Raw genomic sequence first — 57671 nt, 5'->3', positions numbered from 1 at the left:
ATATACACTAACGTCTTAATGTTATTACTAACGTTTTAAAGGCAGTAGTTCATGGCCATTCCCTTTATAAAAAATCAATCCCATTAACCAGCGCCGGAAATCATAGAGCAAAAAAAAGAATGCGTATAGATAATAAATCAGATCAAACGAATTAAATGTAATTCATATGAACTATTAGGAGGTGTTAATAATAAGATCATTTTGATGAATATTATATATATAGTCATTGCCTGACTTTCAAATATAAATTTGAGTGATCATTCAGGGTTGGCCTTCACATGAGGGCAAGGTTTTTTTGTGCGGTATTATCAATGGGATAGAGGGTTTTTGATTCGTTTTCTCATTCCGTTTGAACCAGTGAGTCTATCGGGTAACGACTGCTGTCAGATGACTCATTTATTACGTATTTTCATCACTCTTTTTATGGAATAATGTTATTTGAGCATTTAAAAAACGCCGGACAGGTTGCCCTGCGCGGCGTTTTATTTTCTTCGTGTTCCTCAAAATTCATACCGGCATATCAATTAGCAGTGCGCGTAACGGTGTAATGGCGGAAACCGTCAGACTGTTTTCCTGATGGATAAACGCGCCATCACCACAGGCCAGTTTTTGTAGCTCGCGGCTGGCCGAACCCTGTGCATCTATCTGTCCGTGAATCGATTGCAAATAGGCGCGCGGTCCGCGCACCGGCAGCGTGATTTGTTCACCCGCTCCTAAATCCAGATGATGGATCCACACGTTTTGCCGCAGTTGCAGGCTGCCCTTTTCACCGTCCGGTGAGGCGAGCAGGAAATGCGTGGTTTCTGGCAGCGTCATTTTCTGGGTGAGTGCGTTTTCATGCTCAGGACAGGCATCCAGCCACAACTGCATTCGCGTTAGCGGCTGACTGGCGCTGGTGTTCAGTTCGCTGTAACTGACATTGGGCTGGGCCGATAATAATGCCGCTTCCCCGGCTTGCGCCCGGACACTGTTGCCTGCGCTGTCGCGATATTCCGCTGCGCCTTGCAGGATAATATTCAGCACATCAACTCGCGGATAGGTACGTGGCTGGAAACTGGCACCCGGCGCCAGCACTTCCTGGTTCAGGACGCGCAATGACGCATAGCCCATGAGCTTCGGATCAAAGTAATGGCCAAAGGAAAATGTATACCGTGCCTGGAGCCAGCCAAAGTCAGCGGTACCGCACTCTTTTGCCGTTCTGCTGGTGATCATGGCGGTCGCCTCTCTTAAAAATTTCGATGTATAAATGGTAAGCGTCTGGACGTGTGATTGTTAGCCAGTTAATCTGGTCGCTATATTCAAATTTCCTGAAAGAGAAGAGAATGGCTAAGGATCGCGCACTCACACTGGAAGCCTTACGGGTCATGGATGCCATTGACCGCCGGGGAAGTTTTGCTGCTGCCGCCGACGAGCTGGGCCGCGTCCCGTCTGCATTGAGCTATACCATGCAGAAGCTGGAAGAGGAGCTGGATGTGGTGCTGTTTGACCGTTCAGGTCATCGGACAAAATTCACCAACGTTGGCCGGATGCTGCTCGAACGCGGACGTGTGTTGCTGGAAGCGGCCGACAAGCTGACGGTCGATGCCGAAGCCTTAGCGCGCGGCTGGGAAACTCACATCACCATCGTGTGTGAGGCTTTATCGCCTGCTGCGCAATTGTTCCCGCTGATTGAAAAGCTGGCGCTGAAAGCCAATACACAGGTGTCATTGATAACGGAAGTGCTGGCCGGTGCATGGGAGCGTCTCGAGCAGGGGCGTGCGGATATCGTTATCGCGCCCGATATGCATTTCCGCTCTTCCACTGAAATTAACAGCCGCAAGCTCTACAAACTGGTCAGCGTGTATGTTGCTGCGCCGGACCATCCGATCCATCTCGAAGCCGAGCCATTATCTGACGTCAGCCGGGTGAAATACCGTGGCATTGCCGTGGCGGATACCGCCCGTGAGCGTCCGGTGTTAACCGTTCAGTTGCTGGATAAACAGCAGCGCCTGACCGTCAGTACCATCGAAGAGAAACGCAAAGCCTTGCTGGCAGGATTAGGCGTGGCGACGATGCCTTATCCGATGGTCGAGAAAGACATCGAGGAAGGGCGTCTGCGGGTGGTCAGCGCGGAATATAACCGTGAGACGGATATTATCATGGCGTGGCGCCGTGACAGCATGGGCGAGGCAAAAGCCTGGTTCCTGCGTGAAATTCCAAAGTTACTGGCGACGCGGGAAGTGAAGTAAATTTTCCTTCCCCTTTTGTGAAAGGGGAAGGCGCAGAACTCAATCAAAAACGCGTATTGCGGCCGTGTTCAGACTCTAAATCCTGTGCCGGTCCGGTCGAGATTATGCCGTAAGGATTGATGGTCGCGTGGCTGCGGTAATAGTGATTACGGATATGGGCAAAATCCACCGTGTCACGAATGCCCGGCATCTGGTAGATATCGCGCAGGAAACCGTACAGATTCGGGTAATCGCTGATCCGGTAGCGGTCACACTTGAAGTGCGTGACGTACACCGGATCAAACCGCACCAGCGTGGTCCACAAACGGAGATCGGCTTCAGTCAGCTGATTACCGGTCAGATAACGGTGTTTACTCAGCAGTTCCTCGGCCCGTTCCAGCGCCGCGAAAACACCGTCAACCGCTTCATCGTAAGCGTCCTGAGACGTCGCGAAACCCGCCTTATACACACCATTGTTGATCTGCGGATAGACCCACTCATTAATTTCATCAATCGCCGGACGTAACGCCTCGGGATAATAATCTCCGGCTTTTGCACCCACGGCATCAAACGCGCTGTTAAACATGCGGATGATATCGGCGGACTCATTGCTGACGATGGTTTGCTGTTTTTTATCCCACAGGATCGGCACGGTAACGCGACCCGTATAATCATTCTGCGCCCGCAGATAGATCTCATAGGCGTAGTTGAGATGATACAAATCATCGCCGGTTGCGGCCGGGAAATCAGTGCCGAAAGTCCAGCCATGTTCCAGCATCAGCGGATGAACGACAGAAACCGGAATAAACTCTTCCAGCCCTTTCAGCGTACGCATCAATAATGTGCGGTGCGCCCACGGACAGGCCAGTGAAACATACAAATGGTAGCGGTCGCGCTCTGCGGCAAAACCGCCCACGCCGTGCTCGCCAGGAGTGCCATCCGGCGTTATCCAGTTGCGAAACTGTGCTGCTGAACGTTTGAAATGACCGCCGGTCGACTTGGTGTCGTACCAGGTGTCCTGCCAAACGCCATTGACGAGTTGTCCCATATTTCCTCCTTCCCCGTCATCCTTCGAGCCGTAACCCGAATGATTCAGGCGAGATTTACAGATAACTAATAAAAAAGGGCGAGGTGATAAATCACATCGCCCTGCAGGTCACTCTTTTGTCTTATTTAATTATAGCGTGGATGTTGCTCCCTGGTGCCGGGGCAATTACCAGTTTTTCTTGATCAGACGGTCGATGCTGAATGCGCCCGGGCCGGAAGCGAACAGTACGAAGAAACCACCGGCGATGGACAGGTTTTTCATGAACATCATCTGGTTCACGCCCTGTGCGAAATCAGTGTGGAAAATCAGTGCAGTCAGAATGGTGAAGATTGCAGTGATCAGCGCCGTAGTACGGGTGAAGAAACCAAACAGAATCGCCAGACCGCCGCCGAATTCAAGCAGGATAGTCAGTGGCAGGAAGAAGCTTGGCACGCCCATAGACGTCATGTAACCCGCAGTCGCGGTGTAACCGTTGATTTTGCCCCAGCCTGCAACGATGAACAGGATTGGCATCAGAATACGGGCAACCAGCAAAGCAGTGTCTTGTAACTTGTTCATTTTCTACTCCAGATTAATATGCCCAAGGCGGGCTAAAATGTTACCGGTCCGGTCAGAAAATGTTTCATGCCGTTACCGCATCAGTTGATGACGAGATAATAAGTCGGATGGTTACGCTTTGTTAGCAAGTAAAACTGTTGGAATGCTTCAAATAAATTGAACAGCTGAGAGATTGTTATTCAAAAAGAAAAGGGCTGATTGTTTTCCAATCAGCCCTTTTAACAGGAGGAGGTTGAGGCTATTTGTTGCCGATGGTTTTACGGAACAACCTGACGGTGCCCCAGATGCCAAAAGCACGCCGTGACCAGCGGACGACCGCACTGGGATGGCGGATACCATAAACTGCCAGCAGGCTTGAGCCCACGACCAGATATTTACGCATATCTACCAGTTTTACCCAGTAATGGTCTACTTTCGCGGTGGCCTCCAGCCAGTCAGAACCGGCCTGAGAAAGCTCGCCACGCTGACGCTCGATTTTGCGCAGCAGTCTGACTTTTTCGATAGCGCGGTCCGGAATACTCATTGCTGGTCATCCTTTTCTAACAGGGCGCGATCAACGTCCAGTTGCTTGCGGGTGAGGCTGAGCAACGTGGAGCGTTTGGCTTTCGCCAGCGTCATTGCGCCAAGGATCACTGCCAGAAGCAGCAATACGCCCGTCGTCGTGGCTATCGCCGTAAGACGATAGGCCGGATCGATGGCCCAGAACAACACCACCAGCAAACTCATCAGACCAAAAGCGGTAAGTATCAGGGTAATCCCGACCATGAGCAGTAATTGGAAAATATTGGCCTTTTCCTCTTCCAGCTCGATAACGGCCAGCCTGACACGCGATTCAACAATGCTCACCATGACAGTAGCGATGCGTGAAACGATGTCAAACAACCCTTTTCCTGGTCCTTGTGGTGCAGGTTTAATTGGCTCAGCCATAATTAGCGGCGGGCTAACAGAACGCCGATGACAACGCCGACTGCGGCACCAATACCAACGCCAGTCCAGGGTTTTTCATGTACGTAATCGTCGGCTTTACCGGCAATTTCTTTAGTCTGATAGGCAATCTTATCGCCCGTATCGCTCAGACGTTCGCGGGTATCTTTAAGCAGGGATTCTGCTTTGCCACGCAGTTTATCGAGTTCAGCTTTCGGCTTATCGGTAGAGGTCTGAAGAACTTCTTCCAGCGTATCTGCCAATGACTTGAGTTCAGCGCGCAGTTGTTCTGATGTATTACTAGCCATGTGTAAGTCACTCCATACGTTAACTGATTCGAACTTTTAACATAGCGGATATTCAGGTTATCGCAAATACGAATTATCTGTTAACACCCACAGAAACCCTGAAAAATCCGCTATATCGCGGTAAATCTAACTACGGAAATCGACTCTGGCAGAAAGGATTACTTCGCTTCAGCTTCTTTCAGTTCAGACTTCGCTTCGTCCAGTTTATGCTGCTTTTTGATGACTTTGTCATGATCGCCTTTCGCCTGAGCTTCTTTCAGCTCCTGCTCACGTTCTGCGACTTTTTCACGTTTTTCTTCAATTTTTTTCTGCTTTTCAGCTTGCAGACCGGCTTCGGTGCAATGTTCTTTATTCTCGCGCAGCGCTTTCTCCAGTCCGTCGACACGGTTCTGATTGTTGTGCGCACGAGCTTCGTCGATTTGCTTCTGGATTTCATTTTGCTTAGTGGCGCAGGTTTCTGGCTGCGATGCCGCAAAGCTGGCCGTGGTGAACAACAGGGCAGGGGCGAAAACGAGGGCAGTTAATGTCAGTTTCATCTTGTAGCTTCCTTTTAATGATTAAGTGAGTGTGGCACTTAATTTCCTAAATGATTAGTTGAGTGAATAACTCGCTTTGAATGATATCACCGCTGAATGGGCGGTGATATCAGATGAATCCCCTTTTGTCGCTAAGGGAATTATCCAAATTTCAGACGGTCGCGATCCAGTTTATGGATCCACGCTTTTGCGGTCGGCTGTTCGAAGTACTGAATCATAAATCCCGGCGGCAGAATATCCTGCAAGGCTTCTTCTGCCAGTTTGCGCTCAGATGAAGAATCAAGCTGAACCACCAGCCCGTCATTGAGCGGCGTAATGCTTTTGATATGGATGCCCCGCTGACTGAGGCTCTGGTAAACATAAAAGCCGTCAGGCAGTGACGTCCCGGTTCTGGCAGGGCGAATTTGCAGTGCGCTGGCAGGCACCGGCAGGTGCCATAATGCCAGTCCGAACATGGCCACAATCGCGACCAGCATCAGCATCCCCGGCCAGATGAATGACCGGCTTTTCAGCCTCTGGCTCATGATGTGCTCTTACCTTTGTTCTGACGGTCTGCATGTTTTTTCCGCCACAACACGACGATTGATCCCACCAGTCCGCCGATTAACAACAGCACTGGTAACAGCATCAGGCAATTCATGACCTGATCTTCATACTTGAGGAACAGCGGCGTTTTACCGAGGAAATATCCCAGCGAGGTCAGGATCAGGATCCACAGCAAGCCGCTGACCCAGTTGAAAAACTGAAAACGACTGTTGCTCAGTCCTGACAGGCCGGCAATCGTTGGCAAGAGTGTGCGGACAAAGGCCAGAAAACGGCCCACTAACAGCGCCGAAAGGCCGTGCTTATGGAAAAGAGCATGCGCGCGTTCGTGATAATGCACGGGGAGATGTGCCAGCCAGCTTTGTACTATTCGCGTATTCCCCAGCCATTTTCCCTGCGCGTAACTGAGCCAGCAACCCAGGCTCGCCGCACTGGTGAGCAGGAACAGCGTTAACGGGAAATTCATCGCGTCTTTGGCTATCAGAACACCGACCAGGATCAGCAGGCTGTCACCGGGCAAAAATGCCGCAGGAAGCAGGCCGTTTTCCAAAAAAATAATCATGAATAAAATCAGGTACAGCGCCCAGACCAGTGAAGGGTCCGCGAGGGTTTTATAATCTTGTTGCCAGAGGGCATCGATGAGTGAGGTGATAATTTCCATCTGTCTTGTGAAACTCCATCATTTTCAGTGAGTCAGCAAAAGCATCAGCGGAGAAAATGTCTCGACGCTGCCTGCCTGGCTGATAGGGTAGCCAAGTCCCTGGCGGGTTATTTGTTCTGATGCCGTTGTTTCTGATCCCATTAGTTTTGATGGCATTGTATTTACGCGCCATTTTGCTTTCTGAAACGTGACCCAAACGGGTAAAAAAAGTGGTCTAACTGTAACAAAATACCAATAGCTCAGACAGGTAAATATAGCGCGTTGAGGCCGATCATTTAAGTCTGAAGCGCGTTTGGGAAAGGGTTTTACATTGGCTGACACTACTCGACAGTGTCTGACAGGTTCTGCGGGCGAGCGGGGAGAAAGTGTAAAACGGCAGGTTGGGGGAATTAACCTGCCTTAAAGGGAATTATTTGGTGTTGAGCAACGGCGGATCGAGATGCACGACCGGGTTTTCTGAGTACAGATAACGGTCTACGTTGAACTCGAAATCATCACTTGTGGCGCGGAAAAGCATTTGCTTGGTGTTTTCCAGATGCTGCCACATCGCCAGTTTCGCCGCGTGCGGATCACGGCGGATCAGCGCTTTCAGGATCAGGTCATGATCTTCGCACCAGCTTTCAATCGACTTCTCGTCGATGTGCTCATGCAGTTTGCGCCAGTAAGGATTGTGTAACCGCTGGCTCCACATCTTCTCAACAATGGTCGCCAGTGCGCTGTTTTGTGTCGCCTGTGCAACCTGCACATGGAATTTCAAGTCCCACTCAGAATCACGAAAACGGTCTTCCTGCCGCGCATGTTCCTGAATTTCCATCAGACGCATGATGTCTTGTTTCGTCACCTGAGTCGCGGCGAATTCAGCGATGTTACTTTCTATCAGCTGACGCGCCTGTAAAAGCTCAAACGGACCGGAGGTTCCAAACTCACTACCACAATCCGGCACCACCAGATGGCGCTGCTGGTTTGACATGACATGAATGCCCGACCCTTTACGCACTTCCACGTAACCTTCAACTTCGAGCATGATAATCGCTTCACGCACCACGGTGCGGCTGACATCCATTTCATCAGAAATCAGTCGTTCGGCCGGTAACTTCTCACCAACCGGGTACAAACCTGTTTCGATGCGTTCCTTGAGCGTAGCAGCCAGTTGTTGATAAAGGCGTCTGGTGTCTGTGGATTCCATATGAGTGCTCTTTAAAGTAGTGAAACCTGTAAGAAGTAAGTGTCGGACAGACCTGTGAACTTATTATACAAGTGCCAGTATACGATTTACGAAAGGCTGTTGCACCGTGCATTGGGCAGAAAGGCTTTGGAGAAATGTCAGAAAACAGCAAAGCCCGGTAAAAGCATTACCGGGCTTTAATTCGATGGATCAGGCTTTTGCGGTTTTGAGCGGAGCCGGAGCCACTTCTGCTGCTGAGCGGTTTTGCAGCACAGTCCAGATGATGATTGCACCGAGCAGGTCAAAGACCGCGAGCGCTGCAAACAGCGGGCTGAAACCAATGGTATCGGCCAGCGCACCCACCACCAGAGCAAACATGGTACTTGCCATCCAGGCCGCCATCCCGGTCAGGCCGTTGGCTGTCGCCACTTCGTTACGACCGAACACGTCAGAAGACAAGGTGATCAGCGCACCGGACAGTGACTGGTGAGCAAATCCACCGATACACAGTAAAGCGATGGCTGCGTAAGGGCTGGTGAACAGGCCGATCATGCCAGGGCCAATCATCAGAACCGCACCCATGGTGACCACCATTTTACGGGAAACGATCAGGTTAACTTTGAAGTATTTCTGGAATAACGGTGGCAGATAGCCGCCCAGGATACAGCCGAGGTCAGCAAACAGCATCGGCATCCAGGCAAACATCGCGATTTCTTTCAGGTTGAAGCCATACACTTTGAACATGAACAGCGGGATCCAGGCGTTGAATGTCCCCCAGGCGGGTTCAGCCAGGAAACGTGGCAGCGCGATGCCCCAGAACTGACGGTTACGCAGGATCTGCATGGCAGACATTTTCTTGCCGTTGTCAGTCTGATGCTGTGCTTCCTGACCTTCCAGAATGTAATCACGTTCTTCAGTGCTGAGTTTCTTCTGATCTTTAGGATGCTTATAAAACACCAGCCAGCCCAGTGCCCAGACCAGGCTTAACGCACCGGTAATGATGAAGGCCAGCTGCCAGCTGTGCATCACGATACACCAGACGACCAGTGGTGGCGCAATCATCCCGCCGATTGAGGAACCGACGTTGAAGTAACCGACGGCAATTGAACGCTCTTTGGCCGGGAACCATTCGCTGCTGGCTTTCAGACCGGCAGGGATCATGGCGGCTTCGGCCATACCGACCGCACCACGGGCGATAGCCAGGCCACCCCAGCTGCTTGCCAGCGCGGTTGCCATACAGAAAATGGCCCACATGATAGCGAACATCGCGTAACCGACTTTGGTGCCCATTACGTCGAGCACGTAACCCGCCACCGGCTGCATCAGGGTATAACAGGCAGAATAGGCGGCGATAATATAAGAATATTGCTGTGTGCTGATGTTCAACTGGCTCATCAGCGTAGGTGCTGCGGCGGCAATAGCGTTACGTGTCAGATAACCCAGTATCGTGCCGCAGGTAACCAGCGCGATCATGTACCAGCGTAACCCTTTAATCTTAGCCATTTAACTCTCTCCCAGTAAATAATCCGGCGATGACAGCGACAGGCTGTCAGGGCGTTTTTCGCACCACCTGAATAAGCGTGGGGTTCTGGCTTTCCTTAACGTTTTCCGGGTACCACGCCGCCAGAAGATTTCACTGGGAGCTGCCCGATGCTTAACGCACTGCTTTATTGTTATTTGTGCGTTTGGATCCGATGAACGTCCTGGACACCAGAAAGATTGCTTCGCCATGGTCTGATTGAGCCCGGGAAGTGATTTGCCCGGGCAACAGCGAAAGGACGTGGCAGGTAATCTCTGACGCTCTTGTCCGGGCGAAGCAAAGATAACTTGTCATACAGATTTAAAATTTGAATGACATCACAAAACCACATTTATATTGTGTGGTTACTTAACTTTTTTAACTACAGAGTTATTTACTTGATTTTACAATGAAAAGTGCATTTAACATGATGAGCTTCACATTTTTCAGAAAGTGATTAACAAAGATACCGAAATTATCGAAACGTAATTGGTGTAACAACTTTACCGAATGATCACATTTAATCTGAACAGTTAATGAACAGGATTATTTTTCCAAAATGACTGATAAGTTGTCGGTAAGAGTAAAAATGCATTAACAAAGCCCTGAGCAGCAGGCTTCTGGCGCGATATGAAACGCAGACGGGAAATGAGTAAGGGGCAAAACGCTGTTTTGTCATATCTGGTGCGAATTAACTTGTCATACAGATTTAAAGTTTGAGTGACATCACAAAATGACACTCTGATTGTGAGGATAATAGGTCACAGCGGTTTATAGCTTTAACGCTATTATTTTACAGAGAGTTAGTGGGTTTTTATGGTCTCGGATCGCCCGCTTCTGCAGGGTTAACCCCCTAAAAAGAGCTGGACGACAATCTAAATTGGTGTGATAACTTCGCACCATTGAGTGATAACTCTACAGAATTCATGATGAGGAACCTAAGATGGCGCAGTTTTTAACGGAAGACTTCCTTCTCGACACAGAATTCGCACGTCGCCTGTATCACGACTATGCGAAAGATGAGCCAATTTTCGACTACCACTGCCATTTGCCGCCTGAGCTGATTGCACAGGACTACAAATTTAAAAACCTGTATGACATTTGGCTGAAAGGCGATCACTACAAATGGCGCGCGATGCGTACCAACGGTGTGCCTGAGCGTATGTGTACAGGTGATGCCAGCGATCGCGAGAAATTTGACGCCTGGGCTGCAACGGTTCCTCACACTATCGGTAACCCGCTTTACCACTGGACGCACCTTGAATTGCGCCGTCCGTTTGGTATCACCGGCAAACTGCTTTCCCCGTCTACCGCGGGTGAAATCTGGGAACGCGGTAACGAACTGCTGGCGCAGGATGACTTCTCTGCCCGCGGCATCATGAAACAGATGAACGTGAAAATGGTCGGCACTACTGATGACCCGATCGATTCTCTGGAACATCATAAAGCGGTGGCACAAGATTCCAGCTTTGATGTCAAAGTGCTGCCAAGCTGGCGCCCGGACAAAGCCTTCAACATTGAAGCGGGCACGTTCGTCGATTACATGAAGAAACTGGAAGCGGCGGCAGATGTCTCCATTACCCGTTTCAGCGATCTGCGTGATGCCCTGAAAAAACGAATGGATCACTTTGCGGCGCACGGTTGCAAAGTCTCTGACCATGCGCTGGACGTAGTCGTTTACGGCGAAGCGGACGACGCGACGCTGGACGGTATTTTGTCCCGTCGTCTGAACGGTGAAACGCCGACAGCGCAAGAAATTGCTCAGTTCAAAACCGGTGTTTTGCTGTATCTGGCTTCTGAATATCAGCGTCGTGAATGGGTACAGCAGTATCACATTGGCGCGCTGCGCAATAACAACACCCGTATGTTCCAGTTGATTGGGGCAGATGTCGGTTTCGACTCCATTAACGACCAGCCGCTGGCAGAACCGCTGTCAAAACTGCTGGGCGCGCAGGGTCTGGCCGGTGGCCTGCCAAAAACCATTCTGTACTGTCTGAACCCGCGTGATAACGAAGTGATCGGCACCATGGTCGGTAACTTCCAGGGCGAAGGGATGCCGGGCAAAATGCAATTCGGTTCCGGCTGGTGGTTTAACGACCAGAAAGACGGCATGCAACGTCAGATGACACAGCTTGCCAACCTGGGCTTACTGAGCCGCTTTGTCGGCATGCTGACCGATAGCCGCAGCTTCCTGTCCTATACGCGTCATGAATATTTCCGTCGCATCCTGTGCCAGATGATCGGTCGCTGGGTGGAAGATGGCGAAGCACCGGCAGACATCGAACTGCTGGGCAATATGGTGAAAAACATCTGCTTCGACAACGCCAAACAGTATTTCCAGATCGAACTGAACTGATCTGCATGAACTAAGCAGTCATCACTAGACAGTAACGGAGCGCAGATCCCTGCGCTCCTGAAACAAAATCATAAATAACAAATAATTATCCCAACAGAGAACGACGGCCACGGGGCGATTTTTCCGCCCTCAAAGACCGGAGTCTGAGCAAATTAAGGTGAATGTGAGATGCAAAGGTTAAATCGCCGTGACTTCCCTGGCCGTCAGCACCCGGACAAAATTATTCAATTTGGTGAAGGTAACTTCTTACGTGCGTTTGTTGACTGGCAAATCGACCTGCTGAATGAACATACTGATCTCGATGCCGGTATCGTAGTGGTGCGCCCGATTGATACTGATTTTCCGCCTTCACTGAGCACTCAGGATGGTCTGTATACGACCATCATCAGCGGTCTGAACGAGCAGGGTGAAACAGTGCGTGATACCCGCATCATCCGTTCCGTTAATCGCGAAATTAATATCTACCATCAGTTTGATGAATATCTGGCGCTGGCCCGCGACCCGAATATCCGCTTCGTGTTCTCCAACACCACCGAAGCCGGTATCAGCTATGTCGAGAGCGATCGTCTGGAAGACGCGCCTCCGGCAAGTTTCCCGGCCAAGCTGACCCGTTTGCTGTTCGAGCGTTTCACGCATTTCTCCGGTGCGACTGATAAAGGCTGGGTTCTGCTGCCTTGCGAACTGATCGACTACAACGGCGAGGCATTGCAGGAACTGGTGCTGCGTTACGCGCAACAATGGTCGCTTCCGGCGGCATTCACCCAGTGGCTGGAAAACAGCAATACATTCTGCTCAACGCTGGTTGACCGCATCGTCACCGGTTATCCACGCAGTGAGGTCGACAGCCTGCAGGAAGAACTGGGCTATCAGGACAGCTTCTTTGACAGCGCGGAGCACTTCTACCTGTTCGTCATTCAGGGGCCAAAAAGTCTGGCGCAGGAACTGCGTCTGGACAAATTGCCGCTGAATATCCGTCTGGTTGATGACATCAAACCGTACAAAGAACGCAAAGTGGCGATCCTCAACGGCGCGCACACTGCGCTGGTGCCGGTGGCCTTCCTGGCAGGACTGAATACTGTGGGCGAGTCGATGAATGACGCGCAAATCAGCCGCTTCGTCGAACTGGCGATCGCCGAGGAAATCTCGCCGGTGCTGAACCTGCCGCAGGATGAACTGACGTCGTTTGCACAGGCGGTGCTCAGCCGTTTCCGTAATCCGTTCATTCAGCATCAGTTGCTGTCGATTGCCCTGAATGGCATGACCAAATACCGCACCCGTATTTTGCCGCAACTGCTGGCGAGTCAGGAAAAGAATCAGCTTCTGCCTCCGCGGCTGACCTTTGCGCTGGCGGCGTTACTGGCGTTTTACCGGGGTGAGCGTAACGGTGAAGTTTATCCGCTGCAGGACGATGCACACTGGCTGAGCCGTTTCTCCGGCCTGTGGAGTGATGTGCGTAACGGCAGCCTGCCGTTAATCGGGCTGGTCGAAACTGTGCTGGCGGATGAAGAACACTGGGGACGTGACCTGAATACCGTGCCGGGTCTGACGGCAAAAGTGACCGAGCAATTGCAGGCGATTGATGATCGCGGCATGCGTGATGCGTTGGCGGCTTACAGCTAAGAGAGCAACTATGCAAAGTATCATTCAAATTCATACCGCTGATAATGTCGCTGTGGCCTTACGCGATATCGACGCGGGCGAGCAGGTTGAAGCGGGCGGGTATTCCGTTGTTCTGGCTCAGCCTGTGGCGCGTGGTCACAAGTTTGCCCTGCGCCCGATTGCGGCCGGGGAAAACATTGTTAAATACGGTTTGCCGATCGGGCATGCGCTGGCGGACATTGAGGCGGGCGTGCATATTCACTCGCAAAATGGCAAAACCAATCTCAGCGATCTGGACGAATACCAGTATCAGCCTGATTTCGCCACTGTACCTGAACAGATGGCGGATCGTGATGTGCAGATCTACCGCCGTAAAAACGGTCAGGTCGGGATCCGTAATGAACTGTGGCTGATCCCGACCGTTGGTTGCGTCAACGGGATCGCCCGTCAGATCCAGACACGTTTCCTGAAAGAAACCAATGACGCGGAAGGCACCGACGGTGTTTACCTGTTTACGCATCCGTTTGGTTGCTCGCAACTGGGCGACGACCATGTGAACACCCGTACCATGCTGCAAAACATGGTGCGCCACCCGAATGCGGGCGCAGTGCTGGTGATCGGCCTCGGTTGTGAAAACAATCAGGTGGATGTGTTCCGTGAAACGCTGGGCGACGTTGACGAAGAGCGTGTGCGTTTCATGACGCTGCAAAAATTCGACGACGAAGTGGAAGCCGGACTGGAACGTCTGCGCGAGTTGTATGCCGTGATGCGTGACGATAAACGCGAGCCGGGCAAACTCAGCGAGCTGAAATTTGGCCTGGAATGCGGCGGTTCTGACGGCTTGTCAGGCATCACCGCTAACCCGCTGCTGGGACGTTTCTCTGATTACGTGATCGCCAACGGCGGGACTTCGGTGCTGACAGAAGTGCCTGAAATGTTTGGTGCGGAACGCATTCTGATGAGCCGTTGCCGCGATGAAGATACGTTTGAGAAAACCGTTCACATGGTGAATGATTTCAAACAGTACTTCATCGAACACAATCAGCCAATTTACGAGAATCCGTCTCCGGGTAACAAAGCGGGTGGTATCACCACGCTGGAAGAAAAATCGCTGGGCTGTACGCAGAAAGCCGGTCAAAGCCCGGTGATGGACGTGCTGAAATACGGCGAACGTCTCACCACGCCGGGGCTGAACCTGCTGAGTGCGCCGGGTAACGATGCCGTTGCCACCAGTGCGCTGGCGGGTGCCGGTTGCCATATGGTGCTGTTCAGTACCGGCCGCGGTACGCCATACGGTGGTTTTGTTCCGACGGTGAAACTGGCAACCAACAGCGAACTGGCGGCGAAAAAACCGCACTGGATCGATTTCGATGCCGGACAACTGATCCACGATGTGAGCATGGATCAGCTGCTGGGTGAATTTGTGAATCTGATCGTGGCGATCGCCGATGGCCGCAAGGCCAAAAATGAACTCAATGATTTCCGTGAATTAGCCATCTTTAAAAGCGGTGTCACATTGTAACCGCTCAGGTTTATCGTTAGGATGAAACGGCGTTTCAGTTATGAAGCGCCGTTTGCTTTTGCAGCGCAAGACCTCCACGTATGAGACTCCTGACAAATGACGTATTACTGGTTTGCCCAGTCAGTTGGTGTTGTGGCCTTCGTGGTCGGCATCACGATGTTTTTCAACCGCAGCGACCGACGCTTCAAACAACAGCTTTCTGCCTACAGCGCCATTATCGGCGTGCATTTCCTGATGATGGGCGCAGCCCCTGCAGGCATGAGCGCCTTACTAAATTCCCTGCGCACGCTGATTTCACTGCGCACCCGTAACCAGTGGATCATGGTAGTTTTCATTGTGCTGACGCTGGTGTTAGGGCTTAGCCGCGCACATCACTGGGTAGAATTATTGCCGGTCGGCGCGACAGTGGTCAGTACCTGGGCGCTGTTTCGCACCAGCGGGCTGACCACGCGCTGCATTATGTGGTGCTCAACCTGCTGCTGGGTAGTGCACAACATCTGGCTCGGTTCGATTGGCGGATCGCTTATCGAAGGCAGTTTTCTGGTCATGAACGGCTTTAATATCATCCGCTTCCGCCGCCTGCAACTGCGCGGTATCGACCCGTTCGAGGTCGAGAAGAAGATAGTTCAGAAGATGGATGAAAATAAAGCAGCGGAGTGAGATATCACTCCGCCAGAAGCGGATTTACTCGTCCAGTTTCAGCGGCGGTAACTGACCAAAAATGCTCAGCAGCCCTTCGCCCCAGCCTTTGCGGATCATGTCGAAATACGGGTGCGTTTCGGTGATGCGGTGCTGTTGCGCGGCGCTGAAACTGTCGGTCGGATAGGTCATCACATCCAGTGGCAGGCCGACGGAAAGATTACTGCGCAGCGTCGAATCCATCGAAATCAGCGCACATTGCATCGCCTGATCCAGCGCGGTGTCGTAGCTCAGCACGCGATCAATAATCGGCTTGCCGTACTTACTTTCACCGATCTGAAAATACGGCGTGTCGTGTGTGGCTTCGATGAAATTCCCCTGCGGATAAATGTGGAACAGCCGCAGGCCTTCGCCCTTAATCTGGCCGCCGAGCAGCAGGTTGCAGCTGAAATCCGTATTGCCGCCCTGATTCGCGCCGCTGTCCCGTGCAATCACTTCACGTACCGTTTCACCCAGCAGGCTGGCGGCATCGTACAGCGACGCCACGTTCAGCAGGTTCTCCCGCTCATCGTCTAAGCAGCGGCGATGCAGCAGGCTGATAATGCTTTGCGTGGTCGCCAGATTTCCGGCGCTCTGGATCACCAGCACGCGTTCATCACTTTGATGAAAAACATGCAGTTTACGGAAGGTGGAAATATGGTCCACTCCGGCATTGGTGCGTGAGTCTGACACAAACACCAGGCCTGAGGACAAGCGCATGGCCACACAGTAAGTCATAAAAATTTTCCTCAGGCGTCAGGTTTATTGTGGTACGTCGAGCATGGCAACGGCGGCGACAGTGCGCATGTCTTCGCTTCCTCCACCCAACCGGATACCACGGACCGGGCATGCATCAAGATAATCTATGCCGATAGCCAGTTTCAAATGCTGATTCGGTTTACAGGTGTTATTGGTGACATCAAAGCTCTGCCAGCGGTCATCCAGCCAGGCTTCTGCCCAGGCGTGCATGGCCACGTGTGTCGAATCTTCCGAGTAAAGATAGCCGCTGACGTAGCGCGCCGGAATGCCCAGACTGCGGCAACAGGCGAGGAACACGTGGGTGTGATCCTGACACACGCCGGTTTGTGCCGAAAACGCCTGAGAGGCGCTGTCTTTGACCGTGGTAGTGCCGGGGTTATAGGGCATTTTCAGCAGCAGTTCGCCCATCAGACTGCACAGACTTTCGTGCTGCGCCTGCGGACGGTAATAACGGCTGGCGAAATCGCGGATCGCGCCGTCAGCCAGCGTCAGCGGGCTGGTGCGTAAAAACACCAGCGGTGAAAGATGCCCGCAGTTGTCATCCTCCGTATTGTCTTCAATCTCGACCACGCCGTTGGCGACGATGGTGATCGCCTGATGCGGCTGATCCAGTGTCAGGACATGCAGCACATTGCCGTAGGCATCCAGCGTGCGGGTGGCGTATTCCGGTAACGTCAGATCCCATGACAAAATCTTCTGATGGCTGGAATCCTGCGGCGTAAGGCGCAGATATTGCGTGCTGTGTTTAACCTGCTGCGCATAGCTGTAATGCGTCTGATGCGTGACATTCAGTTTCATTATTGAGCCTCCAGATAGGTTTGATGAATGCTCTCAGCGATGGCATTGGTCTGGTCAAGGAATTGCATTAACCAGGGACTGAGGCCCATCTCAACAATTTCTTCCATTTCGGTGAAACGAAGTTGTGCATGAAGGGTATGAACACGGCGGCGGGGCAGATTACCCGCCGTGCCACCGATTTCCTCCAGCTGTTCGGCCATGATTTCGACACAGGAAAGCAGTGAGCGTGGTAGCTCGCGGCGCAGCACCAGCAGTTCGGCAATGTGCTTCTGGCTGAGTTGTTGCTTGTATAACGTGTGGAACGCTTCGCGGGCGCTGACGGCACGCAGCAACGTGTCCATCCGGTAGTATTCGCGCACCGGATCTTCATCGGCATTCAGCAACTGATTTTTGGCATCAAGCAGGCGCGCGGTGCTGTCTGCGCGTTCCAGCATGGTGCCGAGGCGGATAAAGTTCATCGCATCACTGCGCAGTAAGGTACCGAACATCGCGCCGCGAAACAGATGTGAGCGTTCCTTAACCCAGTCGAAGAAAGAGTCTGCACCGGCAGAACCGACGCCCTGACGGCGGATCAGTTTCATCTCAATCCAGGTGGCATTGATGCTTTCCCAGACTTCAGACGACAGGCTGCCGCGCACGGCATGCGCATTGTTCCAGGCCATTTGCAGGCAACTGAAAATGCTGCTGTGGTTGAAACTGTCCAGTGCGAAAAAGTTGAGCAGATTGCTCATCGTCTCCTGCGGATAATGTTCACTGAATAACGTGCGCGTGCCGGTCATGGTGAGCGGCACCAGCAGATCATTGTTTTCATCGCGGGCGTTGACGTCACGGATCGACATCATCGACAGCTTATTGGTCACGTCCAGCAGGCGTGCGATATTTTCGGCGCGTTCCAGATAACGCGCCATCCAGTACAGTTCGCTGGCTGTTCTGCTTAGCATGCGTCATCCTCCGTTGGATTTTCTTCCAGCACCCAGGTGTCTTTGGTGCCGCCGCCCTGAGACGAATTCACTACCAGCGAACCTTCTGCCAGCGCCACGCGGGTTAAGCCGCCCGGTACCAGACGGATTTCCGCGCCGGTCAGGGCAAAAGGCCGCAGGTCGATATGTCGCGGTGCCAGTCCATTGCCGACAAACGTCGGGCAGGTGGAAAGCGCCAGTGTTTCCTGGGCGATGTAGTTTTCCGGGCGGGTACGCAGTAAATCGCGGAAGCGTTCAATTTCCGCCTTGCTGGCGGTCGGGCCAATCAGCATGCCGTAACCGCCTGCGCCATGAACCTCCTTCACCACCATTTTTTCCAGATTCGCCAGCACGAAAGACAGATCGCTTTCCTTGCGGCATTGCCAGGTCGGCACGTTATTGAGGATCGGATCTTCCGCGAGATAGTAGCGGATCATCTCCGGCACATACGGGTAGATCGATTTGTCATCCGCTACGCCGGTGCCGATCGCATTCGCCAGCACCACGCCACCGGATCGATAAACTGAAAGCAGGCCGGGAACGCCGAGCATGGAATCGGCGCGGAAGGCCAGCGGATCGAGGAACGCATCGTCGATACGCCGGTAAATCACGTCAATTTTGCAGGGGCCGGCGGTGGTGCGCATAAACACCGCGCCGTCTTTGACGAACAAATCGACGCTTTCCACCAGTTCAACGCCCATTTGCTGGGCGAGGAAACTGTGCTCGAAATAGGCGCTGTTAAAGCGGCCCGGCGTCAGTACCACAACGGTCGGATCGTTGACAGGCGTGCTTTCGCGCAGGGTTTGCAGTAAGTGGGATGGGTAGCGGGACACCGGCGCGATACGCTGTTCGGCAAACAGTTCGGGGTATAACCGCATCATCATCTTGCGGTTTTCCATCATGTACGACACGCCGGACGGTGTACGCAGGTTGTCCTCCAGCACGTAATATTCGCCATCACCGCCGCGCACCATGTCGGTTCCGGCAATGTGGGCGTAGGTATCGCGATGAAGATCAATGCCCTGCATGCACGGCTGATACTGATCGTTGGCCAGCACCTGTTCCGCCGGGACGATCCCCGCTTTGAGGATCTTCTGGTCGTGGTAAATATCGTGCAGAAAAGCATTCAGCGCCTGAACCCGCTGGCAGATCCCGCGATCGAGCATTTGCCATTCGCTGGCCGGAATAATGCGCGGCACGCTGTCGAATGGGATCAGCCGTTCCGCACCATCATCTTCGCCGTAAACGTTAAAGGTAATTCCCACCCGATGGAATAACAGCGCAGCTTCCTCTTTTTTGCGCTGGACTGCCTGTTGATCAGCTTGCTGCAACCACTGCCAGTAGGCCTGATAATGGCTGCGATGTTTGCCATCCGCCATTAACATCTCATCAAAAAAGGGTGAATCGGAAAGGTCAATCTTGATCATCATCACCTCACAAACTGGACAGGCTGCAATTGAATCGTTCAATAACAATGAAGATCAGGCATAAAGTGTGCCAGCGTGCAAAACGGGCTGAAAATCGGGGAAAAACAGACGGGACTGCTTAATTATAGAGCGTGAAAGGGTTTCCTTGCCTGAAAATGGGGCAAAAAAAACCAGCCCGCAGGCTGGTCTGGTGCATGGCTGGCGCGAATTAACGGCGGACGGCGATGGCTTCGATTTCGATTTTTACGTCTTTTGGCAGACGGGCAACTTCAACGCAAGAACGCGCCGGGAACGGAGCGTTGTGTTCAGTGAAGAACGCTTCGTACGTGGCGTTAACGGTGGCGAAGTCATTCAGATCTTTCACGAAAACGGTGGTTTTCACGATGTCTGAAACTTTCAGGCCAGCGGCTTCAACGATCGCCTGCACGTTTTCCAGTGACTGACGTGCCTGCGCAGCGATGTCGTCGGCGACCGCGCCGGTTTTAGGATCCACAGGGATCTGGCCGGAAGTGATGATCATGCTGCCCAGATCCACGCCCTGAACGTAAGGACCGATAGCGGCAGGGGCGTTTTCAGTGCTGATTTCGCGGGACATAATGTCTCCTGATTTGAGTTAAAGTGAATAAAAAATTATCCCTCAGTATAAAGGGTTAATCATTGTTCAGCACCACCTGATGCTCAAACTCTTTCTCGCAGTATTTGCATTTCAGGTGCACGCCGTCCGCACGCTGCTTGACTGCAAAGCTGGAATCCACCGGTTCAAAACGGCTGATGCAATTGCCGTTCGGGCAGCGCAGCACGCCGACAATACGGTCCGGCAGCGTCGGCATCAGCTTCTTCACCACGTCGTAATTGTCGATGCGGTTCACCGTCGCACGCGGGGCATATACCGCCAGCTGATTGACCTGTTCGTCGGTCAGGAAGGTGTTTTCGATTTTGATAATGTCTTTGCGGCCAAGTTCGCCGGACGGCAGGTTCAGGCCGACGGTCACACGTTGTTCAGTCTGGGTGAACTTGAACAGAGACAGCAATTTAAACCCGACCTGTGCCGGAATATGGTCGATAACGGTACCGCATTTGATCGCTTCAACCTGAAGTTTATTGTCGTGCGTCATAAAGTTTTCTCCTCAAGTTTACTGTGCAGTGTCTGCGTTCAGAACCAGCGCCAGTAAAGCCTGACGCGCAAAAATCCCGTTTCCGGCCTGCTGGAAATACCAGGCGTATGGCGTCTTATCCACATCCGGCGTGATTTCATCGATACGCGGCAGCGGATGCAGCACTTTCAGGTGCGGTTGGGCATTCGTCAGGTCGGCGGCGCGCAGCACAAACTGGGCTTTCACGTTGGCATATTCCGACGGATCCAGACGCTCTTTCTGTACGCGGGTCATGTACAGGATGTCGATTTCAGAAACCACTTCATCAATGCTGCTGTGCAGGCTGTATTCGATGCCTTTCTCTTCCAGCAGGCTCAGGATATAGCCCGGCATTGCCAGCGCATCCGGGGCGATAAAGTAGAAGCGGTTACCGTTAAATTTCGCCAGCGCCTGCGCCAGGGAATGTACCGTGCGGCCATATTTCAGGTCACCGACCATGGCGATTTTGATGTTGTCGAGACGCCCCTGCGTTTCCTGAATGGTGAACAAATCCAGCAGGGTTTGGGTCGGATGCTGGTTCGCGCCGTCACCGGCGTTGAGCACCGGAATACCGCCGGAGAATTCGGTTGCCAGACGTGCCGCGCCTTCCTGCGGGTGACGCATCACAATCGCATCGACATACGTGCTGATGACCGAAATGGTGTCGGCCAGCGTCTCGCCTTTTTTACCCAGCGACGTGTTGCTGCTGTCGGAGAAACCGACCACCGAGGCACCCAGACGATGCATTGAGGTTTCAAACGACAAGCGGGTGCGGGTTGAGGCTTCGAAGAAACAACTGGCGATCACTTTGTGTTTCAGCAATTCAGGCTGCGGGTTGGCTTTCAGGCTGGCAGCGGTATCGAGAACCAGCTCCAGCTCTTCGCGACTGAGATCGTTGATCGAAATGATGTCTTTCTGATACAGCGGATTGGCCATAGTCATTCTCCTGTTCTTTACGCGTAAAAAGTGGGGCACTCAAATTCCGGACAAAAAAAAGCCCCTCAATGAGGGGCTTTCAATAAAACGGTAATACCACGGAAGAACAACGGCAGCGGGCTGCCTGATGGCACGGCGTTTGGTCGATCATCTGAGCACAAAACGTGGCGATTGTTCATGGGTTCTCCCGGCAAATTGTGGCGCATTATAGGCGGCTCACTGACGGCGTCAAGCGGAAAAATGGCCTAGGGCAATCGGTTGCTGCTGTGGTTTTCCTTTATCGCCAGTATCCGCCTGATTGTCCTGCAAACTCTGTCCAGCGCTGTCGTTTCCCGTGGTGCTACCAGCACGGAAGTGCTCGACGCGATCACCCCGAGCACCTCCGGCAAACGGTGCTGATCGATAATCCGTCCCACGGCGCGGCCATAACCCGACATGACATGGACCACCACAAACTGAGGGTTGTGATCCACATCGGTGACCATTTCACTTACTGACCTCAGGGCATCAGGAACAAGCTGAGACTGCTCATTCAGGGCATAAATCTTTTTGCCTTTGGCATTCTGCACCTTCATCACACCCAGCGTTTTCAGTAATTGTGAAATGGTGGACTGGCCGATATTCCGGTATCCCGCCCGCTGGAATTCCTGCCGCAATTCTTCCTGTGATGAAAAACTCCGGCTGGCAATCAGCTGATGGCAGAGGATCAGTTGCTGGTGTTCTTTTTCAAGTGCAGACAACGTTCTTTTCATGGTTATATTCCTGGTAAATAAAAGGACGTCAACATGGCAAAAAAATCATTTTCTACAAAGACTTAAATCAAAGAACCGAGACTTAACGCTAACATCAGTAATACCAGTAATATCCCCAGTAAAGGTGCGACCCATTTCAGCCAGCGGACATAAGGCACCCGCGCGATGGCCAGACCGCCCATCACCACGGCGGAAGTCGGTGTGACCAGATTGACCAGGCCGGAGGCGGACTGATACGCAGTGACCACCAGTTCACGGCCGATATGCGCGAAATCGGCCAGCGGCGCCATAATCGGCATGGTCATCACCGCCAGACCGGAAGAAGAGGGCACCAGAAAAGACAGCACCACTTCGAGCAGGAACATGACGTTGATGAAGATCACGTTGGATAATCCGGAAACGATGCCTTCGGCGCTGTGCAAAATAGTGTGGGTAATCATGCCGTTGTCCATGATCACCACAATGCCACGGGCAATACCGATGATCAGCGCCACGCCGAGCAGGTCGCGTGCGCCATCGATAAAGGTGGAAGTCAGCTCCTCTTCACTCATCCGCGCAACCAGCCCCACCAGGATCGCCGCAGCCAGGAAAACGCCGGAGATTTCCCCCATCCACCAGCCTTGTACCGATACGCCATAAATCATCACCACAAAAGCCAGTGCGAAGATCAGCAGGATGATTTTGCGCACGCCGGTAAAGGGCAGCAGTTCATCACTGCGGTTACCGAGAAAGTGGGCGCGGTTGCTTTCCTGCTGATCCGCCACGATGGAGAGTGAGGGATCGCGGCGCACTTTACGGGCATAGCGCATTACCCAGATCACGCAGATCAGCCAGCCGACGATCAGGATCGCCACGCGCAGGCCGATCCCGCTGGTGAATGGGATCCCGGCGGCGTTGGCGGCAATCACCGTCGCGAAAGGATTGATCGTCGAACCGAGCGTGCCGATGCCTGCACCGAGCAGCACGGTAGCCGCAGCCACCAGCGGATCGAAACGTGCCGCCATCATCACCGGCACCAGCAGGGTATAAAACGGCAATGACTCTTCGGCCATGCCGTAAATGGTGCCACCGGCGGCAAACAGCGCCATCAGAATGGGGATCATCCACTCTTCTTTGCCCTTCAGCCGGACGGTAACCCGCTCTATTCCGGCGTCGATGGCTCCGGTTTTGGTCACGATGCCCAGAAAACCGCCGATGATCAGAATAAATAAGGCGACATCAATCGCGCCGGCCTGACCGGTGGTGTGGTTGTACAGGCCATCAATGGGCGCGAGGAAAATATCCACCAGCCCCTGCGGATTGCCGGTCACGGCGTGATAGGTGCCTGAGACGGGGACTTCTTTACCCAGTCCGGCATTCATCGCCATGTCGTACTGACCGGCGGGGATAATCCAGCTCAGGCCTGCAACCAGCGCGATAAGCACAAATAAAATGGTGTAGGCAGAAGGGAATTTGAATGTACGCATAAACGTAATCCTTAAAAAAGGCGTGAAGGCAAAACGCCTTCACGCAAGGGGCTTAGTCGTCGCCAAGCGTGGCGACCATGACCGCTTTTATGGTGTGCATACGGTTTTCGGCTTCATCAAAAACGATGGAATGCGGGGACTCAAAAACGTCATCCGTCACTTCCAGCCCTTTCATGCCGTAAGCGATTTCCAGCTCCTTTCCGAGCGTGGTTTCTTCGTTATGGAAAGCGGGCAGGCAGTGCATAAATTTGACGTCAGGATTGCCGGTGGCGTTAAGCACCGCGGCGTTAACCTGATACGGGGTCATCAGGCTGATACGTTCTGCCCAGGCGGTTTTGGCTTCGCCCATCGACACCCAGACATCGGTGTAAAGAAAATCGACGCCCTGTACACCTTCATCAACGTGTTCAGTCAGCAGGATCCTTGCGCCGGTAGTGCGGGCAATATCGCGGCAGACAGCGACCAGCGTCTCTTCCGGCCAGAAGGATTTTGGCGCGACCAGACGGATGTCCATCCCCATTTTCGCCGCGCCGACCATCAGGGAATTGCCCATATTGTTTCGGGCATCGCCCAGATAAGCGAAGCTGATCTGACTGAGTTCTTTGCCCGGCGAGTGTTCAAGCATGGTCATCAGGTCGGCCAGGATTTGGGTCGGATGAAACTCGTCGGTCAGCCCGTTCCATACCGGTACGCCGGAGAATTCCGCCAGCTCTTCCACAATCTTCTGCGCAAAACCCCGGTATTCGATGCCGTCGTACATTCTGCCCAGCACACGGGCGGTATCTTTCATCGACTCCTTGTGTCCGATCTGGCTGCCGCCAGGGCCGAGATAGGTCACGTGTGCGCCCTGATCAAACGCGGCGACTTCAAACGCACAGCGGGTGCGGGTGGAGGTTTTCTCAAAAATCAGCGCAATATTTTTCCCGCGCAGGCAAGGGCGTTCATGACCCGATTTCTTATCGTCTTTCAGCGCCAGCGCCAGGGTGATCAGTTGCTGAATTTCTTCCGGCGTGAAATCAAGAAGCTTAAGGAAATGACGGTTTTTCAATGTAGTAGTCATAAAATTATCCTGAAATAATGAAGTGGGGACGGGTTATTCCGCGCGGATACAGGTGCCTTTGAGACCGGCCAGAATGGCTTCGCCATCTTCCAGTGCGCCGATCCCCGCCAGCCCGTGACAGGCATCGACAAACTGGCAGGCGGCATTGACTTTCGGCCCCATGGATCCGGCATCGAAGGTCATGGCGGCGAGATCCCGCGGCGTGATGTGATGCAGCGGACGCTGCTCCGGCGTGCCCCAGCCGAGGTACACCGCATCGGCATCGGTCAGGATCAACAGCGCGTCGGCCTGTAACTGACGCGCCAGCAGCGCCGCCGAGAGGTCTTTGTCGATGACGGCTTCCACGCCTTTCAGCCCGTCATTGGTCTGATGAACCGGCACGCCGCCGCCGCCATTGCAGATGACCAGATAGTGCTGATCCAGCAAGGCACGAATGGCATCAATCTCGAGGATGCGCTGTGGTTGGGGTGACGCGACCACGCGGCGAAAATGCTGTCCGTCGGCTTTCATCGCCCAGCCTTTTTCGGCAGCCAGATTTTCCGATTGCGCCTGCGTATAAACCGGGCCGATGTATTTCGTCGGGTTATCAAAGGCCGGATCGAGCAGGCTGACTTCCACCTGCGTCAGCAGGGTGCAGACGCGACTTTCCGGCAGACAATTTTTCAGCGCCTGTTGCAGCAGATAGCCGATCATCCCCTGAGTTTGTGCTACCAGAATATCGAGCGGGTAGGGCGCGACTGCCGGATAGGCGCTGTTTTGCAGCGCCAGCAATCCGACCTGCGGGCCGTTGCCGTGTACCAGCACCACCCGCCATTTCTGGCATAGCGCAGCCAGCGTTTTTGCCGCCACACAGATGTTTTTGCGTTGCAGTTCGGCCTCGAGCGGCTCGCCACGGCGCAGTAATGCGTTGCCGCCCAGAGCGACAACCAGAACAGGTTTGTTCATGAGATTTCCCCGGAGTCAGTGATCAGATGTCGTCGCGTTCAAGCGGGCAGCTCATGCAGCGCGCGCCGCCGCGGCCTCTTCCCAGTTCATCGCCCGGAATGGGGAGAACGGTGATCCCGGCTTTATCGTATTTTTCGTTAGTCCAGGTGTTGCGCTCGTAGCCGATCACCACGCCGGGGCGCACGGTCAGGACGTTATTGGCATCGTTCCATTGTTCGCGTTCGGCCTCGAAACTGTCGCCGCCGGTGGTGATGAGTTTGATGTCATCAATGCCCAGCGCTTTACCGATTGCCCGCACGAACTGCGGTTCTTCGGTGCGGCGCAGGCCGCCGTGGCCGTCGTCGGTCAGCGTCCAGCACTGGGTGGTGTCGCGCACGACTTCCGGGTAAACGGAGAAGGTGTCGAAGTCGATATGGGTCATGACGGTATCGAGGTGCATGCAGGAGCGATGTTTGGGTAATTCCAGTGCAATCACTTTGGTGGCTTGCTGATGTTTGAACAGCGAACGGGCGAGGAACTCCACACCCTGCGGCGTCGTACGTTCGGATAAGCCAATTAATACCGCGCCACGACCAATGACTAATACGTCACCGCCTTCCAGTGTCGCGTGGTCATAATTAAATTCATCATCGCCAAAGTAAGTAATAAATTCGTTATCGGCAAAGTGAGGATGCCAGCGATATATGGCTCGCAGATTATTGGTTTCCCGTTTACGCGCCTCTTTTGCCATCGGATTCACCGATACGCCGTTATATATCCAGCAGGAAGTGTCGCGGGTAAATAAATGATTGGGTAATGGCTTAATCACAAAGTCATTTAACTGATGTGTATCCGTGACCATATTATGAAAAGTATCGGGGATTTCGCTGTAAGTTAATCCGCCGCTCATAAACCGGGCCGTTTGCCGGTGGGGTAAATCTGCCAGCCAGCCGCGGATTTCTTCGGCAAATTGTGGCCCCAGCCGGTAATCCGAGATTTGCCGGCTGAGCAGCCAGTCTTTGGCCTCGCGGTTGTCGAGGGTTTCAGTCAGCAGGTCAGTCAGCAATAAAACTTCCACGCCTTGCTGGCGCAGGGTCTGGCTGAAAATGTCATGTTCTTTCCCGGCCCGCTCAACAGACAACACATCATCGAATAATAATTCCTGACAGTTGGAGGGGGTCAGTCGCTGCAAACTTAAATTTGGCCGGTGAAGCATCACGCTGCGAAGTTGGCCTATTTCGGATCCTACATAATGCCGTTTCATATTTATCCCTTTTAGAAGACGAAATAATGTTCCGGTCAATTTCAGCTAAATTTCAGCTGAATTTCAGATAAAGAAATCCCGTGGAGAATAAAACGCGTTATTCAGCCTGGAAGGAAGTGCGCCCGGAACGGAGTGAATAATATTCCGCGCAGACATTTAATATGTGACTTCGATCGCATCAGAATAAACCGATGGTGATGGTTACCTGTTGATTGATAAACATCATTGTTTTATTTATTAGCATATTCAGTAAAGTGAATAATCACCGGAATATGAGGGTAATTATTCCTTCTGACAGTGCGTGACCGTATGAGATAATATTTATTCAATCCTAATTCGCTAAAAAATAAGGGATTTATTCTGAATTTGCATAGAATAGCTTTTTTTGTGATTAAAGATTTATAACTTCTCAAAAATCCTAAATAACTATTATCTGTTTTTGCTGCTTTGGATTTAATTAAATATGTGACCGGCGGGTGAGTTTTTAGAAATAGTTCGTAAGACCAACAGGATGAAAGCGGCATACTGAATATGTTCTCAGGGTTTATGCAATCTGACTGCATAACCATTGTTTCCCGGCTGCGGGTGACGTTCAGCCGCAAAAATATTTCCCATGAAGTTAAAATCTTGATCCCGCTCTGGCAACCGGACAGCAAACAGGATTAGTATTTATGAAACGCTGTTTCACTCATGCATTACAAACCCGAGGTTATGATGATCACAGGAAACATCCACGCGCTGCATCTCGTTCCTTATCTGCCCGCTGAATTGCGCGAGGCCATTGAATACGTTAAGCAACACATCACGGCGGACACGCCGCTGGGCAAACACGATATCCGTGGCGACGATGTGTTTGTGCTGATTTCCAATGATTCAACCGCGCCACAGGCCGACCGCCGTGCCGAATTCCACGCCCGTAATCTGGATATCCAGATTGTGCTGAACGGCACCGAAGGCATGACATTCAGTAACTTACCGGCAGGTTATGTGGATACTGACTGGCTGGAAGATAAAGACATCGCGTTTCTGGCCGCCGGTGAGCAGGAAAAAACCATGATCATGCAGACCGGCGATTTTGTGGTGTTCTATCCGGGTGAAGTGCATAAACCGCTGTGCGCGGTGGGCGAACCGGCCCATGTGCGTAAAGCGGTGGTTAAGATGAACGTCAGCGCATTGTCCGCTTAATGCTTATCGTGTAGCGCTTCGTGCGTTTGATCAGCTTCATCCGCCAGCGGCGCAGTCTGCCGAGGCGTTCCGGGGCTTTAAGTTTGTGTTTGATCCACACTACCTGCCACGGCTGGAGTCGCATCTGGCCGTTAAACGCTTCCCCGCTAATCAGATCTTTCCCTTCCACTGCCAGTTTTAATACCTGCGAATGATCGCTGATATTGAATACGCAGCTGATCCGATCCTCAGTTTTGGGATCATAACGTTCCATCGCAAACAGCGATTTACCCAGATCAAACACCCGTTGCCCCGCCTGGGGCGAAAATGCCGGATGTTCGCGGCGGTGCTTAATCAGTGCCTGTAAACCGTAAAATACGCGGGCGCTCAGACTGTCCTTTTTCTCCAGTTCTGCCTCAACTTTTACCAGCTCCAGCTTTTTACGGTTGATACGGCGGTTGATCCCGGACTGATGCATACCGTCAAGATCGTTCTCGCTGCCCAGCAGGCTATGGATATAAATCGCCGGTACGCCGATAAACGACAGCAACAGCGCCTGTGCCGCGAGAAATTTGCGCGCTTTCAGTCCGGTATCGTCATCCGGTTCGGTCAGCGCGCTGAGGTAATTAATGTTCAGTTCATAAGGCGAATGCGTGCCATCGCCGTTGTCTTTATAAGAGACGCGGCCTTCTTTACGCAGGGTTTCCTGCGCCATGTATTTGCGTTCGTCATCGCTGAGGAAGGTTTCTGTCGGACGCAGACCGATGCCGTCGTGACTGGCTAAAAAGTTGAAATAGGTGGTGTCAGGGTAACGTGCTTCGGCATTCAGGCTTTGCGCCCACTGGGTGAGCGTGGTGGTGTCCTGTCGTAGAAAGGCGTGCAGCGTGAGCGGCGGCAGCGGGAACTGATACACCATGTGTGCCTCATCGCCTTCTCCGAAATAACTGATATTTTCGTGATGCGGCACGTTGGTTTCGGTGATGATCCGCGTGCCGGGGATCACTTCATCAAGGATGGTCCGCCAGACTTTGATGATGTTATGCGCCTGCGGCATGTGAATGCAGCGCGTCCCGGCCTCCTTCCAGATATACCCAATCGCATCGAGGCGGATCGACTGCCCGCCACTGGCGGCGTACTGCAACAGCACATCAATACTTTCCAGCAAAACCTGCGGGTTTTTGAAATTGATATCCACCTGATCTTCACTGAACGTGGTCCACAGGTATAACTCATTGCCGTCGGCTTTGATAAACGGCGTCAGCAGCGGCGAGGCGCGGGGGCGCACAACGCGGCTATAATCCAGCTCAGGATTCGAGGCAATAAAGTAATCTTTGTAATAAGGATCGTCATGCAGATAGCCTTTCATCCATTCGCTTGAGCGGGAGATATGGTTGATCACGCAGTCAAACATCAGGTTGAAATTAGCGGAAAGGTGATGAATATCCGACCATCCGCCGAGATGTTCGTCGATACGCCGGTAGTCGATGACGCTGAAGCCGTCGTCGGAGCTGTACGGATACATCGGCAGAATATGGATGTCGCTTATAATCTCGCGCAGATAGGTATTGGCGAAGTGATTCAGCGTCGCCAGCGGCGGTTGTTCGCCGTGACGAATATTGTCGCCATAAGTAATCAGATAAATGTTGGTGCCATCCACCCAATCGGTGGTGCGGTGCTTGCCGTAATTCCATTTGTCGGCGAGATGCAGGATTTTTTTCAGCAGGTCGGCGATGTGTTCCCTGGGGTAAATCCTGCTTAACAGGCTTTCCAGCCGCAGGACATACTCAAGATTAACTGAGCTCATATCGGTTCCTTCTTACTGCGTTTCTGTTTTTCTATTGAACAGGTTAAAACCAAAGCGCTTTAAAAAGGGTAGTTGAAATTGAGGTCTTCTGACGGGAACGGGCGGGATAAAGTGCAAAACGTTGTAAATATTGCGACGTGCAGAAAGTTCATCCTTACTGCACGTCGGGGATAAATCAGGCGTTGCTGAGCGTAGCGACCATCACCGCTTTGATGGTGTGCAGACGGTTTTCCGCCTGATCAAACACCACGCTGTGGCTGGACTCAAAGACGTCATCCGTGACTTCCATGCCGCCTTGCAGGCCGTATTCTTCCGCCATTTGCTTGCCGAGCGTGGTCTGGTCGTCATGGAATGCAGGCAGACAATGCAGGAATTTCACCTGCGGATTACCGGTCAGCGCCAGCATCGCGCTGTTGACCTGATAAGCGCGCAGCAAATTAATACGCTCTTTCCAGACTTCTTTCGGCTCGCCCATGGAAACCCACACGTCGGTATACAGGAAATCAGCGTCTTTCACGCCAGCCGCAATATCTTCGGTCAGGGTGATATTGCCGCCATTTTCTTGTGCCAGATGCGTGCAGGTGGCGACCAGTTCAGCTTCCGGCCAGCAGGCTGAAGGCGCGACCAGACGCAAATCCAGACCGCATAACGCGGCGGCTTCCAGCAGTGAATTGCCCATATTGTTACGGGTGTCGCCCAGATACGCCAGACGCATACCTTGCAGCGGCTGGCCCGGTAAATGCTCCTGCATGGTCAGCAGATCAGCCAGCAACTGGGTGGGATGGAATTCGTTGGTTAAGCCATTCCAGACCGGTACACCGGCGTATTGCGCCAGAATTTCGACTTTATCCTGACCGAAACCGCGATACTGAATACCGTCATACATGCGGCCGAGGACGCGGGCGGTATCTTTCATCGATTCTTTATGGCCGATCTGGCTGCCACTAGGGCCGAGATAGGTGACTTTCGCCCCCTGATCATAAGCGGCAACTTCGAAAGAGCATCGGGTGCGGGTTGAGTCTTTTTCGAAGATGAGCGCGATGTTTTTGCCTTGCAGACTGGCTTTTTCGGTGCCGTTCTTTTTAGCGGCTTTTAATTCTGCGGAGAGTTTCAGCAGTGACGAAATCTCTGACGGGGTAAAATCCAGTAACCTGAGAAAATGACGTTTACTCAACAAACTCATGATGTCGCTCCATAGCGCGTAAGCATTTCGGATTGAATTAAAATTCAATTTAACTGGATGAATATGCAATTACAACCCCGCCGAGAAAACTTTCTCTTTAATAGTGGAGACGCGCCCTGCGGTGTGTGAAAATAGCGTACAAACGTCACATTGATTGAGGACAGAGATATGGCAAACCGTGAATTGCTGGAAGAACAACGTGAAGAGACTCGCTTAATCATCGAAGAACTGCTGGATGATGGCAGTGATCCTGACGCGCTTTACACTATCGAACACCACTTATCTTCAGAAAAGTTTGAAGTTCTGGAGAAAGCAGCAGTCGAAGCTTTCAAGCTGGGTTACGAAGTGACTGACCCTGAAGAACTGGAAGTAGAAGACGGTTCTGTTGTGATGTGCTGTGACGTGATCAGCGAAATCGCGCTGAAAGCGGAACTGATCGACGCTCAGGTTGAACAGCTGATGAACCTGGCTGAAGCCAACGGCGTTAACTACGACGGCTGGGGCACTTACTTCGAAGGCGATGACGACGAAGAAGGTGAAGAAGGCGAAGACGAAGATTTCGTTGATGAAGATGATGACGGGAAACGTCATTAATCTGGCTCCCTCCCCTGCGAAGGGGAGGGCTGGGGTGGGGTATTGATGATAACTCTACATTTGATGTTGTCAGCTAAACCCCCTCCCGACCTCCCCCTTCGCAGGGGGAGGAGTTAATTAAAGCACTTCCCCGCTGCTCTCAATCACTTTCTGATACCAGCCGAAGCTCTCTTTTTTCGAGCGAGCCATGGTGCCGGTGCCATCGTCATTTTTATCCACGTGGATAAAGCCATAGCGTTTGCTGTACTGACCGGTGGTAAACGACACGCAGTCGATGCAGCCCCACGGCGTATAACCCATCAGATCCACACCATCTTCCAGCACGGCTTTTTTCATCTGCTCGATATGTGCTTTCAGATAAGCGATACGGTAATCGTCGTGAATGACGCCGTCATCACCCGCTTTGTCGATAGCACCAAAGCCATTCTCGACAATAAACAGCGGCTTCTGATAACGCTCGTACAAGATATTCAGGGTGTAACGCAGTCCGACCGGATCAATCTGCCAGCCCCAGTCAGACGCTTTCACATGCGGATTTGGCACGCTGCCCGCAAAGCCTGACAAGCCATTATCATCACTCGGATTGTGCGCTGAAATCGCGTTGCTCATGTAATAGCTCAGGCCGATGTAATCCGCGCAGCCGTCGCGCAGCGCCTGCAAATCGCCGTCTTCCATTTTGATGTTGAAGCCACGGCGTTCCCACTCTTTCAGGGCATACGCCGGGTAATAACCGCGCATATGGACATCGCTGAACAGGAAGCGTTCGTGCATCGCCTCAACGGAATACATCACGTCGTCCGGATGGCAGGAGAACGGATACAGCGGCACCATGGCGATCATGCAGCCAATCTGGAAATCAGGGTTGATTTCATGACCGAGCCTGACCACTTGGGCGCTGGCCACGAACTGATGATGCAGCACCTGATACATCGTTTCTTCCGGATTTTCCTCCCCGGTAAATACCACACCGGAGCAGCAATAACCGAACAACGGATATTTCCAGTTACGCTGGTTATTGATCTCGTTGAAGGTCATCCAGTATTTCACTTTGCCTTTGTAGCGTTCCATTACCACCTGGCTGAAACGCACAAAGAAATCCACTACCTGGCGGTTTTTCCAGCCACCGTATTCCTTCACCAGATGCCACGGCATTTCGAAGTGGGAAAGGGTGATCACCGGCTCGATATTGTGTTTGAGCAGTTCATCAAACATGTCGTCATAGAATTGCAGACCGGCTTCATTTGGCTGTAATTCGTCACCGTTCGGGAAGATGCGCGTCCAGGCAATCGAGGTACGGAAACATTTGAAGCCCATTTCTGCGAACAGAGCGATGTCTTCTTTGTAATGCGAGTAAAAATCGACAGCTTCATGATTCGGATAGCTGTAGCCGTCAAGCACGCCGTCGGTCATTACACGGTCAACACCGTGCGCGCCGCCGGAAAGGACGTCACAGATGCTGATGCCTTTGCCGCCTTTGTTCCAGCCGCCTTCCACCTGATGTGCTGCGACTGCGCCGCCCCATAAGAAATCTTTCGGTAACTGATGACTCATTTGATTCTCCCTGGATACTTATTGAGGGCAGATTGCTTCTGCCCTGTAGATCGTAATTTCAGATTTAATTCATTTCTGCCTGAGTGGCACGTCGGGTTTCTGCCTGTACTTTTTTGGTCGCGGCAACGTCGGGTTCATCTTTAAATCCGACCAGCCAGGTAAACAGCGCACCGAGCACAAAGGCGACGGTAATCGACAGCAGGAAACCGAGAAACTGCGGCATGTGGCCTTCTTTGAAGAACACCGGCAGTACGGCGATACCCGGCAGACAGTAGCTCCATGACACGGCGTTAAAGGAACCGGCGATCGCGCCGCCGATACCGCCCGCGACACAGCTGCACAGAAATGGTTTTTTCAGGCGCAGTGCCACACCGTAAATTGCAGGTTCAGTGATACCAAACAGGCCGGTGACGCCAGCGGACAGCGAGATACCTTTCATTTCGCGGCTGCGGGTTTTCAGGTACACGCCAAACATACTGCCGGTCATCGCGAAGACCGCGGAAGCCTGCAGACCGGTAAAGGTGTCATAACCCAGCGTAGCGTAGTTGCCGACGGTGACCGGCGTAATACCCCAGTGAACGCCCAGCGTTACCAGCGGCTGCCAGAATGCACCTACCACGAAACCGGCAATGGTCGGGCTGAGGTGATAAAGGGTGTTATAAACGCCGCCAATCGCGCCACCAATCAGGTTTCCGACCGGGCCAAACACCAGCAGCGTCATCGGTACCATAATCGCGATACAGAACATCGGTGTGAACAGATTGCGGATCACCACTGGCAGCACTTTATTAAAGAAGTGCTCGATATACGACATTGCCCAGACCATCAGAATGATCGGGATAACAGACGCGGTATAGCTCAGGTATTTCACCGGAATGCCGAGGAAATCGAGCGTCGGTGCGGAAACCGGAATACCGACTACATTCTGCAGGATATTCGCCATATCAGGATTGCTGACTGCTTCACGCATCAGCTGTTGCATGGCCGGATCGGCGGAGTTGATCGACGTAATTTTAAATGCCGTCACCATATTCATGTAATCAGGGCTGATCAGCGCGCAGGCCGTAATCACTGCGGTAAACGGATTGACGTTGAATTTTTTGGCTGCGGTAAACGCAATCATCACCGGCAGGAAGGTAAACGCTGTCCAGGACACAAAGTTGAGAATACGGTAGGTGCCGCTGTTCGCGTCCATAATGCCGACGGCAGCGAAGAAGGAGATAATTCCCTGCAAAATACCGCACGCCGCAAGCTGATAAAGAAACGGTGTAAAGATGCTGGAGATAACATCCATTACGCGGCTGACGATGCCCACATTGGGCGCGGAAACCGGTGCGTTTTCGTCAATCTCAATCAGTTTCAGAACCTGTTTATACGCGTCGCTCACGTGGTTGCCGATCACTACCTGCATCTGGCCGCCGGCCTCGATAACTGTAATCACGCCTTTCACGCGTTTTAATTCTTCTTTATCGACGGCGTTATTATCTTTCAGAACAAAGCGTAAGCGGGTGGCGCAATGTGTGATGCTAATCACATTATTATCGCCGCCAATATATTTAACAATATCCTGAGCTGTCTGAGCGTAATCAATAGCCATTATTTATTATTCTCCTGCGGGTATACAGAGGTGAGCTTTTTTGTTTTTTTACTCGTTGGCAGGAGTGTAGCAAAAGAAAGGGTATTGTCACGATATAACAAAAAACAATTCGGGTGATTTGTTACATCTTAAAAACACCCTGTTTTTTCATTGCGCTGAGTCACGTTTTATTAAAGGTAATTTCTTTCCGATGGTTTCAATAATATAAAGTACGGGGATCTGAGTAGTAATATTATATTGCCCTTCGAGCACGATTTGCGGCATGTGGTAGGAAATGTTGAGGTCTGCCATCCGCGCCAGCGTTGAGGTTTCGCTGTTAGTCAGGCTGATGATCTTGCAGTTATGCTGGCTGAACTGCGTGGCAAAACGCAGGACTTCTTCCGTTTCACCGGAGACAGAGAGAATAATGGCGATAGCATCTTTATACATATCGCTGTTGATCGGAAAATAAGGGTCGTCAATAAAAGTGCTGAATTTCCCGACATTCGAGAAAAAGCGTGCGCTGTATTTTCCCAGTGAACCGGATGTTCCCACGCCAACAAATATAATACGCTGGGCATTCGCTATTTGTTTTGCCGCCTCATCTAATAACTCATCGAACTCGCTGTTATTAATACTTTTGAAATAGCTGATGATCTCGCTAATTCCAAATGAAACAGGCGGCTTTTCTTCATGTTCTAAAAACAGTTTAAAACGGATACGAAACTCAGAGTAACCGTCGCAATCCATTTTCTTGCAAAAGCGCAGAACGGTTGTCGTTGAGACGCCCGCCGCATCAGCCAGTTCACGTATGGTCATGTACATGACCTTATCGCCATTTTTGACGATGTAGTTATAGACCGTCAGTTCCAGTTCGTTTAACGCTGAAATGGCTTTGTGTGTGAACATGTGATGCCTGTTTGCAAAGAGCTGATAAAGAAAGAAACGGTGTCAGAGATGTTTTAACATCGTCACTTCACAGTCGACATGGCCGGTATTGCCCATTGCGCCGTCAATGTGTTGAAAACCCAGACGCTCATACAGCGCGATAGCCTGTGTAAGACTGGCGGTGGTTTCCAGATAGCAGCGGGCAAAACCCTGTGAGCGCGCATGTTCAATGGCCTGAAGCGCCAGACGTTTCGCCAGCCCCTGACCGCGCAGGGAAGGCATGAAATACATCTTCTGTAATTCACACAAATCGTGTTCTGCGCCTGAGAGCGGAGCAACACCGCCGCCACCGGCGACCACACCATCCAGTTCCACCACCCAGTAAGCACAACGCGGCTGGCTGTAGCTTTCATACAGATGATCTAAATTCGGATCAGCGACGGTATAGCCTTTATCGGCAGTCAGGCCAAATTCGGCTGATACGTGGCGGATTACGTTAGCGATGGCGGCATTATCTTCGGGACGGATCGGGCGCACCAGCACGCTGACAGGAAAGGTGGTCGTCATGTTGCTCACTTAGTTCCCACAATGAATAATCAAACAGACCGTTTTAATACCATCTTAGGGCGTGCCGATGCAACGCCGCAGGCGTGTCCCGCTGATTTTACTTATCTCAAATGAGAATTTTTTTCATTGGCAGAGGCAATAATTCGTTGCCTGCAAGGTCAGGGGCGTGATTAAATCTTCGGCGTTATATATCGTGCTACGCAACCTTCTTTTTTTAAGGAGGGTGTTTCTCATTCCTTTCAGGACGAAAGATATAAATGTCAGATAATAATCACTACAACGATAACCTGCATCAGGTGCGTTTTCATGGCAAGGGCGGGGAATATTTCGCAATATGGCTGGTTAATGCATTATTAACCATCATTACTCTGGGGATTTATTCTGCCTGGGCGACCGTTCGTCGTCGCCGTTATTTTTTAGGTAATACCGAAATTAACGGAGATCGTTTTGACTATCACGCAAAGCCCATTCAAATATTGAAAGGGCGTCTGCTGGTGATCGGCGGCATTATTGTTTTCTATATTCTGGCGGCGATACTCCCTCAGTTAGCATTGTTGATTGCGCTGGCTTTTCTGGCGTTACTGCCGTGGGTGGTTATCCGCAGCTGGCGCTATAACGCGATCATGACCAGCTTCCGCGGTGTGCGTTTCAACTATCACTGCAAAGTGGGGCGTGCTTACTGGACAATGTATCTGTGCCCGATTTTATTAATGCTGGCGTTGTATATTCCGATTACTGCCGTGGTGTTGATTGCAGTTCAGATGGCCAGTATTAGCGCCATATTAATAAGCGTCGTAATAGTTGTCGTGGCATTGGTTCCGGGCGTTGCGGCGGTTCAGGGTATTATCAGCGCGATGACGCATGACTTGTACATCAATAATCACTTTTTCGGAAATACTGCTTTCCGCGCAGAGCTGAAAAAGTCGACCTTTATTAAGTACAGCTTATTAGCCATCGTATTATTCCTGCCTTTCCTGATTGTGGCGTTCTGGCTGATGGGCTCGTTCTTCACCACGATGTACCAGATGGTTGCGATGGGGGCGATGTCTGATGATATGGCCGGTGCAATGCTGTTAAGTAACTTGTTCAGCTTCCTCATGGCTTTCGTCGTGCTTATCGTCGGTGCATTGGTCGTGGCCAGCTATCAGGTGGTCGCTGTGCGCAATTATGTCTTAAATCAGACGCAAATCGGTGAGCGCGTAAAACTGCGTTCATCCATGAAAACGGCCTCTTATCTGGGACTGCTTTTCACCAATGCGCTGATTGTGGTCTTCTCGCTGGGTCTGGCAACGCCGGTGGCGCATGTTCGTGCGGCGCGATATATGGCGGAGCGCACTGCGGTGGTAGGTGATCTGTCCTTACCTGACATCAACGCTCATCATGACGCGGCCAATACAGCGCTAGCAGAAGAAGTCGCGCAGGCGTTTGACCTCGGCATCGGTATGTAAAACATGATCATCGAAGGCTTTTATCAGCCTGCGGGACGGGCAGCACGTGAGGCTGCCCGCCTTTTTTTGGACGACGATCAGCGTCTGACTCTTGATGCGCCACCTGCAATTCAGGTTTTTTCTCTGCGCGATATCGAGGTTTCTGACGCGCTGGGTTCCATTCCCCTGTTTCTGACTTTTCCCGACGGAAGCCGTTTTGTGCCTGCCGATGACAGTGCGTTCCGGCGCTGGCTGCGGCAGCATCGCAGGCCGGGCTGGATATACCGCATGGAAAGCCATAAACGCGGTGTGCTTCTCACACTGGCAGCGACCTGCGTGCTGGTGGCCTTTTATATCTGGGGCGTGCTGCCGTGGGTAAGCAATGTCATTGCGCAGCGAATACCGACGACGATTGAACAAAATCTCGGGCATCACACGCTGACACTTTTGAGAGCCAGTGATTTCCAGGATTCGACGTTGCCTGAAGAAAAGCAGAAAGCCCTTCAGCAGCTCTTTCAACAGGTGACGCCACCTTCATTACGCCATGACCGTACCCCGGTCAGACTGAAACTGATGAATATTCCGGACGTCGCCAACGCGTTTATGCTGGCGGACGGCACGCTGATCCTCAGCGACAAACTGGTGACATTGAGCCCCGGAGATGATGCCCTGGCGGGTGTTATGCTGCACGAAATGGGTCATCACGCTTACCGGCATCCGATGCGCATTCTGGTGCGTTCTTCGCTGGTATCACTGACGTTGTTGTGGATGACCGGTGATGTCAGCGGTATCGGGGATACGTTATTGCAGACTGCATCACTGGCGAATGAATTGCAGTTTTCGCGCGGGATGGAGCGTGAGGCGGATGACTGGGCGATTGTGGAAATGAAGCGGGAAGGGCGCTCGCTGGAAAAAATGGCTGAGATTTACCGTCGTTTGTCCGCAGAGGCGCAGAATGAAAAAGCGAATGAATATCTCCCTGACTGGCTGAGTACGCACCCTGCTATGACGTCGCGAATAGAACATATCAGGAAGGCTGAGAGAGAATAGGATTTATCAGTAAAAGTGTCTGACGGACTCTGGCAATAGAACCCGTCAGACGTTAACGCTTACTCGTAGGTGACGGTAAAGTTCGCTACGGCGTTAGCAATACCCGTTTTGATGGTATCGGCGGTTTGTATATAGGCGGCGGTCAGTGGAATATTGAATGCCCCCTCTTGCGTGGTCTTGGTGACAAAGGTTTTCTGATCGAAAACGACTACTTTATCATTCATCTTAAGCTGGATGCCTACGCCTTCAGCCCCGCCTTTAGTCAGATCAATAATGCCATTGCCCAGTGTCGAGGCCGCATCGAAACTGATATTCACCGTGGTGTCAGCGTAACATTGCAAAGGGATCTGTACATTCACCGGCTTGAGCGTGGAATTTTTGCCCGTAAAATCTTCTTTCTTCGCAATCCCCATCGGTACAGGGATCGCACTGTTGCCCGTGATTTCGCAGGATGCCTGCTTAACCACGACGGTGCCAATGTTCACGTCAAAGACATTTCTTTCGCCTGTACTGTCCTTCATGCGAACATAAACCAGGTTACCCGATATCGCGTTGCCGGGAACGATATTGCCCGTTTTAACGAAATCAACTTTTACGTTAGTAAGATAAATTGGCGAGGTACCATCCCCTTCAACGGTATTGTAAATAAATCCTCGGAAAACGGACAAACCATCTATTGCGACTCGTATTCCGACCCCCTCGATCCCGCTTTCATACGTCATGCTATCTGATAAGGGTAAATAAGCAGAGGTATTTGCAATATTGGCTTTATTGTATTCACCGGCACAGTTGTTGGCCAGTACAACCTGCTGGTTATAGGTGTAACTTCCGAGTATGGTGCCTACTGGCTGGCTTTGTATGGCCGTAATCTGGCGATCCACGGTCACTTTCCCAAATGTGGAAGGATAGTCGCAACGGCCCAGTGCCATGGCATTATGCACGCCGCAGGTCAATAGCAGCACGGCCAGCAACGATCGCAGACTGTTTTTTGCAGAGACACTTTTCTTCAAAATAGCGATAAAATTCTTCATGTTACTTCCTCATGCCTTAGTGGCATTGCGCCGTAATTTGTTTAATCAGCGCAGACGGGTCACTGGCATTGCTGCCGGCCAGCGTGTAAGCACCTTTACACTGCTCGTTGCTGCCGTTGCCCCATTTCGCCATGATGTTGCCGGTTTCCGGCAGGCCGGTCAGGTACACTTCGCCGTTGTCACTGACAATGCCGGTGACGGTGCTGTCGTTGTCCAGCAGGCTGACGGTGGCACCAAATGGCACCGGTTTACCCATGAACAACATCTGCACCAAAGCACGCTGACCGACGCGGGTTTTGAAGTCTGCACGCACTACCGCGCCGCGGGTTGGGATCACCGTCTGGGTGTTCATGTCCATATCCACGTCGTCAGCAAAGCTTTCGGTTTCCAGCGTCACGCTGTTTTTACGGTATGGCTGGGCATAAGGCACGACCGCATAGCCACGCCAGTCGGTGTGCACGCCGCTGTTGTTTTCGACATCAACATCATCGGCTCCCGGCGCTTTCACCAGCGCAATGGTGTCACCCAGCGGCTGTGACAGCGTGATGCCGTTTTCGTGGATCAGTACGCCGCCCTGAAGGCCGTAGCTCCACTGGCGGGTATCCTGGTCATAGCTGTAACCGAGGCTGCCTTCGCCGGAGCCGCCTTTGTAATCCATGCTGGCATTACCGGACGCGCCGCTGCCCTGATTTTCATATCCCTGCTGTGCGGAATAACTCAGGTTTTTATCATCCAGCAAGGTGCCGCTGATACCGGCCTGCTGAACGGTGGAACCATGACGTTTGGTGCTCATGTTGTAGGTTGCCCAGGTGCCGGATGGCCCCATGAACTTATCGAGCGGCACCGACATGTTGAAGGCAAACACCTGATCCGCCTCGGTCATGCCCGGGTTTTTCGAGTAGTTGTAGTTAAAGCCGTAGGAGATGCCGTAAATGCTGGTGTTGTAACCGAGCTGTAACAGCTTCTCTTTACCGTCGCCGCCCCAGTAATCCTGCTGGCTGCCGCTGACATAAATCGACCCGTAGTCGCCGATTGACTGGTTGACGGATAACTGCATTTTGCTGCGCTGGTTGTGCGAGCGGTTGTAGTTGTCGAAATCGTTATCGGTGTCTTTCTGGTAATCCTGCACGTCACTGAAGGCGTAGTAGCCTTCGGTGGAGTAACGGTAACCGGCGATTTGCAGGTTAGTGTCCGTTGCCTCGAAGTTCTTGGCATACATCGCCCGGTAGGACTGACCTTTTTTGGTGCCCAGCGCATCATCAAACTCGCTGGTGGCCTGGGTGGCATCAAATGACACGGCACCCACGGAACCTAAGTCAAAACCAACGCCGACGTTCGCCGCACGATAGTTTTCGGCATACTGCACGCCACCGTAAACAGTGGTGCGCGCCGTCAGACCGTAAATATTAGAAACCTGAATAAAGTTCGGCGTCTCGGTATCGTCATTACCTGAGCGGTATTTACCCAGCGCCAGGTTGTATTTGAAGCGGCCTTCACGTTGTAAAATCGGCACGGAACTGGTGGCAATGTTGAATTTGGTGGTAGAGCCGTCAGATTCCGTCACCGTCACTTCCATATCGCCGCCGTTACCGGACGGATAGAGATCCGTGATGGCGAAAGGCCCCGGCGAAACGTTGGACTGGTAGATCACATAGCCATTCTGTTTGATAGTGACCTGCGCATTAGACTTGGCAATGCCGCGCACCGTCGGTGCAAACTGACTCATGGAGTCCGGCAGCATCTGGTCGTCGGAGGCCAGTTGCGCACCGGTAAACTGGACGCTGTCAAACACGTCGGCTGGCGTGGAATATTCACCCAGCGTCAGTTGCCCGCCCTGCAGGAAACGCACGTCACGCTGCACGTAGGTATTAATCGACTCAAACTTACTGGTGTTAGTGTCGTCTCCCCCGTGCGAACCTTCGCTTTGCTGATTGCTGTAGGTCGAGTAGTTACGCAGACGCCACGCGCCGAGGTTGGCGCCGCTGCGCAGGTTAACGAAGTTACTCTTTGACTGACCGCTGTCGTCGCGCTGCGTGGTAGAGCCGGAATAGCTGTAATTGAGCATAAAGGCGGCGATACCGTTATCCCAGCGCTTCGGGTCAACCGAGTTGCGCGGGCGCATATTTACACCGATTTGCGGTACGGTAATGTCATAGCGCTTACGGTTTAAATCCAGATTTTCAGTGGCCTGCGGCACATAGGCACTCAGTGGTTTGGTCAGCTGTGCATCAGGTGCAACGGCTTTCAAATCAGGGAATACGTCCAGCTTGACGCCGTACTCTGCCATCTCGGCCGGCGTAATCGCGCCATAGAGTTTACCCGGCGCATCCGGCAGGCTGACGAACTCGACGTTGCGTGAGTCAACCTGCTGGTTATTCAGGTAGATATCCACCTGATAAGTGCCGGGCATCTGCCCGCCCTTTTCAGCGAAATAATCCAGATTGACGTTTTCCATATCGCCGCCATCACCGACAGCCTTAAGCATTTCCGCGTTAAACGTTTCTGCAGAAAAAGCCAACCCGGGAAGAGATAACAATATGAAAAAGGATAAGGGTTTTAATAAAAAAGAGCGGGCAGCAGCGTTACCGTTAAATGCGCTGCTCTTTCTTTTATCACCTTTTATTCTGGTGTTGTCTTTGTCCTGACGATTTTTAATATTGTTATTTTCCATAATAAACAGACATTCCCGATTTTAATTTTTCAACTTAATTAAATTGATGCTTTGGCTTTTTCTGTTAATCCGCCGAAGTCATTAATAGCCTGCCAGACGATGCTGTTTCCCATCGGAGTATTGTCAATTTTTAGCGAGGATTTTGGTGGCACCATATAACCTTCTTTTAACTCTTTGCCATTGATGCTGATTTTAGTCATGTTGACGTAATAAGGCGTCGGGTTACTGGCAGTGATTGCGCTGCCTGAGCGTGTGAAGGTCAGTTGCTGATACGCTTTGGCAATCGCGTCTTTATTGTTCAATGCCGTCGGGCGATAGATCAGTTTGATGCGGGTATTGATAGAGAACTGAAGGGAATTCTTTTCTTTAGATGCAGGAGGAATAGCCAGCGTGTTGATCCAGTAAACAGACTCTTTGTCCTGCGCTAATGACGACGAAGTTTGGGTAATACGCACGGCATTATCCTGACCTGGTTCGATGCGGAACAGAGGCGGAGTGATAATAAAAGGTACCTTCTCACCTGCTTTGTCAGAACTTACCCAGGAGCGAATAAGATAAACATTCGAGTCTTCGGTATTTTTAACAGAGAGTGAAGCCTCTTTCATATTGCCGTTATAAATAACGCGGGTAGCACCGACAGAAAAACCAGCAAATGAAGGTGCAGATAATGCGATCAGCAATAAAGATAAAATTGACTTTTTATAAAATGACATAATTAACCTTAATAGTTGAAGGTAATGATCTCACTGTAATTTTGAGGGAGTTAGATGAAATGGCTGAGGGGTACCTCAGCCATTTTATTAAAAAACACACGTATTACAGAGGGTATTACTCGTAAGACATAGTGAAAGTTACTGGCACATCAATAGTACCTGCAACAGCAGCACTTTCAGTGGTGGTTTTAGTTAAACCAACCAGGTAGTTCAGGGTATTTGTTGCACCAGGAACGATAGCTTGATCACCACCGAATTCTTTTGGTGTAATCACAGTGTTGGTTGCAGCATCGGAAATCACAATACCCACGTAACGTGCAGTTGAGTTACCAACAAATACACTTGGGGTAATGCCAGAAGTTTTGCCATCAAGCTTAATTTTAGCAACAGACAAACCTTCCGGGCAGCCAGCCAGCGTGATGCTGAATGGTTGCTGCAAGCCTGCTGAAGTACTACCAGCAGCCAAAGTATTTAATGATGATGCAGCGTAGCTATCAAAATTCACTGGCACGACAGTGCTGGTTGCAGCAACTGAACAAGAGCTTGCGCTCACTTCACCGGTGAAGTTCAGGGAACCATCATCTGCCTGAGCAGCTGAAACACCCAGACCCAACATAACAACTACAGCAGCACTTAATTTTTTCATATTCATGATCGGTTTAATCCTTTTAACCAAATTCTATTAACTTGGTGTTTAATTTTCAGCAAGCTAATAAATCGGGAAATATTAGTTGTAAGACAGAACAAAAGTAGTTGTTGCGTTGAATGCACCACCGGTAACGTCTGTAGAGGTAGACATTGCTGCTGCTTCCAGATTAATGGTTGCAACGCCGGTTTCAGCATTGATCGGTGCAGCTGCAGAAGCAGAATGCATTGGGATCAGTTCGCCGCCTTTGTTGTAAATCGCAATACCCAGGCCGCTTGCCGTTGAATCGGAAGCCAGTGCCAGCAACTGGTTGTTAGTTGCATCAGATGCACCGTTCGCAGTAAACATTACGCCAGTCTGAGAAATAGGGCATTCAGTCAGGTTCAGGACGATGTCTTTTTTCTCTGAAATTGCGCCAACGTCTGCAAAGCTTTCAGCGGACAGGGTATCAAATGGCACGTCAGTGGTGCTGCTTGCATCAACTGTGCATGAAGTTGCAATAAGAGTACCAGTAACATTCAAAGTACCAGTATCACCAGCGTTTGCGCCCATTGCTGCAACCATACCGGCAGCCAGTACACTCATTTTAAAAAACGAAGTCATTTTCATTACTATTCCTTTATTTTAACAAACACGCCCTTCATAAGAGCGGGTGGTGGATGATAAAGAGATTTTATAAGCCGGTACCCCTTATCGTTGGAGCGCATTATTCCTAGTTGTCGTATGAATCACCATGGCATTCGCTGAATGTACTATTCAGTAAACTTAAAAATGGATATATCTGTATGAATCATGGTGGATTTATATGATATTTTTATTTTTTAAAAAATACGGCGGATTTAAATTTAAGTTAGTTAAAGGTATAGTTCAGTAAAGTGTATTTAATACCGGATATATCCATTTGTTTGTTGTTATTAGTTTTATTCTTAAGAGACTATTAATAATGAATCCCCATCTTTTACTCATCAAATTATAAGAAATTTAAGTACAGGTAAGGAGACCAAAATTGAGTATCTTGACTATGATAGATGGTGAGGATGCGAACTCACGCATTTCACCAGAGATCAGAGGACTGGACAGCATGAAAGAAAACACGCTCACCGATCGTTTTAAGATGGTGAAGAATTTTGATCTCAATCTATTAACCACCTTCGAGGCGGTTTTTATTCATCGCAGCGGGACTAAAGCTGCAGATGCACTGGGCATCACCCCTTCAGCTGTCAGCCAGGCACTGGGGCGTTTACGTATTCATTATAATGATGCGTTGTTTATCAGGGACGGAAAGGCACTGGCACCGACCACCGTCGCGATTGGTATACATGAAGGGCTGGCTGAAGCTTATGACAACATGATCGCCAAGCTGCAGAATATCTCATTTGATTCTCTGCCGACCCGGCTTGTGGTTCACTGCTCGCCGTATATCTCTATGTTTACGATTAACGTAATGCGCAAGGTGCTGGATGAAATTGCACCCGACTGTGAGATAGTGCACAGCACCAGCGGTAATTCTATTGCTGAAACGGAAGATGCGCTTATTTTCCGTAAGGCTGACATCATTTTCGATGCACATCCTCATATCAGCCACTCGCGTGTAAGCCAGCATATTGCCAGTGAAGTACCGGTGATGATTTGCCGGAAATTTCATCCGCGGCTGACCGGTAGTCTGACACGGGAGCAGGCCGCAGAAGAGAGCCATATTTTCGTGGATTCCGAGAGCGCCAGTCTTTTGTCTAACCGGTTGGATGTGAATGCTCTTCTGCAACTTGACAGAAAGTGCCGATTTATCAGCCCTTCACTGCTCTCTATTATTTCGATGGTTGAATCATCCGACATGGTGGGTTTTATCACGGAGCGTTTCTATCAGAAAATGAAAGACTCTTTTGATATTCAGAAGTTGTCGATTGATGTCACATTGCCCTCTCAACCTGTCTACATGATTTATAATAAAGCCGCACTGAATAACCAGTTTTTCTCGACACTGGTGAGAAAGATGTCCGATATATTTTTGCAAGAATTTCAGAATAACGCTCTGCGTTAATCAGTTTGTGTCAGGAATAAAAAATGCCAGTCAGGTTTCCCTGACTGGCATTTGTGTATATAAGGTTTAACGCTTATATCAGACTGAGATTACAGCGCCGCGATCGTGGCTTTCTGTTCTGCCAGTTTCACTTTTGCATCACCGCAGGCAGCAAGACGTTCGCGCTCTTTGGCGACTACGGCTTCAGGCGCACGTGCCACAAAACCTTCGTTAGACAGCTTGCCTTCGATGGACGCAATCTCACCATCCAGTTTCGCCATCTCTTTGTCCAGACGCGCCAGCTCGGCATCTTTATCAATCAGACCGGCCATTGGGATCAGCAGCTCTGCGCCTTCCACCAGCTTGGTGACAGACACCGGGCCTTTGTCGCCAGCAGGCAGAATGGTGATGGATTCCAGACGCGCCAGAGACTTAATGAAGCTCAGGTTCTGTTCCACACGACGCTGTGCATCGGCACTTGCGCCACGTAACAGCAGTTCCAGCGGCTTGGCCGGAGACAGGTTCATCTCGGCACGCACGTTACGGATAGCGATGATCGCCTGCTTGATCCACTCGAGATCGGCCAGCGCCAGTTCGTCCGCTTTCGCTGCATCAAACTCAGGGAAAGGTTGCAGCATAATCGTTTCTGCCGTGATGCCTTTCAGTGATTTGACACGCTGCCAGATGGTTTCGGTGATGAACGGGATGATCGGATGCGCAAGACGCAGCAGACCTTCCAGCACTTCTACCAGCGTATGGCGGGTGCCGCGCAGTTGCGCTTCGTTGCCACCGTTCATGACCGGCTTGGTCAGCTCCAGATACCAGTCGCAGAACTGGTTCCAGGTGAATTCATACAGAATGCTGGCAGCCAGATCGAAGCGGTAGTTATCCATCGCTTCACGGTACGATTTCACCGTGCGGTTATATTCCGCGAGGATCCAGCGGTCAGCCAGTGACAGCTCAAGTTCGCCGCCGTTCAGGCCACAATCCTGATCTTCCGTGTTCATCAGCACGAAGCGGCTGGCGTTCCACAGCTTGTTACAGAAGTTGCGGTAGCCTTCAAGGCGCTTCATGTCCCAGTTGATGTCACGACCGGTAGACGCCAGCGCGGCCAGCGTGAAGCGCAGGGCATCGGTGCCGTGTGGTTCGATGCCGTTCGGGAATTGCTTCTCGGTGCGCTTGCGGATTTTCTCTGCCAGCTGCGGCTGCATCATGTTGCCGGTACGTTTTTCCAGCAGGTCTTCCAGCGAGATACCGTCGATCATATCCAGTGGATCGATAACGTTGCCTTTGGACTTGGACATTTTCTGCCCTTCGTCGTCGCGGATAAGACCGGTCATGTAGACGGTGTTAAACGGAACCTGTGGCTTGCCGTTTTCGTCTTTCACAAAGTGCATGGTCATCATGATCATGCGCGCGATCCAGAAGAAGATGATATCGAAGCCGCTGACGACCACGCTTGAAGGGTGGAATGCTTTCAGGTCAGGCGTTTGTTCCGGCCAGCCCAGCGTGGAGAATGTCCACAGACCGGAAGAGAACCAGGTGTCGAGCACGTCTTCATCCTGAGTCAGCACAACGTCTGCGCCCAGATTGTTTTCGCTGCGCACTTCCGCTTCGTCACGGCCAACAAACACGTTGCCTTCGGCGTCATACCACGCAGGAATGCGGTGTCCCCACCACAGCTGACGGGAAATACACCAGTCCTGAATGTCGCGCATCCAGCTGAAATACATGTTTTCGTACTGTTTAGGCACGAACTGGATTTCACCTTGCTCAACGGCTTCTACCGCCACTTTTGCCAGCGGCGCAGTACGCACGTACCACTGGTCAGTCAGCATTGGCTCAATCACCACGCCGCCACGGTCGCCGTAAGGTACGGTCAGATCGTGAGGTTTGATTTCTTCCAGCAGGCCGGCTTCGTCAAACGCAGCGACCACGGCTTTACGCGCAGCAAAGCGCTCCAGGCCACGGAACTGCTCAGGAATATCGTTGGCACATGCATCGCTTTCTTCGCCATTAGTATCAAATACTTCAGCGGTCTGGCGGATATCGCCATCGAAAGTCAGGATGTTGATCATCGGCAGGCCGTGACGTTTACCGACTTCATAGTCGTTAAAGTCATGCGCAGGGGTGATCTTCACGCAGCCGGTGCCTTTTTCCATGTCGGCGTGTTCATCGCCAACAATCGGAATACGACGTCCCACCAGCGGCAGAATGATTTCTTTGCCGATCAGATCTTTATAACGCGGGTCTTCCGGGTTAACCGCCACGCCGGTATCACCGAGCACGGTTTCCGGACGGGTAGTGGCGACTACCAGATAATCTTTGCCTTCAGCGGTTTTCGCGCCGTCAGCCAGCGGATAACGCAGGTGCCACATGGAACCTTTGGATTCGCGGTTTTCGACTTCCAGATCAGAGATAGCGGTACGCAGTTTCGGATCCCAGTTCACCAGGCGTTTGCCGCGGTAAATCAGATCTTCTTTGTACAGACGTACAAACACTTCGCGCACGGCGTTGGACAAGCCTTCATCCATGGTGAAGCGCTCGCGCTCCCAGTCCACGGAATCGCCCAGACGGCGCATCTGACGGGTGATCGTGCCGCCGGATTCTGCTTTCCAGTCCCAGATTTTGTCGATGAACGCTTCACGGCCATAGTCGTGACGGGTTTTGCCTTCTTCAGCCGCGATTTTACGCTCAACCACCATCTGCGTTGCGATACCCGCATGGTCGGTACCCGCCTGCCACAGCGTATTTTTACCCTGCATGCGCTGATAGCGGATCATGGCGTCCATGATGGTTTGCTGGAAAGCATGACCCATGTGCAAGCTGCCGGTAACGTTCGGCGGCGGGATCATGATGGCAAAGCTTTCTTTACTGGTATCACCATGCGGCTTGAAATAGCCCTGTTGTTCCCAGTGCTCGTAAAGCGGCTGCTCGATGTCTTGCGGGTTATATGTCTTATCCATTTCGCTTCGTATTTTCGTCGGTCGATGTGGTGACTGAGGGCGGCGTGGCCGTCGTCAAAGAGAAACCCACGCTGCGATAGGCTTTGTAGCGTTCGCGCGCAAGCTGTTTAAGGGAATCTTCGTAAGGAACGAAGTCTACCACTTCATGGAAAGCAGTAGCAAAATCTGCAAATTCGGGCATCAGGCTGATCAGCAGGTCGCGCGGCGCATTGCCGCGTTTGCCCGGCCAGCATAACTCGACCGGCGCACCAAAGCGCGGGCCTTCTCCGGCCAGATTGTGCGGGACAAAGTGGCTGGGATCGCGCTGCCAGAGCGCTTCATCCAGACGCTCGGCCTGTTTCTGATCTTCACAGGCCAGCAGAACACGTTTGCCCATCCGGTAACGTTCAGCGGCGACCAGACAGGCCAGCGCTTCGTGTGAGCTAAGCTCGCCACTGGCGTCGGGCGCATCGAGAAGAAAGAAGGTTGCCTGTTTCATGATGAGTTCACTGTGCTGCTGAGAAAAAAACAGGGGCGCAACTGGTGCGCCCGCCTGTAAGAGGCCTGGCGAACCAGACCCTGATACCGAAGATTATAACTTATTTAGCCGGGGAATCACTCATCGCCATCAAGCCCTGCGCGGTTCAGCAGGAACTGTGACAGCAGCGCAACCGGACGACCGGTCGCCCCTTTATTTTTACCTGAACGCCATGCGGTACCGGCGATATCCAGATGTGCCCAGCTGTATTTACGGGTAAAGCGCGACAGGAAGCAACCGGCGGTGATAGCACCACCCGGACGGCCACCGATGTTCGCCATATCCGCAAAATTCGAATCCAGCTGGTCCTGATATTCATCAGCCAGCGGCAGACGCCATGCGCGGTCGCCCGCCTGTTCGGACGCGCCGATCAGTTCGTGCGCCAGCGGATTGTGATTCGACAGCAAACCGGTGATGTGATGGCCAAGGGCAATCACGCAGGCGCCGGTCAGCGTGGCAACGTCAATCACCAGCTCAGGATCGAAACGTTCAACGTAGGTCAGCGCATCGCACAGTACCAGACGGCCTTCGGCGTCGGTATTGAGCACTTCCACCGTCTGGCCTGACATGGTAGTCAGGATATCGCCCGGACGGAACGCCTGACCGCCAGGCATGTTTTCACAGCCTGCCAGCACGCCAATCACGTTCAGCGGCAGATTCAGTTCAGCCACCACACGCATCGCACCGTAAACGGCCGCAGCACCACACATGTCGTACTTCATTTCATCCATATCAGCCGCTGGCTTAATGGAAATACCGCCGGAATCGAAGGTCAGACCTTTACCGACGAGCACGATAGGCTTAGCGTCCGGATTAGGATTTCCTTTATATTCCATCACCGACATCAGTGATTCGTTCTTAGAACCCTGACCTACCGCCAGATACGCATTCATCCCCAGCTCTTTCATCTGCTGCTCGCCGATTACGCGGGTAGTGATGTTGGTGCTGAACGCATCTGCCAGCTGACGGGCCTGTGACGCCAGATAAGCGGCGTTACAGATGTTCGGTGGCATATTGCCGAGATCTTTCGCCGCTTTGATACCGGCTGAAACCGCCAGACCGTGCTGAATGGCGCGCTCACCGCTGGTCAGTTCACGGCGGGTTGGCACGTTGAAGACCATTTTACGCAGCGGACGGCGCGGTTCGGTTTTATTGCTTTTCAGCTGATCGAAGGTATAAAGCGATTCTTTCGAGGTTTCGACGGCCTGACGTACTTTCCAGTAAGTATTACGTCCTTTCACGTGCAGCTCGGTGAGGAAGCAAACGGCTTCCATCGAACCGGTGTCGTTGAGGGTGTTGATAGTTTTCTGGATCACCTGTTTGTACTGGCGCTCATCCAGCTCGCGCTCTTTGCCGCAACCAATCAGCAAAATGCGTTCTGAAAGAATATTCGGTACATGATGCAGCAAGAGGGTCTGGCCCACTTTGCCTTCAAGTTCGCCACGGCGGAGCAGGGCGCTGATGTAGCCATCACTGATTTTATCGAGTTGTTCGGCAATCGGTGACAGGCGGCGCGGTTCGAAAACGCCGACTACAATACAGGCACTGCGTTGTTTTTCCGGGCTACCGCTTTTTACGCTGAACTCCATGCACTCTCCTGAATCTTAAAGACAAGGGCGGGAGGTACGGCTAGAATGAGTCGCCGGAGACACTCTCCCGTCATTGTGTTAACGACCTGTGTTAACCTAAACGGCGTTAGTTTTTATTTTGGCGGCTATAAGCAAGTTCCTATAGGACACCCCAATTCTCGGTGTTGTAATACTATTTTAGCTGCGAAGGTTGCCATATGATGAGAATAAATGACGGATTAGCGATGAAACTAGCGATTTTCCTTCAAAAAGACAAGTTTTCACAGGCGTATTAAGCGTGATCATCATTAGATATCTGGTTAGGGAAACCTTCAAGAGCCAATTTGCCATTCTGTTCATTTTGCTTCTTATCTTCTTCTGTCAGAAGCTGGTAAGAGTGCTCGGAGCAGCGGTTGATGGCGATATCCCAACAAATTTAGTCCTCTCTCTTCTGGGCCTTGGCGTTCCGGAAATGGCGCAGCTTATTCTGCCGCTCAGCCTGTTCCTTGGCCTGCTGATGACGCTCGGTAAACTTTATACCGACAGTGAAATCACGGTCATGCATGCCTGTGGTCTCGGAAAACGCTCACTGGTCATCGCTGCAATGGTTCTGGCGCTATTTACGTCAATCTTTGCTGGCGCGAACGCTATCTGGTTGAGTCCGTGGTCGTCCAAACATCAGGACGAAGTGCTGGCGGAGGCGAAAGCCAACCCAAGCATGGCCGCGATGGTCGAAGGCCAGTTCCAGCAGGCACAAAACGGCAATGCGGTTCTGTTCGTCGGCAGCGTGAAAGGCAAAGAATTCCATAACGTGTTCCTGGCTCAGCTACGTCCGAACGGCAATCAGCGTCCTTCTGTCGTTGTGGCAGATAAAGGGCACATGCTGCAGCGTGCTGACGGCTCACAACAAGTGATGCTGGACAAAGGCACGCGTTATGAAGGCACCGCATTGTTGCGTGATTTCCGTGTCACGGACTTCACCGATTATCTGGCGGTTATCGGCCATCAGACCGTGCAGCTTGACCCGAATCAGTCTGATCAGATGTCCATGACGCAACTCTGGAACTCTAACGAACCGGAAGCCAGCGCAGAGCTGAACTGGCGTTTAACGCTGATCGTATCCGTGTTTATTATGGCGTTGCTGGTGGTTCCGCTCAGCGTGGTTAACCCGCGTCAGGGCCGCGTTCTCAGCATGCTGCCGGCTATCCTGCTGTATCTGATTTTCTTCCTGCTGCAAACCTCGCTGCGCTCTAACGGCGCGAAAGGCAAGCTGGATCCGTTCCTCTGGATGTGGGGAACGAACCTGCTCTACTTTGCACTGGCATTGGTGCTTAATGCGTGGGATACCTTGCCGGTTCGCAAGATCCGGGCGCGTCTGAGAGGAGTTGCCTGATGTTTGGCGTATTAGACCGTTACATTGGTCGCACTATTTTCAACACCATCATGATGACGTTGTTCATGCTGGTGTCACTCTCCGGCATCATCAAATTTGTCGATCAGCTGCGTAAAGTCGGGCAGGGCGGATATTCTGCCGCCGGTGCCGGGTTATACACCTTGCTTAGCGTGCCAAAAGATATCGAGATTTTCTTCCCGATGGCGGCGCTGCTGGGCGCATTGCTTGGCCTCGGTACACTGGCAACACGCAGTGAACTGGTGGTTATGCAAGCCTCCGGTTTCACCCGTATGCAGATTGCTGCTTCCGTAATGAAAACGGCGATCCCGCTGGTGCTACTGACCATGGCGATTGGTGAATGGGTTGCGCCGCAGGGCGAACAAATGGCCCGTAACTACCGTGCGCAGCAGATGTACGGCGGTTCATTACTTTCCACGCAAAACGGTTTGTGGGCGAAAGACGGGCACGACTTTATCTATATTGAACGTGTGGCAGGTGAGAAAGAGCTGACAGGCGTCAACATCTATCATTTCAATGATCAGAACAAATTGCAGTCAGTCCGTTATGCCTCTTCGGCAACGTTTGACGGCGGTGAGTGGAAACTCTCTCAGGTAGATGAATCTGACCTGACGGACAACCTGCAGATCACCGGTTCTCAGACCCTGACCGGTGTCTGGAAAACTAACCTGACGCCGGACAAGCTGGGCGTGGTGGCGCTCGACCCTGATGCATTGTCGATCAGCGGCCTGCACAACTATGTGAAATATCTCAAGCAGAGCGGGCAGGAAGCAAAACGTTATCAGCTGAATATGTGGAGCAAAATCTTCTCACCACTGTCTGTTGCGGTGATGATGCTGATGGCGCTGTCGTTCATCTTCGGACCTCTGCGCAGCGTGCCGATGGGCGTGCGTGTGGTGACCGGGATTTGCTTCGGTTTCCTGTTCTACGTACTTGACCAGATCTTCGGCCCGTTAAGCCTGGTTTACAACATTCCGCCGATACTGGGCGCACTGTTACCAAGCGGACTGTTCTTCGTCATCAGCATGTTCTTACTGCTGAAAAAACGATAACTCCGCAGTGCAGATAAACAAAAAGCAGGCTTCATAAGCCTGCTTTTTTTACGTCTGAAGATTGTCTGCCGGAGCGTCAGATCTCGTTATTACGCACCAGATCGGCGACCAGATCGTTCACGCCATCACTCATGTTCTTAAACTTGGTCAGTTCGCTGCGGGTAACCACCACGAACACGCCAACACCGCGCTGCGGCACCATCGCGACATACGTGATAAAGCCGCCGCCACCGCCGGTTTTCTGAATGATGCGCGGCAGCAACGGCGTTGGCGCCATGGTTACCCAGCCCATTCCCAGCGAGTCCGCCATGCCCGGCACATCCATCCCTTTGAGCGACACCAGATCTGATCGTTTGTAATACATCTTCTGCGCCATATCGGCGGTTGTGGTGCGTTGTCCGAGGAACTGACGCATCCAGCGGCCCATATCGGCAGGCGTTGAATAAAGACCGCCACTGCCCGCTGCTGCAATCGTATTGATGCAGGGACTCGGACGCAGGCCTTCCATCAGGCGCGAACACTGGCTGGCGTTTGGCGTCAGCGTGGTATCGATCATGCCCAGCGGCTTAGTGATTTGATCGCGCAGCAGTTGTGTATAAGGCTGATTAGCGGCTTTTGACAGCGCATCGGAAAGCAGGTCAAACGCCAGATTGGAGTAAGACGCGCGGGCGCCCGGTGGCACAGTGAGTTTTGCGACGCTCAGCCAGGTCCAGCGATCGCTTTTCGTCGGCCAGGTAAAGACGGCACGATGCGCCGCACCGCCCGGCTGCTCACGCGGCAGGCCACTGGTGTGCGTAGCCAGATTCAGCAGCGTAATCGGATTTGTGCCGCTGTAAGCCGGCACGCGCGCACCGGCCGGAGCATATTTACGCAGCGGGTCATTAATGCTGACTTTTCCCTGCTGCGCCATTTTCACCAGCACTTCGCTGGTAATGAGCTTAGTCAGCGAGGCGATACGCACCACGGAGTCTTCACGCGGACGTAAATCGGAGCCCGGTTTTGTTTCCCCGAAGCTGCGGAAAACCTGCTGATTATTATCAACGACCACCAGCGCCATTCCCATTGCGCCACTGCCGTAAAAGATGTGTTCTGCATGGTCATCCACGACCTGCGACGCCAGACGCGCAGTAGTCTGCGCGTGGCTCCATAAAGGCGTACTGGCGAAGGCCAGCGCGAGGAGCGAAAGTGAGAGTTTTTTCAACAAGCTGGTATCCATCAACAGGGCAAGATCTATTCGTGATTTGTATACTAATGCGAAGTTTGAAAAACGGCACCGGAAAAACGCGGGCAAAACGAAGATTTTTGTCAGTAAATCCTCACTGCGTTGCGGTGTATGACTGTTTTTTCAACACTTAAACCGAACAACACGGGATAACTATTGCGTGACCCGCTGGGCTGGGTATAATGCCCACGTTTTCCGCATACTACTTTCAGTGCCGAAGTGGCGAAATCGGTAGACGCAGTTGATTCAAAATCAACCGCCGCAAGGTGTGCCGGTTCGAGTCCGGCCTTCGGCACCATTAGTATGTAAATAGACCTCAACTGAGGTCTTTTTTTATGCCTAAAATCCATCATTTACCTGCCTTTCTCGCTATATTAACTCTCTCAAGGTCAACCGACTTCAACGTACATCTACCCACACATGTTGGTACAGATGATGGTATTTCCGGTTCGATAATGCTTGTACCAACAGGGAGGGGATAAGCATGGCTCTAACAGATATCAAAGTCAGAACAGCCAAACCAACGGATAAGCAATATAAGCTGACGGAAGGCAACGACTTTTATCGAGGTCATGATGCAGTACCTCTAATAAAGAACACTCAGCATAAGCGTGTCAGGACTTACGCTGAGGGAAGCACGTCCATTACATTACATCACTTCACCAACAACATCACTATCACTCAAGAAATCATCCGTTTGTGCAAAAATAAACTGCTTTAAAAATTGATCAATGCGTATATTCAACTTAAATGGAGGTATGGTTACGCCGTCTTGTTTTTCAAAATAGATCTTAGCTTTTGCCTTATCTACCGAATCTTTTAATGCGTCGAAGCGACCAAACTCGTTGAGATTCTTATCATTAACACTATCAGCCATTAATGCGATGAGTAGTCCTTTATCTAAACCAAGAGCATTAACAACTGTGTTTAATTGGGCATTTTCAGCGTTATCTTTGTAGGTGTTGATGTAGTCTCTAAAAGTATAGCCTTCAAGTAGTTGCGCATCGCCGCGCTGCAAGTCGTGCAAGAAGAGTTTGGCGTACTTTTGCTCAATTTGGGTGAGCGTTGCAAACGACTTGTGCAGCTCATTTAATGTGGATTCAATACTCTCTGGGTCTTGATGTTTGTTCAACTCTTTTAAAAATTTATCAAAGCGGCTGTTCATATAGTCGGCATCGATTTTGCCGGTATCTATTTCAGTTAAATAACCACTGATATCAAAAGGCACATCGCCGCCACCAGCACCGTCGTGATCACCTTTGCCTACCAACTCTTTATAGCGGAGGGCAAGGCTCAGGTAAGTTTGTTCGTCTATGGTCAGCGTTATCTCATGTTCTACATCATTTTCAGTAAAAGAATAGACCGACTGTTCCCAGTGCAAACCTTGTACTTTAGCCGCTTCCTGATGCTGGCTAAAGGTGTTAAACAACTTGGCAAATTGGGCACAGGTTTCTATATCGTCTGGCAGTTTTTCAAAGTTCTCAATACCGGCGCTAACAAATAGCTCGGTAATGTCAGCCACTGATTCATTCATGGCTTTTAAATTGCTTTCTAACTTATCAACAAACAAGCCGATAGGCTTATCGCCGGAGTAAAGTTTTACCGCGGCATTAATGTGCTGCTCCATGGTATGTGGATAGCGATAATAACGAATGATGCCGTGGGGTTTGTCGGGGCCAAATAAGCGATTGGTGCGAGAGAAGGCTTGAATAATATTCTGATACTTAATTACCTTATCTAAATACAAGGTATTAAGCCATTTCGAGTCAAAACCAGTGAGCATTTGATCTACAACAATCAGTAAATCCAATTGCTTCGAAGGCTCGGTATGAATACGCTCGTAAGGCTTTTTATGGGCAAGCCGCTTGGCTACATCTTTTTTAAAACCTGCATGGTGCGCAAAATCATAATCCTGACCGTAACGCGCGTTGTAGTCGGCCATAATTTCGTCTAAGCCATCCCCTTTAAAAGTGGGGCCACGGTCACCACTGTCGTCGTTATCAATATTAGGATCAAATAAGGCTGTGATTTTCAGCTCAGGTTTAGCCGCTTTTAAAAGCCGGTAATAGTCAATGGCTTCAGCGATACTATTCGTGGCTAAAATGGCGTGAAACTTATTGCCTTGGCTGAGAACATCCCATTTATCTAAGATGTCACTGACGACGTTTTCCTGGTGGGTGACAGTTGAATATTGGCTTTTAGGTACATAGTCTTCAATACCTTTGTGATATTTTCCTGTGGCATCTTTATAACCAGCCATAGGTACATCGTTTATGTAGTGATTAAACTTTTTCTTTTTAGCTGGATCCGCCATCGCATCAGCAACCGACCCAGCCTTGGCTTGTTCTAATGCAACTTCTTTCCTTAAATCACTATCTTTAAAGGTAGGCACTTTATAAGGATCAAAGCCCAAAACGTTACCATCACGTATACCATCCGCTATGCTATAGCGATGCAGCTCGTTACCAAAAACATCAGCAGTAGTATTGCTATTGATTTTATTTTCATCATGAATCGGCGTGCCGGTAAACCCAAAAAATAGTGCCTTAGGGAATGTTTTTTTAATGCTTACTAACATACCTAGTTTATTTTCTTTACCACCACTCATCGTCGAACGGTGCGCTTCATCAATAATAAATACCAAGCGCTTAGCTCGGATTTTTTCTATGTCTGCAGAATTTGTTGCGGCCCCCTCATCATCAACTTCTTCAAAAATATTACTCATTTTTTGAATGGAGCTAACAATTAAAGTATCGGCGGGGGCGGTGCTTTTTAATGTGGTAATCAGTACATGAGTATTTTCGGTGGCTTGAACGTCTTCGCCATCGCTAGCAAAATTGCGATATTCAGTCAGCGACTGGGTACCCAGCTCAATCCTGTCCATTAAAAAAATCACTTTATCGGCATCTTTGGATTGTGCAATCAACTGCGCCGATTTAAAGCTGGTCATG

51 protein-coding genes, 1 tRNA gene and 1 pseudogene are annotated in these 57671 nt (G+C 51.5%); 14 read left to right on the top strand and 39 right to left on the bottom strand.

Going from position 1 to position 57671, the window contains the following annotated elements; translation table 11 throughout:
* Nucleotides 1–507: 507 nt before the first annotated feature.
* Nucleotides 508–1212, bottom strand: coding sequence for a pirin family protein (locus ACM615_RS16445; protein ID WP_431012197.1), 705 nt, complete (start codon nt 1210–1212; stop codon nt 508–510).
* Between the two features lie 110 nt (nt 1213–1322).
* Here ACM615_RS16445 and ACM615_RS16440 point away from each other — a divergent pair, with 110 nt between their 5' ends.
* The gene (locus tag ACM615_RS16440; protein WP_112288085.1) at nt 1323–2228 is read left to right on the top strand and encodes a LysR family transcriptional regulator; all 906 of its coding nucleotides are present in this window, start codon (nt 1323–1325) and stop codon (nt 2226–2228) included.
* Nucleotides 2229–2271: 43 nt separating this feature from the next.
* On the opposite strand, the gene ACM615_RS16435 is transcribed toward ACM615_RS16440, so the two are convergent.
* From ACM615_RS16435 to ACM615_RS16390, 10 genes are all read right to left on the bottom strand, one after another.
* A complete protein-coding gene (locus ACM615_RS16435) occupies nt 2272–3255 on the bottom strand; it encodes a glutathione S-transferase family protein (protein ID WP_431012196.1) in 984 nt (327 codons plus the stop codon).
* Between the two features lie 165 nt (nt 3256–3420).
* Nucleotides 3421–3813 carry a DoxX family protein gene (locus tag ACM615_RS16430; protein WP_112288087.1) on the bottom strand — a complete coding sequence of 131 codons (393 nt, stop codon included), beginning with the start codon at nt 3811–3813 and terminating at the stop codon, nt 3421–3423.
* A 238-nt stretch (nt 3814–4051) separates the two neighbouring features.
* The gene (locus tag ACM615_RS16425) at nt 4052–4336 is read right to left on the bottom strand and encodes a YqjK-like family protein (protein ID WP_113876740.1); all 285 of its coding nucleotides are present in this window, start codon (nt 4334–4336) and stop codon (nt 4052–4054) included.
* Nucleotides 4333–4740 (bottom strand): phage holin family protein, encoded by a 408-nt coding sequence (locus tag ACM615_RS16420; protein ID WP_431012195.1) that lies wholly within the window; start codon nt 4738–4740, stop codon nt 4333–4335. The genes ACM615_RS16425 and ACM615_RS16420 overlap by 4 nt, the downstream gene beginning before the upstream one ends.
* A 2-nt stretch (nt 4741–4742) precedes the next feature.
* On the bottom strand, nt 4743–5045 hold the full coding sequence (locus tag ACM615_RS16415) for a DUF883 family protein (RefSeq protein WP_013577208.1): 303 nt from the start codon (nt 5043–5045) through the stop codon (nt 4743–4745).
* A 158-nt stretch (nt 5046–5203) separates the two neighbouring features.
* A complete protein-coding gene (locus ACM615_RS16410; protein WP_112288090.1) occupies nt 5204–5581 on the bottom strand; it encodes a DUF1090 domain-containing protein in 378 nt (125 codons plus the stop codon).
* Nucleotides 5582–5721: 140 nt separating this feature from the next.
* Nucleotides 5722–6105, bottom strand: a complete 384-nt coding sequence (gene mzrA / locus ACM615_RS16405) for an EnvZ/OmpR regulon moderator MzrA (RefSeq protein ID WP_431012194.1) — start codon at nt 6103–6105, stop codon at nt 5722–5724.
* Nucleotides 6102–6785 (bottom strand): DedA family protein, encoded by a 684-nt coding sequence (locus tag ACM615_RS16400; RefSeq protein ID WP_129638099.1) that lies wholly within the window; start codon nt 6783–6785, stop codon nt 6102–6104. The genes mzrA and ACM615_RS16400 overlap by 4 nt, the downstream gene beginning before the upstream one ends.
* Before the next feature lie 409 nt (nt 6786–7194).
* Nucleotides 7195–7971: a transcriptional regulator ExuR gene (exuR, locus tag ACM615_RS16395; protein ID WP_112288093.1), complete on the bottom strand. Its 777-nt coding sequence runs from the start codon at nt 7969–7971 to the stop codon at nt 7195–7197.
* Between the two features lie 189 nt (nt 7972–8160).
* The gene (locus ACM615_RS16390; RefSeq protein ID WP_112288094.1) at nt 8161–9453 is read right to left on the bottom strand and encodes an MFS transporter; all 1293 of its coding nucleotides are present in this window, start codon (nt 9451–9453) and stop codon (nt 8161–8163) included.
* 959 nt (nt 9454–10412) lie between these two features.
* Between ACM615_RS16390 and uxaC the strand changes: the two genes are divergently transcribed.
* From uxaC to ACM615_RS16370, 4 genes are all read left to right on the top strand, one after another.
* Nucleotides 10413–11825, top strand: coding sequence for a glucuronate isomerase (uxaC, locus tag ACM615_RS16385; RefSeq protein ID WP_129638100.1), 1413 nt, complete (start codon nt 10413–10415; stop codon nt 11823–11825).
* 168 nt (nt 11826–11993) lie between these two features.
* The gene (locus ACM615_RS16380) at nt 11994–13445 is read left to right on the top strand and encodes a tagaturonate reductase (protein ID WP_431012193.1); all 1452 of its coding nucleotides are present in this window, start codon (nt 11994–11996) and stop codon (nt 13443–13445) included.
* A gap of 10 nt (nt 13446–13455) precedes the next feature.
* Nucleotides 13456–14946 (top strand): UxaA family hydrolase, encoded by a 1491-nt coding sequence (locus ACM615_RS16375; RefSeq protein ID WP_431012192.1) that lies wholly within the window; start codon nt 13456–13458, stop codon nt 14944–14946.
* A gap of 96 nt (nt 14947–15042) precedes the next feature.
* Nucleotides 15043–15606, top strand: a complete 564-nt coding sequence (locus tag ACM615_RS16370) for a YgjV family protein (protein ID WP_112288098.1) — start codon at nt 15043–15045, stop codon at nt 15604–15606.
* Nucleotides 15607–15630: 24 nt separating this feature from the next.
* Here ACM615_RS16370 and ACM615_RS16365 read toward each other — a convergent pair whose 3' ends face one another.
* From ACM615_RS16365 to arcA, 12 genes are all read right to left on the bottom strand, one after another.
* Entirely contained in the window at nt 15631–16362 is a 732-nt protein-coding gene (locus tag ACM615_RS16365; RefSeq protein WP_129638102.1) for a proteasome-type protease, read from the bottom strand.
* A 24-nt stretch (nt 16363–16386) separates the two neighbouring features.
* Nucleotides 16387–17181 (bottom strand): transglutaminase family protein, encoded by a 795-nt coding sequence (locus ACM615_RS16360; protein WP_112288100.1) that lies wholly within the window; start codon nt 17179–17181, stop codon nt 16387–16389.
* Nucleotides 17181–18122, bottom strand: a complete 942-nt coding sequence (locus tag ACM615_RS16355; protein WP_129638103.1) for an alpha-E domain-containing protein — start codon at nt 18120–18122, stop codon at nt 17181–17183. The genes ACM615_RS16360 and ACM615_RS16355 overlap by 1 nt, the downstream gene beginning before the upstream one ends.
* Nucleotides 18116–19567, bottom strand: coding sequence for a circularly permuted type 2 ATP-grasp protein (locus tag ACM615_RS16350; protein ID WP_112288102.1), 1452 nt, complete (start codon nt 19565–19567; stop codon nt 18116–18118). The genes ACM615_RS16355 and ACM615_RS16350 overlap by 7 nt, the downstream gene beginning before the upstream one ends.
* A gap of 208 nt (nt 19568–19775) precedes the next feature.
* Nucleotides 19776–20162 (bottom strand): 2-iminobutanoate/2-iminopropanoate deaminase, encoded by a 387-nt coding sequence (gene ridA, locus ACM615_RS16345; RefSeq protein WP_056776488.1) that lies wholly within the window; start codon nt 20160–20162, stop codon nt 19776–19778.
* 55 nt (nt 20163–20217) lie between these two features.
* Nucleotides 20218–20682 (bottom strand): aspartate carbamoyltransferase regulatory subunit, encoded by a 465-nt coding sequence (gene pyrI / locus ACM615_RS16340; protein ID WP_013577172.1) that lies wholly within the window; start codon nt 20680–20682, stop codon nt 20218–20220.
* A gap of 18 nt (nt 20683–20700) precedes the next feature.
* Nucleotides 20701–21636 carry an aspartate carbamoyltransferase gene (pyrB, locus tag ACM615_RS16335; protein ID WP_112288103.1) on the bottom strand — a complete coding sequence of 312 codons (936 nt, stop codon included), beginning with the start codon at nt 21634–21636 and terminating at the stop codon, nt 20701–20703.
* 245 nt (nt 21637–21881) lie between these two features.
* Nucleotides 21882–22388, bottom strand: coding sequence for an arginine repressor (locus tag ACM615_RS16330; RefSeq protein WP_113876747.1), 507 nt, complete (start codon nt 22386–22388; stop codon nt 21882–21884).
* A 62-nt stretch (nt 22389–22450) separates the two neighbouring features.
* The gene (locus ACM615_RS16325; RefSeq protein ID WP_132966345.1) at nt 22451–23854 is read right to left on the bottom strand and encodes a YfcC family protein; all 1404 of its coding nucleotides are present in this window, start codon (nt 23852–23854) and stop codon (nt 22451–22453) included.
* Nucleotides 23855–23906: 52 nt separating this feature from the next.
* On the bottom strand, nt 23907–24914 hold the full coding sequence (argF, locus tag ACM615_RS16320) for an ornithine carbamoyltransferase (RefSeq protein WP_129638106.1): 1008 nt from the start codon (nt 24912–24914) through the stop codon (nt 23907–23909).
* A gap of 33 nt (nt 24915–24947) precedes the next feature.
* Nucleotides 24948–25859: a carbamate kinase gene (gene arcC / locus ACM615_RS16315; RefSeq protein WP_120162129.1), complete on the bottom strand. Its 912-nt coding sequence runs from the start codon at nt 25857–25859 to the stop codon at nt 24948–24950.
* Nucleotides 25860–25881: 22 nt separating this feature from the next.
* Nucleotides 25882–27102 carry an arginine deiminase gene (arcA, locus tag ACM615_RS16310; protein ID WP_112288108.1) on the bottom strand — a complete coding sequence of 407 codons (1221 nt, stop codon included), beginning with the start codon at nt 27100–27102 and terminating at the stop codon, nt 25882–25884.
* Nucleotides 27103–27816: 714 nt separating this feature from the next.
* Between arcA and ACM615_RS16305 the strand changes: the two genes are divergently transcribed.
* Nucleotides 27817–28287 (top strand): YhcH/YjgK/YiaL family protein, encoded by a 471-nt coding sequence (locus tag ACM615_RS16305; protein WP_113876795.1) that lies wholly within the window; start codon nt 27817–27819, stop codon nt 28285–28287.
* Here the strand turns inward: ACM615_RS16305 and ACM615_RS16300 are convergent.
* A complete protein-coding gene (locus ACM615_RS16300) occupies nt 28268–30070 on the bottom strand; it encodes a sugar phosphorylase (protein WP_113876752.1) in 1803 nt (600 codons plus the stop codon). The two genes, ACM615_RS16305 and ACM615_RS16300, sit on opposite strands and share 20 nt — an antisense overlap.
* A 175-nt stretch (nt 30071–30245) precedes the next feature.
* Nucleotides 30246–31253 (bottom strand): ornithine carbamoyltransferase, encoded by a 1008-nt coding sequence (gene argF / locus ACM615_RS16295; protein ID WP_129638110.1) that lies wholly within the window; start codon nt 31251–31253, stop codon nt 30246–30248.
* 168 nt (nt 31254–31421) lie between these two features.
* Here argF (ACM615_RS16295) and rraB point away from each other — a divergent pair, with 168 nt between their 5' ends.
* The gene (gene rraB, locus ACM615_RS16290) at nt 31422–31847 is read left to right on the top strand and encodes a ribonuclease E inhibitor RraB (protein WP_112288111.1); all 426 of its coding nucleotides are present in this window, start codon (nt 31422–31424) and stop codon (nt 31845–31847) included.
* Nucleotides 31848–31964: 117 nt separating this feature from the next.
* On the opposite strand, the gene ACM615_RS16285 is transcribed toward rraB, so the two are convergent.
* From ACM615_RS16285 to ACM615_RS16270, 4 genes are all read right to left on the bottom strand, one after another.
* Nucleotides 31965–33398 (bottom strand): 6-phospho-beta-glucosidase, encoded by a 1434-nt coding sequence (locus ACM615_RS16285; protein ID WP_431012191.1) that lies wholly within the window; start codon nt 33396–33398, stop codon nt 31965–31967.
* Nucleotides 33399–33462: 64 nt separating this feature from the next.
* Complete coding sequence (locus ACM615_RS16280; RefSeq protein WP_431012190.1) at nt 33463–34995, bottom strand: PTS transporter subunit EIIC; 1533 nt, start codon at nt 34993–34995, stop codon at nt 33463–33465.
* Between the two features lie 147 nt (nt 34996–35142).
* Nucleotides 35143–35883, bottom strand: a complete 741-nt coding sequence (locus ACM615_RS16275) for a MurR/RpiR family transcriptional regulator (RefSeq protein ID WP_112289436.1) — start codon at nt 35881–35883, stop codon at nt 35143–35145.
* Between the two features lie 42 nt (nt 35884–35925).
* Nucleotides 35926–36429, bottom strand: a complete 504-nt coding sequence (locus ACM615_RS16270) for a GNAT family N-acetyltransferase (protein ID WP_120162208.1) — start codon at nt 36427–36429, stop codon at nt 35926–35928.
* A gap of 257 nt (nt 36430–36686) precedes the next feature.
* Here ACM615_RS16270 and ACM615_RS16265 point away from each other — a divergent pair, with 257 nt between their 5' ends.
* Both ACM615_RS16265 and ACM615_RS16260 read left to right on the top strand, forming a co-directional pair.
* On the top strand, nt 36687–37877 hold the full coding sequence (locus ACM615_RS16265; RefSeq protein ID WP_431012189.1) for a YjgN family protein: 1191 nt from the start codon (nt 36687–36689) through the stop codon (nt 37875–37877).
* 3 nt (nt 37878–37880) lie between these two features.
* On the top strand, nt 37881–38906 hold the full coding sequence (locus ACM615_RS16260; RefSeq protein WP_431012188.1) for a M48 family metallopeptidase: 1026 nt from the start codon (nt 37881–37883) through the stop codon (nt 38904–38906).
* A 59-nt stretch (nt 38907–38965) separates the two neighbouring features.
* Here the strand turns inward: ACM615_RS16260 and ACM615_RS16255 are convergent, their stop codons facing one another.
* The 5 genes from ACM615_RS16255 to ACM615_RS16235 all read right to left on the bottom strand — a co-directional run bounded on the left by ACM615_RS16255 (nt 38966) and on the right by ACM615_RS16235 (nt 44576).
* Nucleotides 38966–39937 (bottom strand): fimbrial protein, encoded by a 972-nt coding sequence (locus ACM615_RS16255; protein WP_431012187.1) that lies wholly within the window; start codon nt 39935–39937, stop codon nt 38966–38968.
* Nucleotides 39938–39953: 16 nt separating this feature from the next.
* Entirely contained in the window at nt 39954–42608 is a 2655-nt protein-coding gene (locus ACM615_RS16250; protein ID WP_431012186.1) for a fimbria/pilus outer membrane usher protein, read from the bottom strand.
* A gap of 38 nt (nt 42609–42646) precedes the next feature.
* Complete coding sequence (locus ACM615_RS16245) at nt 42647–43321, bottom strand: fimbrial biogenesis chaperone (RefSeq protein WP_129638115.1); 675 nt, start codon at nt 43319–43321, stop codon at nt 42647–42649.
* Nucleotides 43322–43436: 115 nt separating this feature from the next.
* Nucleotides 43437–43973, bottom strand: a complete 537-nt coding sequence (locus ACM615_RS16240) for a fimbrial protein (RefSeq protein ID WP_431012185.1) — start codon at nt 43971–43973, stop codon at nt 43437–43439.
* Nucleotides 43974–44048: 75 nt separating this feature from the next.
* On the bottom strand, nt 44049–44576 hold the full coding sequence (locus tag ACM615_RS16235) for a fimbrial protein (protein ID WP_431012184.1): 528 nt from the start codon (nt 44574–44576) through the stop codon (nt 44049–44051).
* 397 nt (nt 44577–44973) lie between these two features.
* Between ACM615_RS16235 and ACM615_RS16230 the strand changes: the two genes are divergently transcribed.
* Nucleotides 44974–46005, top strand: a complete 1032-nt coding sequence (locus ACM615_RS16230) for a LysR family transcriptional regulator (RefSeq protein ID WP_431012183.1) — start codon at nt 44974–44976, stop codon at nt 46003–46005.
* Nucleotides 46006–46094: 89 nt separating this feature from the next.
* On the opposite strand, the gene ACM615_RS16225 is transcribed toward ACM615_RS16230, so the two are convergent.
* From ACM615_RS16225 to pepA, 3 genes are all read right to left on the bottom strand, one after another.
* On the bottom strand, nt 46095–48950 hold the full coding sequence (locus ACM615_RS16225; RefSeq protein WP_431012182.1) for a valine--tRNA ligase: 2856 nt from the start codon (nt 48948–48950) through the stop codon (nt 46095–46097).
* A complete protein-coding gene (locus ACM615_RS16220; RefSeq protein ID WP_112289445.1) occupies nt 48943–49428 on the bottom strand; it encodes a DNA polymerase III subunit chi in 486 nt (161 codons plus the stop codon). Before ACM615_RS16220 ends, ACM615_RS16225 begins: the two co-directional genes overlap by 8 nt.
* A 116-nt stretch (nt 49429–49544) precedes the next feature.
* Nucleotides 49545–51056, bottom strand: coding sequence for a leucyl aminopeptidase (pepA, locus tag ACM615_RS16215; RefSeq protein WP_112289446.1), 1512 nt, complete (start codon nt 51054–51056; stop codon nt 49545–49547).
* 277 nt (nt 51057–51333) lie between these two features.
* Between pepA and lptF the strand changes: the two genes are divergently transcribed.
* The gene (gene lptF, locus ACM615_RS16210) at nt 51334–52428 is read left to right on the top strand and encodes an LPS export ABC transporter permease LptF (protein WP_112289447.1); all 1095 of its coding nucleotides are present in this window, start codon (nt 51334–51336) and stop codon (nt 52426–52428) included.
* Complete coding sequence (gene lptG / locus ACM615_RS16205; RefSeq protein WP_112289448.1) at nt 52428–53498, top strand: LPS export ABC transporter permease LptG; 1071 nt, start codon at nt 52428–52430, stop codon at nt 53496–53498. Before lptF ends, lptG begins: the two co-directional genes overlap by 1 nt.
* A 76-nt stretch (nt 53499–53574) precedes the next feature.
* Here lptG and ampH read toward each other — a convergent pair whose 3' ends face one another.
* Nucleotides 53575–54714: a D-alanyl-D-alanine-carboxypeptidase/endopeptidase AmpH gene (gene ampH, locus ACM615_RS16200; RefSeq protein ID WP_112289449.1), complete on the bottom strand. Its 1140-nt coding sequence runs from the start codon at nt 54712–54714 to the stop codon at nt 53575–53577.
* Between the two features lie 219 nt (nt 54715–54933).
* Between ampH and ACM615_RS16195 the strand changes: the two genes are divergently transcribed.
* Both ACM615_RS16195 and ACM615_RS16190 read left to right on the top strand, forming a co-directional pair.
* Nucleotides 54934–55018 (top strand) — tRNA-Leu (locus ACM615_RS16195).
* Between the two features lie 186 nt (nt 55019–55204).
* Nucleotides 55205–55285: pseudogene (locus ACM615_RS16190) on the top strand (Arm DNA-binding domain-containing protein); the annotation flags it as partial.
* Nucleotides 55286–55369: 84 nt separating this feature from the next.
* Here the strand turns inward: ACM615_RS16190 and ACM615_RS16185 are convergent.
* Nucleotides 55370–57671, bottom strand: a 2302-nt coding sequence (locus ACM615_RS16185; RefSeq protein ID WP_431012181.1) for a type I restriction endonuclease subunit R, EcoR124 family, incomplete at its 5' end; no start/stop codon positions are given.

This window comes from Rahnella sp. PAMC25617, assembly GCF_050606005.1.
Taxonomy (GTDB): Bacteria; Pseudomonadota; Gammaproteobacteria; order Enterobacterales; family Enterobacteriaceae; genus Rahnella; species Rahnella variigena.
Note: the sequence above shows the minus strand (reverse complement) of the source record. Positions and strands in the feature narration are given on the sequence as shown.

Coding starts and splice junctions, on each gene's coding strand:
- ACM615_RS16445 (WP_431012197.1), bottom strand. CDS start 1,212: ATGATCACCAGCAGAACGGCAAAAGAGTGCGGTACCGCTGACTTTGGC.
- ACM615_RS16440 (WP_112288085.1), top strand. CDS start 1,323: ATGGCTAAGGATCGCGCACTCACACTGGAAGCCTTACGGGTCATGGAT.
- ACM615_RS16435 (WP_431012196.1), bottom strand. CDS start 3,255: ATGGGACAACTCGTCAATGGCGTTTGGCAGGACACCTGGTACGACACC.
- ACM615_RS16430 (WP_112288087.1), bottom strand. CDS start 3,813: ATGAACAAGTTACAAGACACTGCTTTGCTGGTTGCCCGTATTCTGATG.
- ACM615_RS16425 (WP_113876740.1), bottom strand. CDS start 4,336: ATGAGTATTCCGGACCGCGCTATCGAAAAAGTCAGACTGCTGCGCAAA.
- ACM615_RS16420 (WP_431012195.1), bottom strand. CDS start 4,740: ATGGCTGAGCCAATTAAACCTGCACCACAAGGACCAGGAAAAGGGTTG.
- ACM615_RS16415 (WP_013577208.1), bottom strand. CDS start 5,045: ATGGCTAGTAATACATCAGAACAACTGCGCGCTGAACTCAAGTCATTG.
- ACM615_RS16410 (WP_112288090.1), bottom strand. CDS start 5,581: ATGAAACTGACATTAACTGCCCTCGTTTTCGCCCCTGCCCTGTTGTTC.
- mzrA (WP_431012194.1), bottom strand. CDS start 6,105: ATGAGCCAGAGGCTGAAAAGCCGGTCATTCATCTGGCCGGGGATGCTG.
- ACM615_RS16400 (WP_129638099.1), bottom strand. CDS start 6,785: ATGGAAATTATCACCTCACTCATCGATGCCCTCTGGCAACAAGATTAT.
- exuR (WP_112288093.1), bottom strand. CDS start 7,971: ATGGAATCCACAGACACCAGACGCCTTTATCAACAACTGGCTGCTACG.
- ACM615_RS16390 (WP_112288094.1), bottom strand. CDS start 9,453: ATGGCTAAGATTAAAGGGTTACGCTGGTACATGATCGCGCTGGTTACC.
- uxaC (WP_129638100.1), top strand. CDS start 10,413: ATGGCGCAGTTTTTAACGGAAGACTTCCTTCTCGACACAGAATTCGCA.
- ACM615_RS16380 (WP_431012193.1), top strand. CDS start 11,994: ATGCAAAGGTTAAATCGCCGTGACTTCCCTGGCCGTCAGCACCCGGAC.
- ACM615_RS16375 (WP_431012192.1), top strand. CDS start 13,456: ATGCAAAGTATCATTCAAATTCATACCGCTGATAATGTCGCTGTGGCC.
- ACM615_RS16370 (WP_112288098.1), top strand. CDS start 15,043: ATGACGTATTACTGGTTTGCCCAGTCAGTTGGTGTTGTGGCCTTCGTG.
- ACM615_RS16365 (WP_129638102.1), bottom strand. CDS start 16,362: ATGACTTACTGTGTGGCCATGCGCTTGTCCTCAGGCCTGGTGTTTGTG.
- ACM615_RS16360 (WP_112288100.1), bottom strand. CDS start 17,181: ATGAAACTGAATGTCACGCATCAGACGCATTACAGCTATGCGCAGCAG.
- ACM615_RS16355 (WP_129638103.1), bottom strand. CDS start 18,122: ATGCTAAGCAGAACAGCCAGCGAACTGTACTGGATGGCGCGTTATCTG.
- ACM615_RS16350 (WP_112288102.1), bottom strand. CDS start 19,567: ATGATCAAGATTGACCTTTCCGATTCACCCTTTTTTGATGAGATGTTA.
- ridA (WP_056776488.1), bottom strand. CDS start 20,162: ATGTCCCGCGAAATCAGCACTGAAAACGCCCCTGCCGCTATCGGTCCT.
- pyrI (WP_013577172.1), bottom strand. CDS start 20,682: ATGACGCACGACAATAAACTTCAGGTTGAAGCGATCAAATGCGGTACC.
- pyrB (WP_112288103.1), bottom strand. CDS start 21,636: ATGGCCAATCCGCTGTATCAGAAAGACATCATTTCGATCAACGATCTC.
- ACM615_RS16330 (WP_113876747.1), bottom strand. CDS start 22,388: ATGAAAAGAACGTTGTCTGCACTTGAAAAAGAACACCAGCAACTGATC.
- ACM615_RS16325 (WP_132966345.1), bottom strand. CDS start 23,854: ATGCGTACATTCAAATTCCCTTCTGCCTACACCATTTTATTTGTGCTT.
- argF (WP_129638106.1), bottom strand. CDS start 24,914: ATGACTACTACATTGAAAAACCGTCATTTCCTTAAGCTTCTTGATTTC.
- arcC (WP_120162129.1), bottom strand. CDS start 25,859: ATGAACAAACCTGTTCTGGTTGTCGCTCTGGGCGGCAACGCATTACTG.
- arcA (WP_112288108.1), bottom strand. CDS start 27,102: ATGAAACGGCATTATGTAGGATCCGAAATAGGCCAACTTCGCAGCGTG.
- ACM615_RS16305 (WP_113876795.1), top strand. CDS start 27,817: ATGATCACAGGAAACATCCACGCGCTGCATCTCGTTCCTTATCTGCCC.
- ACM615_RS16300 (WP_113876752.1), bottom strand. CDS start 30,070: ATGAGCTCAGTTAATCTTGAGTATGTCCTGCGGCTGGAAAGCCTGTTA.
- argF (WP_129638110.1), bottom strand. CDS start 31,253: ATGAGTTTGTTGAGTAAACGTCATTTTCTCAGGTTACTGGATTTTACC.
- rraB (WP_112288111.1), top strand. CDS start 31,422: ATGGCAAACCGTGAATTGCTGGAAGAACAACGTGAAGAGACTCGCTTA.
- ACM615_RS16285 (WP_431012191.1), bottom strand. CDS start 33,398: ATGAGTCATCAGTTACCGAAAGATTTCTTATGGGGCGGCGCAGTCGCA.
- ACM615_RS16280 (WP_431012190.1), bottom strand. CDS start 34,995: ATGGCTATTGATTACGCTCAGACAGCTCAGGATATTGTTAAATATATT.
- ACM615_RS16275 (WP_112289436.1), bottom strand. CDS start 35,883: ATGTTCACACACAAAGCCATTTCAGCGTTAAACGAACTGGAACTGACG.
- ACM615_RS16270 (WP_120162208.1), bottom strand. CDS start 36,429: ATGACGACCACCTTTCCTGTCAGCGTGCTGGTGCGCCCGATCCGTCCC.
- ACM615_RS16265 (WP_431012189.1), top strand. CDS start 36,687: ATGTCAGATAATAATCACTACAACGATAACCTGCATCAGGTGCGTTTT.
- ACM615_RS16260 (WP_431012188.1), top strand. CDS start 37,881: ATGATCATCGAAGGCTTTTATCAGCCTGCGGGACGGGCAGCACGTGAG.
- ACM615_RS16255 (WP_431012187.1), bottom strand. CDS start 39,937: ATGAAGAATTTTATCGCTATTTTGAAGAAAAGTGTCTCTGCAAAAAAC.
- ACM615_RS16250 (WP_431012186.1), bottom strand. CDS start 42,608: ATGGAAAATAACAATATTAAAAATCGTCAGGACAAAGACAACACCAGA.
- ACM615_RS16245 (WP_129638115.1), bottom strand. CDS start 43,321: ATGTCATTTTATAAAAAGTCAATTTTATCTTTATTGCTGATCGCATTA.
- ACM615_RS16240 (WP_431012185.1), bottom strand. CDS start 43,973: ATGAATATGAAAAAATTAAGTGCTGCTGTAGTTGTTATGTTGGGTCTG.
- ACM615_RS16235 (WP_431012184.1), bottom strand. CDS start 44,576: ATGAAAATGACTTCGTTTTTTAAAATGAGTGTACTGGCTGCCGGTATG.
- ACM615_RS16225 (WP_431012182.1), bottom strand. CDS start 48,950: ATGGATAAGACATATAACCCGCAAGACATCGAGCAGCCGCTTTACGAG.
- ACM615_RS16220 (WP_112289445.1), bottom strand. CDS start 49,428: ATGAAACAGGCAACCTTCTTTCTTCTCGATGCGCCCGACGCCAGTGGC.
- pepA (WP_112289446.1), bottom strand. CDS start 51,056: ATGGAGTTCAGCGTAAAAAGCGGTAGCCCGGAAAAACAACGCAGTGCC.
- lptG (WP_112289448.1), top strand. CDS start 52,428: ATGTTTGGCGTATTAGACCGTTACATTGGTCGCACTATTTTCAACACC.
- ampH (WP_112289449.1), bottom strand. CDS start 54,714: ATGGATACCAGCTTGTTGAAAAAACTCTCACTTTCGCTCCTCGCGCTG.